Annotated in this window: 59 protein-coding genes (1 of these 59 running past the window's edge); 39 read left to right on the forward strand and 20 right to left on the reverse strand. The window is 51.2% G+C overall.

From position 1 onward, the window contains the following. Window positions 1-71: 71 nt before the first annotated feature. A complete protein-coding gene (locus QZ177_RS01065; protein WP_294175220.1) occupies window positions 72-1,331 on the reverse strand; it encodes a nucleotidyltransferase family protein in 1,260 nt (419 codons plus the stop codon). Between the two features lie 78 nt (window positions 1,332-1,409). Between QZ177_RS01065 and mnmA the strand changes: the two genes are divergently transcribed. The 13 genes from mnmA (at window position 1,410) to QZ177_RS01130 (ending at window position 12,454) form a co-directional block, all read left to right on the forward strand. Next, window positions 1,410-2,468 carry a tRNA 2-thiouridine(34) synthase MnmA gene (mnmA, locus tag QZ177_RS01070; RefSeq protein WP_294175221.1) on the forward strand — a complete coding sequence of 353 codons (1,059 nt, stop codon included), beginning with the start codon at window positions 1,410-1,412 and terminating at the stop codon, window positions 2,466-2,468. A gap of 98 nt (window positions 2,469-2,566) precedes the next feature. Beyond that, entirely contained in the window at window positions 2,567-3,685 is a 1,119-nt protein-coding gene (locus tag QZ177_RS01075; RefSeq protein ID WP_009645947.1) for a hypothetical protein, read from the forward strand. A 129-nt stretch (window positions 3,686-3,814) separates the two neighbouring features. Then, the gene (locus QZ177_RS01080; RefSeq protein ID WP_294175222.1) at window positions 3,815-4,396 is read left to right on the forward strand and encodes a hypothetical protein; all 582 of its coding nucleotides are present in this window, start codon (window positions 3,815-3,817) and stop codon (window positions 4,394-4,396) included. A gap of 53 nt (window positions 4,397-4,449) precedes the next feature. Continuing rightward, complete coding sequence (locus tag QZ177_RS01085) at window positions 4,450-4,998, forward strand: biotin transporter BioY (protein ID WP_294175223.1); 549 nt, start codon at window positions 4,450-4,452, stop codon at window positions 4,996-4,998. A 1-nt stretch (window position 4,999) separates the two neighbouring features. Next, window positions 5,000-6,142: a thiolase family protein gene (locus QZ177_RS01090; protein WP_294175224.1), complete on the forward strand. Its 1,143-nt coding sequence runs from the start codon at window positions 5,000-5,002 to the stop codon at window positions 6,140-6,142. Next, window positions 6,139-7,473, forward strand: coding sequence for an AMP-binding protein (locus QZ177_RS01095; RefSeq protein WP_294175225.1), 1,335 nt, complete (start codon window positions 6,139-6,141; stop codon window positions 7,471-7,473). The genes QZ177_RS01090 and QZ177_RS01095 overlap by 4 nt, the downstream gene beginning before the upstream one ends. 167 nt (window positions 7,474-7,640) lie before the next feature. Beyond that, the gene (locus QZ177_RS01100) at window positions 7,641-8,366 is read left to right on the forward strand and encodes an NYN domain-containing protein (protein WP_264919823.1); all 726 of its coding nucleotides are present in this window, start codon (window positions 7,641-7,643) and stop codon (window positions 8,364-8,366) included. Between the two features lie 13 nt (window positions 8,367-8,379). Then, window positions 8,380-8,778 carry a DUF3783 domain-containing protein gene (locus QZ177_RS01105; RefSeq protein WP_294175226.1) on the forward strand — a complete coding sequence of 133 codons (399 nt, stop codon included), beginning with the start codon at window positions 8,380-8,382 and terminating at the stop codon, window positions 8,776-8,778. A gap of 290 nt (window positions 8,779-9,068) precedes the next feature. Then, entirely contained in the window at window positions 9,069-9,605 is a 537-nt protein-coding gene (locus QZ177_RS01110) for a hypothetical protein (protein WP_294175227.1), read from the forward strand. Between the two features lie 32 nt (window positions 9,606-9,637). After that, window positions 9,638-10,567, forward strand: coding sequence for a MetQ/NlpA family ABC transporter substrate-binding protein (locus QZ177_RS01115; protein ID WP_294175228.1), 930 nt, complete (start codon window positions 9,638-9,640; stop codon window positions 10,565-10,567). Next, window positions 10,564-11,313 carry an ABC transporter ATP-binding protein gene (locus QZ177_RS01120; protein ID WP_294175229.1) on the forward strand — a complete coding sequence of 250 codons (750 nt, stop codon included), beginning with the start codon at window positions 10,564-10,566 and terminating at the stop codon, window positions 11,311-11,313. Before QZ177_RS01115 ends, QZ177_RS01120 begins: the two co-directional genes overlap by 4 nt. Further along, window positions 11,310-12,047 (forward strand): ABC transporter permease, encoded by a 738-nt coding sequence (locus tag QZ177_RS01125; RefSeq protein ID WP_294175230.1) that lies wholly within the window; start codon window positions 11,310-11,312, stop codon window positions 12,045-12,047. Before QZ177_RS01120 ends, QZ177_RS01125 begins: the two co-directional genes overlap by 4 nt. Window positions 12,048-12,190: 143 nt before the next feature. Continuing rightward, window positions 12,191-12,454 carry a competence protein ComFB gene (locus QZ177_RS01130; RefSeq protein ID WP_037369990.1) on the forward strand — a complete coding sequence of 88 codons (264 nt, stop codon included), beginning with the start codon at window positions 12,191-12,193 and terminating at the stop codon, window positions 12,452-12,454. A 61-nt stretch (window positions 12,455-12,515) separates the two neighbouring features. On the opposite strand, the gene QZ177_RS01135 is transcribed toward QZ177_RS01130, so the two are convergent. After that, window positions 12,516-13,859 carry a hemolysin family protein gene (locus QZ177_RS01135; RefSeq protein ID WP_294175231.1) on the reverse strand — a complete coding sequence of 448 codons (1,344 nt, stop codon included), beginning with the start codon at window positions 13,857-13,859 and terminating at the stop codon, window positions 12,516-12,518. A 199-nt stretch (window positions 13,860-14,058) separates the two neighbouring features. On the opposite strand from QZ177_RS01135, the gene QZ177_RS01140 reads away from it, so the two are divergent. The 11 genes from QZ177_RS01140 (at window position 14,059) to QZ177_RS01190 (ending at window position 27,699) form a co-directional block, all read left to right on the forward strand. Beyond that, window positions 14,059-15,267: a VanW family protein gene (locus QZ177_RS01140; protein ID WP_294175232.1), complete on the forward strand. Its 1,209-nt coding sequence runs from the start codon at window positions 14,059-14,061 to the stop codon at window positions 15,265-15,267. 76 nt (window positions 15,268-15,343) lie between these two features. Continuing rightward, entirely contained in the window at window positions 15,344-15,916 is a 573-nt protein-coding gene (locus tag QZ177_RS01145) for a UbiX family flavin prenyltransferase (protein WP_050992514.1), read from the forward strand. A 26-nt stretch (window positions 15,917-15,942) separates the two neighbouring features. Then, window positions 15,943-17,556 (forward strand): MBL fold metallo-hydrolase, encoded by a 1,614-nt coding sequence (locus QZ177_RS01150; protein WP_037369986.1) that lies wholly within the window; start codon window positions 15,943-15,945, stop codon window positions 17,554-17,556. A 210-nt stretch (window positions 17,557-17,766) separates the two neighbouring features. Next, the gene (locus tag QZ177_RS01155; RefSeq protein WP_265071582.1) at window positions 17,767-18,726 is read left to right on the forward strand and encodes an aspartate carbamoyltransferase catalytic subunit; all 960 of its coding nucleotides are present in this window, start codon (window positions 17,767-17,769) and stop codon (window positions 18,724-18,726) included. Further along, complete coding sequence (locus QZ177_RS01160) at window positions 18,710-20,020, forward strand: dihydroorotase (protein ID WP_265071581.1); 1,311 nt, start codon at window positions 18,710-18,712, stop codon at window positions 20,018-20,020. The genes QZ177_RS01155 and QZ177_RS01160 overlap by 17 nt, the downstream gene beginning before the upstream one ends. Further along, entirely contained in the window at window positions 20,017-21,090 is a 1,074-nt protein-coding gene (gene carA, locus QZ177_RS01165) for a glutamine-hydrolyzing carbamoyl-phosphate synthase small subunit (RefSeq protein ID WP_009645921.1), read from the forward strand. Before QZ177_RS01160 ends, carA begins: the two co-directional genes overlap by 4 nt. Before the next feature lie 2 nt (window positions 21,091-21,092). Beyond that, a complete protein-coding gene (gene carB, locus QZ177_RS01170; protein WP_294175233.1) occupies window positions 21,093-24,323 on the forward strand; it encodes a carbamoyl-phosphate synthase large subunit in 3,231 nt (1,076 codons plus the stop codon). Between the two features lie 59 nt (window positions 24,324-24,382). Further along, window positions 24,383-25,102, forward strand: a complete 720-nt coding sequence (gene pyrF / locus QZ177_RS01175; RefSeq protein ID WP_294175234.1) for an orotidine-5'-phosphate decarboxylase — start codon at window positions 24,383-24,385, stop codon at window positions 25,100-25,102. Beyond that, window positions 25,099-25,674, forward strand: a complete 576-nt coding sequence (pyrE, locus tag QZ177_RS01180) for an orotate phosphoribosyltransferase (RefSeq protein WP_265071579.1) — start codon at window positions 25,099-25,101, stop codon at window positions 25,672-25,674. Before pyrF ends, pyrE begins: the two co-directional genes overlap by 4 nt. Window positions 25,675-25,746: 72 nt before the next feature. After that, on the forward strand, window positions 25,747-26,436 hold the full coding sequence (locus tag QZ177_RS01185; protein WP_294175235.1) for a hypothetical protein: 690 nt from the start codon (window positions 25,747-25,749) through the stop codon (window positions 26,434-26,436). A 15-nt stretch (window positions 26,437-26,451) separates the two neighbouring features. Beyond that, complete coding sequence (locus QZ177_RS01190) at window positions 26,452-27,699, forward strand: methionine gamma-lyase family protein (protein ID WP_294175236.1); 1,248 nt, start codon at window positions 26,452-26,454, stop codon at window positions 27,697-27,699. Between the two features lie 77 nt (window positions 27,700-27,776). On the opposite strand, the gene lexA is transcribed toward QZ177_RS01190, so the two are convergent. Further along, window positions 27,777-28,391 (reverse strand): transcriptional repressor LexA, encoded by a 615-nt coding sequence (gene lexA / locus QZ177_RS01195; RefSeq protein WP_009645923.1) that lies wholly within the window; start codon window positions 28,389-28,391, stop codon window positions 27,777-27,779. A gap of 333 nt (window positions 28,392-28,724) precedes the next feature. Between lexA and QZ177_RS01200 the strand changes: the two genes are divergently transcribed. From QZ177_RS01200 to QZ177_RS01235, 8 genes are all read left to right on the forward strand, one after another. Further along, window positions 28,725-29,381: a hypothetical protein gene (locus QZ177_RS01200; protein ID WP_294175237.1), complete on the forward strand. Its 657-nt coding sequence runs from the start codon at window positions 28,725-28,727 to the stop codon at window positions 29,379-29,381. Next, the gene (locus QZ177_RS01205; protein WP_009645962.1) at window positions 29,381-30,289 is read left to right on the forward strand and encodes a YitT family protein; all 909 of its coding nucleotides are present in this window, start codon (window positions 29,381-29,383) and stop codon (window positions 30,287-30,289) included. The genes QZ177_RS01200 and QZ177_RS01205 overlap by 1 nt, the downstream gene beginning before the upstream one ends. Window positions 30,290-30,416: 127 nt before the next feature. Further along, window positions 30,417-32,945: a preprotein translocase subunit SecA gene (secA, locus tag QZ177_RS01210; protein WP_294175238.1), complete on the forward strand. Its 2,529-nt coding sequence runs from the start codon at window positions 30,417-30,419 to the stop codon at window positions 32,943-32,945. An 86-nt stretch (window positions 32,946-33,031) separates the two neighbouring features. Further along, a protein-coding gene (gene prfB, locus QZ177_RS01215; protein WP_294175239.1) for a peptide chain release factor 2 occupies window positions 33,032-34,139 on the forward strand; the annotation gives its coding sequence in 2 pieces (ribosomal slippage) (window positions 33,032-33,100 and window positions 33,102-34,139; 1,107 coding nt in all). 16 nt (window positions 34,140-34,155) lie between these two features. Further along, window positions 34,156-34,851 (forward strand): DUF2993 domain-containing protein, encoded by a 696-nt coding sequence (locus QZ177_RS01220; protein WP_294175240.1) that lies wholly within the window; start codon window positions 34,156-34,158, stop codon window positions 34,849-34,851. 5 nt (window positions 34,852-34,856) lie between these two features. After that, complete coding sequence (locus tag QZ177_RS01225; protein ID WP_294175241.1) at window positions 34,857-36,911, forward strand: DUF5693 family protein; 2,055 nt, start codon at window positions 34,857-34,859, stop codon at window positions 36,909-36,911. Next, entirely contained in the window at window positions 36,908-38,026 is a 1,119-nt protein-coding gene (gene csaB / locus QZ177_RS01230) for a polysaccharide pyruvyl transferase CsaB (protein ID WP_294175242.1), read from the forward strand. Before QZ177_RS01225 ends, csaB begins: the two co-directional genes overlap by 4 nt. Before the next feature lie 176 nt (window positions 38,027-38,202). Next, complete coding sequence (locus QZ177_RS01235) at window positions 38,203-38,583, forward strand: universal stress protein (protein WP_006192339.1); 381 nt, start codon at window positions 38,203-38,205, stop codon at window positions 38,581-38,583. A 275-nt stretch (window positions 38,584-38,858) separates the two neighbouring features. Here QZ177_RS01235 and QZ177_RS01240 read toward each other — a convergent pair whose 3' ends face one another. From QZ177_RS01240 to QZ177_RS01255, 4 genes are all read right to left on the reverse strand, one after another. Further along, window positions 38,859-39,176, reverse strand: a complete 318-nt coding sequence (locus QZ177_RS01240) for a hypothetical protein (RefSeq protein ID WP_294175243.1) — start codon at window positions 39,174-39,176, stop codon at window positions 38,859-38,861. 234 nt (window positions 39,177-39,410) lie between these two features. After that, window positions 39,411-39,854 (reverse strand): hypothetical protein, encoded by a 444-nt coding sequence (locus QZ177_RS01245; RefSeq protein ID WP_294175244.1) that lies wholly within the window; start codon window positions 39,852-39,854, stop codon window positions 39,411-39,413. A 57-nt stretch (window positions 39,855-39,911) separates the two neighbouring features. Then, complete coding sequence (locus QZ177_RS01250) at window positions 39,912-40,037, reverse strand: hypothetical protein (protein WP_294175245.1); 126 nt, start codon at window positions 40,035-40,037, stop codon at window positions 39,912-39,914. A gap of 342 nt (window positions 40,038-40,379) precedes the next feature. After that, the gene (locus QZ177_RS01255; RefSeq protein ID WP_294175246.1) at window positions 40,380-41,855 is read right to left on the reverse strand and encodes a hypothetical protein; all 1,476 of its coding nucleotides are present in this window, start codon (window positions 41,853-41,855) and stop codon (window positions 40,380-40,382) included. Window positions 41,856-42,148: 293 nt separating this feature from the next. Between QZ177_RS01255 and QZ177_RS01260 the strand changes: the two genes are divergently transcribed. The 7 genes from QZ177_RS01260 to QZ177_RS01285 all read left to right on the forward strand — a co-directional run bounded on the left by QZ177_RS01260 (window position 42,149) and on the right by QZ177_RS01285 (window position 46,903). After that, window positions 42,149-42,532 carry a helix-turn-helix transcriptional regulator gene (locus QZ177_RS01260; protein WP_294175247.1) on the forward strand — a complete coding sequence of 128 codons (384 nt, stop codon included), beginning with the start codon at window positions 42,149-42,151 and terminating at the stop codon, window positions 42,530-42,532. Beyond that, the gene (locus QZ177_RS01265) at window positions 42,525-42,743 is read left to right on the forward strand and encodes a hypothetical protein (RefSeq protein ID WP_294175248.1); all 219 of its coding nucleotides are present in this window, start codon (window positions 42,525-42,527) and stop codon (window positions 42,741-42,743) included. Before QZ177_RS01260 ends, QZ177_RS01265 begins: the two co-directional genes overlap by 8 nt. Window positions 42,744-42,791: 48 nt before the next feature. Further along, window positions 42,792-44,102, forward strand: coding sequence for a hypothetical protein (locus tag QZ177_RS01270; RefSeq protein WP_294175249.1), 1,311 nt, complete (start codon window positions 42,792-42,794; stop codon window positions 44,100-44,102). 85 nt (window positions 44,103-44,187) lie between these two features. Then, window positions 44,188-44,634, forward strand: a complete 447-nt coding sequence (locus QZ177_RS01275; RefSeq protein ID WP_294175250.1) for a hypothetical protein — start codon at window positions 44,188-44,190, stop codon at window positions 44,632-44,634. Window positions 44,635-45,300: 666 nt separating this feature from the next. Further along, window positions 45,301-45,831 carry a hypothetical protein gene (locus tag QZ177_RS01280; protein ID WP_294175251.1) on the forward strand — a complete coding sequence of 177 codons (531 nt, stop codon included), beginning with the start codon at window positions 45,301-45,303 and terminating at the stop codon, window positions 45,829-45,831. Then, complete coding sequence (locus tag QZ177_RS10455; RefSeq protein ID WP_366461494.1) at window positions 45,762-45,914, forward strand: hypothetical protein; 153 nt, start codon at window positions 45,762-45,764, stop codon at window positions 45,912-45,914. Before QZ177_RS01280 ends, QZ177_RS10455 begins: the two co-directional genes overlap by 70 nt. 197 nt (window positions 45,915-46,111) lie before the next feature. Then, window positions 46,112-46,903, forward strand: a complete 792-nt coding sequence (locus QZ177_RS01285; protein ID WP_294175252.1) for a tRNA 2-thiocytidine biosynthesis TtcA family protein — start codon at window positions 46,112-46,114, stop codon at window positions 46,901-46,903. Between the two features lie 23 nt (window positions 46,904-46,926). On the opposite strand, the gene QZ177_RS01290 is transcribed toward QZ177_RS01285, so the two are convergent. From QZ177_RS01290 to nusA, 13 genes are all read right to left on the reverse strand, one after another. Further along, complete coding sequence (locus QZ177_RS01290; RefSeq protein WP_294175253.1) at window positions 46,927-47,652, reverse strand: 7-carboxy-7-deazaguanine synthase QueE; 726 nt, start codon at window positions 47,650-47,652, stop codon at window positions 46,927-46,929. A 4-nt stretch (window positions 47,653-47,656) separates the two neighbouring features. Beyond that, window positions 47,657-48,034, reverse strand: a complete 378-nt coding sequence (gene queD / locus QZ177_RS01295; RefSeq protein ID WP_294175254.1) for a 6-carboxytetrahydropterin synthase QueD — start codon at window positions 48,032-48,034, stop codon at window positions 47,657-47,659. Window positions 48,035-48,090: 56 nt separating this feature from the next. Beyond that, the gene (locus QZ177_RS01300; RefSeq protein ID WP_294175255.1) at window positions 48,091-49,362 is read right to left on the reverse strand and encodes a glycosyltransferase family 2 protein; all 1,272 of its coding nucleotides are present in this window, start codon (window positions 49,360-49,362) and stop codon (window positions 48,091-48,093) included. Window positions 49,363-49,399: 37 nt separating this feature from the next. Beyond that, window positions 49,400-50,101, reverse strand: a complete 702-nt coding sequence (pssA, locus tag QZ177_RS01305; RefSeq protein WP_294175256.1) for a CDP-diacylglycerol--serine O-phosphatidyltransferase — start codon at window positions 50,099-50,101, stop codon at window positions 49,400-49,402. Beyond that, window positions 50,086-50,739 (reverse strand): phosphatidylserine decarboxylase family protein, encoded by a 654-nt coding sequence (locus tag QZ177_RS01310; RefSeq protein WP_009645926.1) that lies wholly within the window; start codon window positions 50,737-50,739, stop codon window positions 50,086-50,088. Before QZ177_RS01310 ends, pssA begins: the two co-directional genes overlap by 16 nt. A gap of 95 nt (window positions 50,740-50,834) precedes the next feature. Further along, entirely contained in the window at window positions 50,835-51,590 is a 756-nt protein-coding gene (locus tag QZ177_RS01315) for a WecB/TagA/CpsF family glycosyltransferase (protein WP_294175257.1), read from the reverse strand. Further along, window positions 51,571-52,536, reverse strand: coding sequence for a bifunctional riboflavin kinase/FAD synthetase (locus QZ177_RS01320; protein ID WP_294175258.1), 966 nt, complete (start codon window positions 52,534-52,536; stop codon window positions 51,571-51,573). Before QZ177_RS01320 ends, QZ177_RS01315 begins: the two co-directional genes overlap by 20 nt. Window positions 52,537-52,565: 29 nt before the next feature. Beyond that, on the reverse strand, window positions 52,566-53,447 hold the full coding sequence (truB, locus tag QZ177_RS01325) for a tRNA pseudouridine(55) synthase TruB (protein ID WP_294175259.1): 882 nt from the start codon (window positions 53,445-53,447) through the stop codon (window positions 52,566-52,568). Then, a complete protein-coding gene (locus tag QZ177_RS01330; protein WP_294175260.1) occupies window positions 53,447-54,403 on the reverse strand; it encodes a bifunctional oligoribonuclease/PAP phosphatase NrnA in 957 nt (318 codons plus the stop codon). Before QZ177_RS01330 ends, truB begins: the two co-directional genes overlap by 1 nt. A 5-nt stretch (window positions 54,404-54,408) precedes the next feature. After that, window positions 54,409-54,768: a 30S ribosome-binding factor RbfA gene (gene rbfA / locus QZ177_RS01335; protein WP_265071565.1), complete on the reverse strand. Its 360-nt coding sequence runs from the start codon at window positions 54,766-54,768 to the stop codon at window positions 54,409-54,411. A gap of 15 nt (window positions 54,769-54,783) precedes the next feature. Further along, complete coding sequence (gene infB / locus QZ177_RS01340) at window positions 54,784-57,240, reverse strand: translation initiation factor IF-2 (protein WP_294175261.1); 2,457 nt, start codon at window positions 57,238-57,240, stop codon at window positions 54,784-54,786. 19 nt (window positions 57,241-57,259) lie between these two features. Further along, window positions 57,260-57,550 (reverse strand): YlxR family protein, encoded by a 291-nt coding sequence (locus tag QZ177_RS01345; RefSeq protein WP_009645930.1) that lies wholly within the window; start codon window positions 57,548-57,550, stop codon window positions 57,260-57,262. Between the two features lies 1 nt (window position 57,551). Continuing rightward, a protein-coding gene (gene nusA, locus QZ177_RS01350; RefSeq protein ID WP_294175262.1) for a transcription termination factor NusA crosses the window boundary here: on the reverse strand, window positions 57,552-57,671 show its 3' end. 1,023 nt of this gene lie beyond the right edge of the window; only the last 120 of its 1,143 coding nucleotides appear in the window; its start codon lies off the right edge, out of view — the gene reads right to left on this strand; it ends in the stop codon at window positions 57,552-57,554.

Genomic DNA, 57,671 nt, shown 5'->3' on the forward strand with positions numbered 1-57,671 from the left:
TACGTCGAAAGTACTTGGTTGGAGACGACCTGGGAGGATAGAAAGCTGCTGGTTCAATTCAAAACGCCTGCTCATGCAGGCGTTTTTCTCTTATCTGAAATGAAGAGCGGAGAGCATTGGAAATCCTCGCCGCGTTTTGTGATTTGCGGAAGGCAAAGCCGTCGCATTTCTGTGGCATGAATGTCAAGTGCGAGCATGTTTTCCAAAGTCGTTCGCTTTTCTGGCGGATATTTTAACGCGGCGTCTTTCAAAAAATGACTTGTCTTGCTTATGAGAGGAAGCGAACTTCTCTGCTTGATTTCATGCAGCAAGCTTTTTCCTGCACGATTGAATGCGAGTATACGAGCATAGAGAGGTCCATTCTCATCAAATTTATGAATATCCTGTCGACGAAGGTGCAGCATGATGTGGAATATGAGCCGTTGGATTCGACTTTGCGGATGACGACGACTACGGCATTCATCGAGAAGTTCTTTCATGGTGAGGCAATGAGAAGCGGCATGCAGCAGTCTGTTTTCAAAACCTTCATTTATACCGTAGATTTCTTGTAAATTTTCCAGAGTATAATGTTCAAGCTGAGCAAGAAGCGGACGAAAAAGCAGATTGATTTCTGGTATAGCTTCTTCCGTATGCGCTTCGAATAAGGCTTCCATGCTGTTTGCAGGAAGAACTTTGGTCAGGAGGTTTCTTCGCGGTGCGGCGGTTTGGATTTCTCGGCGAATGGAACTTGCACTGGCATACGTGTCATGGAGTTCTTCATCATGATAAGCGGCGCCGATTCTTGCCACTGCAAAAGGTTCGATCGAAGCGGCGCAGCAATTCAAGGCGCGCAGGTATTCCAAGGCAAGGATGTTGTTCGGCTGCTTGAGGAAAGCTTCGTTTATACCGCTGCTTTGGGCAATGGCATGACTTAATGCAGCGGCATAGGAGTGACCTTTTTGTACGTATGCATGGAGCAGTTCCTGCACATCGCTTCTCTTTGCTGAATCCGCTGCGCATTGAAGCAAGGCGAGAGGGCTTTCTGCGCCGAAGGCAAGACCGTCAACCACACCCAAGCGCGAGAGCAGCGATACGCCTCCGTGTGCGAAATTCTGCGCGCTGCGCACGGCAAAGGCCGCCGGAAGCTCGAGCACGAGGTCGATGCCGCTCAAAACGGCGTGGCTGGCACGCTGCCATTTATCGAGAATCGCCGGGCAGCCGCGCTGTGTGAAACTGCCGCTCATCAATGCGACGATGCGGGCTTTGGGATATTTCACGCGTATGGTTTCAATCTGGTAAATGTGCCCGTTATGAAAGGGATTGTATTCTGCGATGATGCCGATGACATTCATGGAATCAACTCCTTGTATGGATGGTTCTCTTAGTGTACCATAGAATTGCATGTTGCAGATATTTTCAGGAGGCAATGGATGAAAAAAAAAGTAGCGGTAGCGATGAGCGGAGGCGTGGACAGTTCGCTTTGTGCAGCTCTTTTGCAGGAACAAGGGTATGAGGTGCTCGGCATAACCATGCGGCTTTCTGATGATAGTCGTGAGATGAACGGTGTTTCCAGCGCGGCGACAGACGCAAGGCGCGTGGCGGATTTTCTTGGCATAGAGCATGTGGTGGCAGATTTTCGTACACTTTTTTCCGATAAGGTCGTTGATTATTTTTTGACGGAATATTTGACGGCACGCACGCCGAATCCTTGTGTGATTTGCAATCGTTTCTTGAAATTTGGGGAGCTTCTTTCGTTTGCGAGAGAAAAAGGTGCAGATTTTCTTGCCACGGGACATTATGTCCGTGTAGAGAAAGAAGCGGATGGATCCTTTGCCTTGAAAAAAGGAAGGGATGAAAAAAAAGATCAATCGTATGTCCTTTATCGTTTGCCTCGGGAAATATTATCGCATATTCTCTTTCCTCTTGGAAGCTATAGAAAGGAAGAAACGCGAGCCCTTGCCCAAAAACTTTCCCTGCCGGTAGCCAATAAGGCAGAGAGTCAGGAGATCTGCTTTGTACCGGAAGATGACTACAAAGCGTATTTGTCGCAGCACAGGACAAACCGTTTTCACGCAGGAGATATTATCGATATGCAGGGAAAAATTCTCGGGCAGCACCGAGGTCTTCCTTTTTATACGATTGGGCAACGAAAGGGGCTTGGCATAGCGGCGGCACATCCTCTCTATGTCATCGCTTTGGATGAGGTAAATAATCGCGTGATTGTCGGAAAAAATGAGGAACTTTATGCTTCGTCGCTTTTTGCAAGCGATGTGAATTGGCTGATGGAAGAACCGACACAAGAGATTTCGGTTCATGCCAAGATTCGTTACGGCAGTCGTGAGGTGCAGGCGAATGTTTTGCCTTTGAAGGATAGGGCGGTCAAGGTATCCTTTCTTGAACCACAGCGAGCTGTTACGCCGGGGCAATCCGTTGTTTTTTATTCCGGAGAGCGCCTTGTAGGCGGGGCAACGATTGAGTCGCGGACATGAACGCGGCATATTTCAAGGGTTTTTCTTGCGAAAACGCTATTCTTGTTGCATAATAAGGAAAAGGCCTTATCGCTTTGTAATCTTGGGAGGGTGAATCTATGGCGATGTTTTCCAAGTCGCAGAAGATGCGTTTCTTTCTTGCGATATTCTTGCTGCTTTTGGCAACATGCGGCTGCGGGGCATGGTATTTTTTCTATTATACGAAAACGCCGGAGTATGGGCTGGAAAAAATCAGAATGTCCTTTGAAAAGCATGATTGGCAAACATTCGAGAAATACGTTGATTTAGATGCTTTGCTGGGCAACTCTACGGAAACATTGATTCAGGCTATGATTGATACGGATCGTCCGATGTCCGGAGACGCCAAGGCGGCTATGAATGGTTTCGTGCAGATGTTCAAGGCGCCTTTGGCATTGACACTGCGTACGGAAGTGCAGTATTACGTTGAAAATGGCGAATGGAAAAACAGTGGGACGGCATCGGAGACGCAAGATCCGATGAGCCTTGATATGGTGCTTACGAGGATCGGACTCAAGACGATACAGTTCCGCAACATTGATTACGTCGCAACGGATCGGGAGACGGGAACGGCACGCGCCGGCGTACGCGTTTATCAGGCGGATATTGGTGAGGAATTCATTTTTGAAGTGAAGCTTGTGCAGGGCGGAGATGGCGTCTGGCGCGTGACGGAAATACAGAACCTTCATGATTTCGTTGCGATGATTGCCAAGGCGCACGATGCGATACTGGCAGATTATCTTGCTAAATCTCAGGCCATCATAGATGCTCACGGAAAATCAGTGCAGGAGATCGAGCAGGAATTCAGCAGCACTTTGCAGAAAGGCTCTCTTGGCAATGATGCAACGCGTCAGGCATTGAAGACCATCATGCTGGAGAAGGCCGCGGCAGACTGGACGCAGCGCAAAGCTGAGCTGTCTGACCTCACAGTGCCGCCCATGGCGGATACGCTACACCATCTCCGTCTGCGCAGCTGTGATATGCGCATTGCTTACATCCTTGGGTATGCGGCATGGCTGGACGACAAGAAGGCGGCGACCATCCGCGAGGCGCAGGCGAAACTGAAACAGGCAAAGACACTGGAAAACGAAGCAGCTGCGCTTGCACGCCACATGTCGGGACAATCGAATGCCGTTCCACAACCGCAGCAAAAACCAACAGGAAATGAAACATCGGAAAGCATGACGGAACTGCAATAGGAATCCATGGGAGAGCCGCCGTAATCGGCGGCTTTTTGCATGCTCTTTTGTCAACTGATTCTTACGAAAGGTTGACGAAAGAAGATGCTTTATCTATAATGAGTTTACTGAACTTTTGGAGGTGAATGGATGGAGAGTGTTTTGCATCTTGCACGCATGATGGCAGAACTGCATCTTGCCGAATATGAAGGTGCAAGAATTGCCAAGATTTCTTGGAGAAAAGAGCCGCGTCCAGAGGCGGAATATGGAGTACACTTTCAAAAACATGGAAACCGTTTTTTGAAAATGGCATGCTGTGAAACAAAGAAACCTTTGATGGGAGAAATCTCCGTGAGTCTCATACTTGGAAAAGAGGGCGTTGAAAAATCGCAAAGAGTACCCAAAAAGGAGAGGATGTTGAAAAATACTGGAACAACGTGGCGATGTTTTTCTTATGCAGAGGTTCTTTCTTTTGTTGCAGCGGCGGGTGATGAAAACAGCATACATCGTCAAGAGCCTGCCATTGTACCCGGGATGCTGATTTTACAGAAACTTTTAACAGAGCGGCCTATGACGCGGCAGGTGGAAATACGCTTTTTTCATCCACTCTACTGCGGGGAAGAACTCCATTTCTTGCCAGAGAAGGATGGATGTTTAGCGGTGGTGAAGGGAGAACGAAAATTCTTTTATCGTCTATGGAAGAGTGAATGCTCCGATGCAGGACATGGTTGAAGGTTGCATTTCCGACTACAGCGAACATTAAAAAGAAGTGAGGTTTGAAAAGTATGAAACAAGAAGATATGATGTCTGTGCAAAGGATAACAAAGATGGCACTTTGTGTGGCGTTTTGCTGTGTCGCCGCGTATATTTCCATCCCGTTGCCGTTCACTACGGCGATGATCACAGCTTTGACGCTTGCGATGAATCTTACAGCTTTTATCTTGAAACCGCGAGAAACGTTTGTGGTGCTTTGCGTCTACACTCTGCTTGGGTGCATTGGTCTGCCCGTCTTTGTCGGCGGTACGTCAGGTTTGGGAAAACTTCTCGGCCCTACGGGGGGATTCATCATCGCTTTTGTTATTGCCTACCCGATTGTCAGTTGCCTCAAGGGGACGGGAAATTCGTTTAAACGTTTCATGTTGGCAGCCGTTTTTGTTGGTATTCCCATCACATATATCGGGGGATTAACTTCCATGATGCTTTTGATGGATGTCAGTCTTTGGCAGGCTCTCGTTATGGCAGTTTTTCCATTCATTCCAGGAGATGTCTTGAAGGCTGCCTTGGCTGCATTTCTGGGTGTAAAACTCAACAAAATTTTCCGTCAGAGCGAATGATATGAAAAATGTTTACATATTCGGCGGTTTGCGAACTCCGCTTGCAAAGCATGGGGGACATTTTCGTAGTTTACGTCCGGAATATTTCACAGCAGAACTTTTGAGCGCCTTGTTGAAACAATATAGCATCGACGAGGTGGATGCCATTTTTTGCGGTAATGCTGTAGGAACAGGGGGGAATCTGACTCGCTTGACGGCGCTGTTGGCGGGCATAGATGAACGAGTACCTGCTGTGACGATTGATATGCAATGTGCTTCGGCGGCGGCTTCGTTGGATTTTGCTTTTTCGCGACTTGCCAGTGGACAAGGACATCTTTATGTTGCGGGCGGCATGGAAAGTCGCTCCTTGCAGCCTGTGCGGCGTTATGCCGAGACAGATGAGCGCCATGCATTATTTCCGCATGGCGAATATATGACAGCACAGTTTTCACCGAAAGAGCTTACCGAAAATGCCATGTTGCGAGGGGCGGAACGGACAGCAAAGGAAGAGAAAGTGAGCCGTACAGAGCTTGAAGAATGGGCTATAAGAAGTCATGCTCGGGCTGCTGCTGCACGTCGTGAAGGCAGTCTGCAAGAACTTATCTTTCCTGTTGCAGGCTTGTCGGAAGATGATGGCATACGAGAAACGATGAGTTTCGACTTTCTCAAGCGATTGCCACCTCTCTTTGGCACGGGAGGGCTTACGACAGCTGGAACATCATGCAGAACGAACGACGGTGCGGCACTCGCGCTTCTTTGTTCTGAAGAATATCTGACAAAAATGGAAAAGAAACCAGAAGTTCGACTTTTGGCGATGGAAATGTCAGGTGGTGATCCGCTTTACAGTCCGCGTGGCGCCATGCAGGCTGCCGATCAACTTTTGGAGAGAATGCGGCTTTCCTATGAGGATATGGCAGCGATTGAATTCAATGAGGCATTTGCTGTCATAGACGTTCTCTTTGCGCGGCGATACCCAAAGCTTGTTGAACGGTACAATACATTTGGTGGTGCGCTTGCTTATGGACATCCTTACGGTGCATCGGGAGCGGTGCTTCTCCTACACCTGATTGAGGCAGTAAAGAAACATGGTGGAGGTTATGGTCTTCTCTCCATTGCCGGTGCGGGAGGCGTCGGAGAAGCAATCCTGTTGGAGGTTTGTGAATGAATTATTATCTATTGCTCAAGGAGCGGTCGATTTCTTATGCAGAGAAGCCATTTCTTTACATTGGTGAAGAAATATACAGTTATCGTGCTTTTTTCACAAAAATTGAGAGAATGACACAACACCTTTCGCGCGTTATAAAAGATGACCTAGAGAATGCCGATGTACTTGTTTCTGCTGAATCTTTTCTCAACCAGGCGCTGCTCTTCTTTGCTGTGCAGAAATTTAATGCTCGTCCGATCTTGCTGCACCATGGTCTCATCGAATCAGATATAGAACATATTGCAAAAACGAATGACTTGCAGGGAATTTTTATCTTAAATGCTGAAGGTCTATCATACAAACGTTTTCCTTATGAAGCTCGACAACATGAATATCCCGATTGCCTTGGGGTCTTGAGTTCAGGAACGACAGGCACACCAAAGGTCATGTATCGTACGTTTGAAAGTTGGGCGGGATTTTTCCCGGTGCAAAATGAAATCTTTGGATTGAAAGAAACGTCTTGCCTTTTCTTTCATGGCAGCCTGAGTTTTACTGGTAACCTCAATGCTTTTCTCGCCGCACTATTCATAGGTGCTTCTGTTTGTACGAGTGAATGCACGAACGTGAAATTATGGATTGCTTTAATGGAGAAACATACAGCAGATATCATCTATCTTGTTCCTGCAAAACTACGTCTTCTGGTAGAAGCTATTAAGGTTGCCATTTCGAGTGTGAGGTCTGTGTTTACGGGGTCTCAAATTATCTCTGCGTCTCTCTTACGCTTGTTGCAGAGAAAACTGCCAAATGCTTCCATCGTCCTATACTATGGAGCAAGTGAACTCAATTACATCACTTATGCGCACTGCAGAGACTGTACGCGTGATCCGAGGAATGTTGGAATACCATTTCCAGGAGTGGACATCTCTGTTGCGGACGGATTGATTTATGTAAATACGCCCTTTCATGTAAGTGGCATCACATTACCATTTACTTTGCACGACAAGGGATATATGAATGAGCAAGGCGAATTGATTTTCGAGGGACGCGAACAGGCGTGGGTAAACAAAGGTGGTTTCAAAATCAGTCTGGAGCGTGTGGAATTGAAGATTAAGGCTGTTGCAGGCATTCGTGAGGCAGCTGTTCTTCCGGTGGAGGATGAGGTGCGAGGTGCAGACCTTGTCGCATTTCTTGTGCCTTCTGATGGGATTGAAAAAAAGAAACTTCGTCGTATGGTGCGCAGCGCACTTTTGCCTGTTGAGATGCCGAAAAAGATATATTTTCTTGCAGAAATTCCACTCAACGATCGTGGTAAACTGGCAAAAGACCTATTGTTGAAGGAAATCAGAAAATAGCCAGGAATGGAGACGATCAACGCAATATTTCATGGAAATCCATTCACAAGTATGATAAAATGGATAGAATTAAGAAAGAGTATATTTGTACCATTAAGGAAGGATGGATAGATTCCGTGCTTCTTTAATGGAGTTAATCATTATGAAATTGCGAGGTTTTATTTTTGATGACATTTGATTCAAGTACAGAGACGGTGGCTGTTCTTTACGATATTGAGAATGCGCCTTTTGAGATGCTGGATTTTACTTTAGGGAAGGCACGGAAATTTTTTCCTTGCCGTATGATCGTTGTCTCCGATTGGGAAAAGCACCCCGAGCAGAAGCGGTGGAATCGCTTGATGTCTCGCAAGGGGCTTACTTTCCGCCAGATTGATCGAAAGGTCGATGGCAAGAATTCACTGGATTACGCATTGTTCGACATGGCGAAAATCCTGCGTGATGAGGGCGTGCGCCGCTTTCTTATCGTGACGACGGATTCCGATTTCGTAGCGATTGCTCAGATGCTGCGCGAAAGCGACACGCCGTGTCACATCATCGGCGTGGGAACAGAGCAGGCGAGTCAGTCTCTTCGTGATGCTTATGATGAATTTTATTGCTATCCGCCTGTCAAGAAGAAGAAAGCGAAGGCGCAAGAGCAAGACGCGCTGGAAGAAAAGGACAAGCAGAAAGCAGGAGGCAAGGCTGACAAAAAACAGCAGAAGAAGCAAGCGAAGAAAAATCAGGAAGATGCAGCAAAGGAGTCTGACAAGCAGCTTTCTCTTGCAGGGAAGAATATTTTACAAGTGCGCTTGCCCAAATCTCTTTTTGACAAGCTGCAGAAGAAAAAGCGTCATGAAGATGTTGATATGGAACAGCTTGTGACATATCTTTTGATGCGCGGTTTGAACGACTGAGGCGAGGTGGAGCGTGAAGAAGCAAGAAGAGAGTGTTCTGCTCTACCAATTTTCAGATGAGGCTGCGTTGGCTATTCAAGAGGTTTTGCGCAAGTTGAGAATCTCGGCGAGCGTTCTAGAACCAGGAGCATGGCATCAACGCATTGGCTTCTTATTTGCCTTGAAGGGCTTCAAGCCGGGGACTTCGGAGGAAGAAGCCTTTGATTTTCCTTATGAGGCGGCAGTTTTCCATAACATCAAAGGCAAGCGCCTCGATCAGGTCCTTCAAGCGTTGAAAGATGCGGGCATTGCACATATAAAGTTCAAGGCGGTGACGACGCCGTTCAATCTGCATTGGACGCTCGCACGACTGTGCCGAACCATGCATAAAGAACATGCTTATATGATGGAAAGGGATAAGAATTCGGAATGAGGTACGATGATCTCGATCGGACGAGCGTTCTTGTGCGCAAGGAGAAAAATACGTCAGATGGCAGGAAGCTAGACGATACGCAGGAGCTGTTGCCTTTGTCCCAAGATGCTTCTCCTATTTTTTCGAGGCAGGGGACGGTGCGGGAGCTTCCGCCGCTCACATCAAAAATGGAGCATCAGAGGGTGGATGCTGCAGAGTCTGGAAATAGGCGGCAAAGTAGATTCCGCAAGGGGCTGATTTTTGCCGCTTGTTTTGCGGTGGCTCTTTTTTGTGGGGTTCTTTTGTCCGATATGTTTCGCAATCATGAACAAGCTCTTGAGGACGGCCGCAAGGAGGCGCAGCAGGTTGAAATGCGTCAGCAGGAACTTGCTGCACGCGAAGACTCTCTAAAGAAGCAAAGGGCGAGCATAGCGGAGCAGAAAAGAGCGCTGGAAGAAAAAGAGCTGGAACTTGAACGAAAGGCGCAGCGCGCTGCCGGGCGCACGGAACGCATCAAGCAGGAAAAGGACAAGGGAACGGTTGTCGGCGGCTGGGTGGACAAGGTCACGGGAAAGGAAAAGGAGCGCAAGGAAGCGAACGAGAAGAATGCCGCTGAAATTCAGCAGGCAAATCTGGATATCGCTTCGGTACAACAATCCATCAAGGATGCCCAAGCTGTTCTTGATGAAGTGGACAAACAGCTTGACAATGTCAATGAAATGAAAGATCAGGCAGATCGCTTGAAAACGGTTGCACAAGATACGTATGAGAAAAATCAAGGGACGATCAGTCAGATCTTTCATTATGTGAACGAGGGCGCTGATATGTTGCGTCAGATTCTTCGCTGACGCGCTTTTCAAGATACAAAAGGAGGATGAACGTGAAGAAAATCATTGCCTTTCTCTTCTTGCCGCTTCTGTTCCTTATGACTGGCTGTGGCAGCGGAAGCAAACAAGAGCTTAGTACGTTGAAAATCGGTCTCATGCCTGATACGGATTCCGTTCCATTCATCATTGCACAGGAAAAAGGATATTTTGCAGAAGAGGGACTGAATGTGGAACTGCACTCTTTCAAGAGTGCTATGGACAGAGATTCTGCTTTGCAGAGCGGCAATCTTGATGGAGCTGTTTCCGATCTGCTCGCCGTTGCGTTTGCCAAGGATGGCGGCTTCGACGTCAAGGTTACTTCCATGACGGACGGCAGTTACAAACTTGTTGCAGCGCCTGGGGCGGAAAAGCTTTCTGTCAAGGAACTCGCTGGTAAGGAGGTCGCTGTTTCTCGCAATACGATCATCGAATATGTGACAGATCATATTCTTGAAAGCAACTCGATGTCCGGTGATGATATAGCGAAGGTCGTTATTCCGCAGATTCCGACGCGCTTGGAGCTTTTGCAGAGCAGTAAGCTGGCAGCGGCCACTCTGCCGGAGCCAATGGCAAGCGTTGCTGTTCACAACGGATGCCGATTCATCACTGGATCGGATGAACTCGGTATCAACCCTGGCGTCATATTGTTTACGGAAAAAAGCACGAAGGAAAAGCGGGCAGAAATCCAAGCGATGTACCGCGCTTACAACAAGGCTGTAGCTTATCTCAACAGCACGGAGCGTGCCGAGTATATCGACCTCGTAGTAGAAAAGAGCGGATTTCCACCAGCGGCGAAAGAAGCTCTCGTTTTGCCCGTTTATCACACGGCAGCACTGCCCAAGGAGAATGACGTTACGGACTGCATTGCCTGGCTCAAGGGCAAGGAACTGATTAAGAATTCCTACGGGTACGCTGATCTCGTGCTCGATTTATTGCAGCCATGATCGATTTGCAGCACCTGTCCTACGGTTATCGTGTCGATAAAAAATGCATGCAAGTGTTGCACGATATCAATATGCATGTAGAAAAAGGGGAGATTTGCTCTGTCATAGGTCCTTCCGGGTGTGGGAAGTCGACGCTTCTAAAAATCATTGCCGGTCTTTTGCACGATTATGATGGGACTGCGATGATCGATGGAGTCCCTGTTGACCCGAAACGGCAGCGCGTCGGATTCATGCCTCAAAACTACGGACTCCTGCCTTGGAAAACCGTGCGTGAAAATGTCGAACTTGGCGGGAGGATACGTCATGAAGGGGTGCGGGAGAACGAGACCGCTTCCATGATGCAGCGACTGGGCATCGATGCATTCAGTGAACGGTATCCAAAAGAACTGTCTGGTGGGCAGCAACAGCGCGTGGGCTTGGCACGCGCCTTTTTGCTTCGTCCCGATGTGCTTTTGATGGATGAACCGTTTTCGGCACTGGACGCTATCACGCGCGAAGAGATGCAGGAGGTTTTCCTATCCCTTTGGCACGAGCAGCATGTGACCACGGTTCTCGTTACGCATTATGTGGAGGAAGCGCTGTACCTTGGACAGAGAATCGTGATTCTTGCCGACGCTCCTGGGCGCATTGCCGAGGTGTTGGATAATCCTCTTTTTGGCTGTATCGATCAGCGAAATAAAGTAGAATTTTTTCGTATGAGCTGTTATTTGCGTGAGCAAATTAAGAAGAGGTGGCGTCGGGCATGAAGCGTACTGTTGTTTACATTGGCGCTGCCGCCATACTGTTTTTTGTCTGGTGGATTCTATCTTCTTTTCTTGCATTGCCGATTGTGCCAAATCCATGGAGTGTTGTTTCCTGTTTGCAGAGCATCTTTTTATCCTCAATTGCCATTCATGCAATTTACAGTTTGGGCAGAATTGCACTGGGACTTGTCCTTGCTGTAGGAATTGGCTACCCCATAGGGATTTTTATGGGATATGCAGCGAAGGCTGATCGTATTTTTTCTCCTTTTGTCTATCTGATGTATCCTGTTCCGAAAATCGCCTTGCTGCCGATTCTCATGCTGCTTGCCGGCGTGGGGGAGATGTCCAAAGTCTTGATGCTCTTTCTTATCATCGTATTCCAAGTCATCATCGCCGTGCGCGATGCCGTGCGTGCGATTCCACAAGAGGCGTATATGCCCCTTCTTTCCTTAGGGGCGTCATTTTTTTCCATTTTTCGCCATGTTCTTTGGCCGGCGTCTTTGCCCAAATTCATTACAGCTGTGCGCGTTGCCATGGCGACGGCGATTTCCGTATTGTTTTTTACGGAGACATTCGGTTCGCAATATGGTTTGGGATATTTCATCATGGACGCATGGCTTCGTGTCAATTATTTGGAGATGTATGCAGGAATCGTTGTGCTCAGTCTGCTCGGACTGCTGCTCTTCTCCATGCTTGATTTTATCGAGATGAGAGTTTGCCGATGGCAATATAAATAAGTCTTTCAGTCTTATTGCAGAGGGCGACAGTCCTGAAATTTGAAAAATTATCCATAAAGAGTGACAAGATGCGCTGCTTGTTGTATAATTTGATTAGAAAGAATTTACTTATGAAAGTTTAGCATCTTGAGGATGGGTGAGATATGCCGATCAGAAATACCATGGAAGAATTCGTTCAGCAGAATATCGATGCTGTTTTGCGTATGTATCCCGATTGCTGCTCCTGCGAAAAATGCAAGGAAGACATCATGGCGCTTGCCCTCAATCATCTTCCGCCCAAGTACGTATCTACGCATAAAGGGGATTTGTTTGCAAGAATCGCGACGATGGATCCGGTGGACAAGGCGTTTATCATTCAAGAGATTGCCAAGGCGATACAGATTGTACACAAGATGCCGCGTCACTGAATGCGTATGAATTTATGGCACAAAGAAAGCGATGTCGTTTGAAACGGCATCGCTTTTTTATTCAGTGCGCTCTTGTCACAGTGTTTTCTTCTGTTTCGTTTGTTTTGGGTCGTCTTCGATGCGTGACTAGAATTTTGTCAATACGCGCGCGATCCATGTCGACGATTTCAAACGTAAAATCATTCCACTGACAAACTTCTGTTTCTTTGGGAATGTAGCCAAAGTAAGAGGTCAGGAAACCTCCCATCGTTTGGAAATGCGCTTTATCCTCATCGGGCAGAGGCACGTCAATATCAAATTTCTCTTTGAAGTCGTCGATTGAGAACAGTCCATCCATATACCAAGCATCCTTGCCGCGTGGAATCATCTGCGGTGCGTCGATTTCGTCGGCGTCGAAGGATGTTCCGATGATTTCGTTCATGATGTCCGTCAAGGTAAGAAAACCGATAACGCCGCCGTATTCATCCAGCACGACGGCCGCATGCACACCCGTTTCACGGAATTTTTCCAGCACGCGGAACGTTTCCATGGAACGCGGAACGAAGAGTGGTTGGCGGATGAAAGGGGATAATTCAATCGGCCGCTTCTCCAGACAGGCATCGAGAAGATCCTTGGCATGGAGTATGCCGCAGAAATCGTCAAGACTATCACGTCCCACCGGAATGATGGTTTCGGGATTTTCTTTGATGAGCCGCAAATTGTGCTCTATGGAATCTTCGAGATCGATCCAGAACATCTGCGTGCGCGGCGTCATCAAGGCGTAGGCCGTTTGATCACTCATATGGAAGATATTGTCAACCATTGTCTGCTCTGCTTTTTCAAATGTTCCCTCTTCGGTACCTTGTTCGATCAAATCTTTGACTTCATCCTCCGTAACTGTGTCGGTTACATGAGGATTGATGCCAACTAAGAGAAGCAGGAAATTTGCTGAATTGGAAAGGAACGATACTGCAGGGCGCGTGATGTACTCAAGGACATGCAGCCAGCGGTGAAAACGCTGCAAATACTTTTCTGGATTTTGCCAAGCGATTTTCTTGGGAAGAAACTCTCCCATGAGAAGCGTGAAATAAGATATGGCAATCGTGCTCAAGACGAATGCGATCGTATGCGCGTAGGGAAGGAAATGGAGAACTTCCTCCAAGAGGGGGGCAATCGCACTGCCGATGACAATGCCGAGCAGTATGCTTGTGAGCGTGATGCCGATTTGCACGACGGAGAGGACATTCTCAGGCATTTCCAAAATCGTTAAAGCGGCAACCGCATTTTTATCGCCGTCATCGGCGAGCTTTTCCAGACGACTCTTGTGGCTTTCCATGATGGCGGTTTCCGCCAAGGCAAAAAAACTGCTTGCCGATACGAGGAAAACGGTCAGAAGGATCAGCAGCGGCAAATCTGGACTATCCAAGAGGGGACACCATCCTTTGTTGAATATAAAAGTGATACGCCTATTATACCATATTGCGGCAAATCTTATCCATGCTTCCGCAAAGATTAAGGCTTGACAATCTTGCGAGCAGGAATAATCGAATGAACACCGAAATAAATAAAATGGATTTTATATTATTTATTTGAAGGGGCGAAAACGAACGATGAGATTTTCCCGATTGAATTTCATCCTTGCAACATCCCTGCTTGTTATATTCACGTTGCTGGCGAGCGGTATTTTCGCATATCATACTTCCTGCCGCGGACGCATCCTCTACGGAGTGCAGAGTGAGGGGCGCTCCTTGTTTGGCTTGACGCAGAAGGAGGCGGAGCAGTATTTTACGCAGTTGGGGAAGAAGAAACTTGCCAGTCAGACGGTTTCTTTAAGAAGCAACGGCGCTGTGTGGAAAATACAACCGCAGGAAGTGAATCTGCAGCCTGCTGCGGCTGCCGCTGCCGAAGAGGCCTATAATTCCGGGCGTGAGGGGACGTTTGTATTACAGGCAGTGACGCAGATCAAGAATGCTATTTACGGATGCAATATTCCTTTTACGGCAAGTTATGACGAATCGCTCCTGCAGGCGAAATTGGAAGGGATAGCGGAAAAACTCCTCGTTCAACCGGTCAATGCGGCATGTGAAATCGGCGCCAACGGAGCGATTCACCACATTCCGGGAAAATCGGGGAAGAAGCTCGACATAGCCGCCTCATTGAAGGCATTGGATAAGCCGTTGAAAGAAATGCAGGCGGCAAACCTCGAGCTGCCTTTGGAAGAAAATCCCCCGTTTGTCCGTACGGAGGATGTCGCCAACGTCAATGCCGTGCTTGGAACTTATACGACGTATTATCGTCACGGTGCGCGTGGGGACAATATTGCCATAGCGACGCAGCAGCTCAACGGCGTCCTGATTCGCAGCGGAGCAAACTTCTCTTTCAACAACATCGTGGGAACGCGTACCGCAAATGCCGGCTATAAAAATGCTGCGGTTCTGGTAAACGGAAAGTCTGTTCCGGGTATTGGCGGCGGTGTCTGCCAGGTCAGTTCGACGCTTTACAATGCGATTCTCTTGGCAGGTCTCAATCCGACAGAGAGGTTTTCGCATTTCATTCCGTCTTCGTATTGTCCTCCGGGGCTTGATGCGACGGTGGCGGATGATTTGATTGATTTTCAATTCATGAATCCTCTGCCGCATAATGTTTATATTTTAGCAAGTGCAGATGGCAGAAAAATTACGGTGCAAGTGCTTGGTACGCAGGCAGATCTTCAAGGGAAGCACATCTCTATTGAAACGGTCGGCTCAAGCAGGCGACCTTCGGTATATCGCATTTACAGTGCTAACGGGCAGGTCGTCGAGAGGGAATACCTGCATACGGATTCTTATTCGTAGATTGCTGCAAGGGAATACCGATGACAGTGAGACCAGCAGAATCCTTCTTTCACTATCGCAATGAGGAAATATGCTTATGGAAAAGAAAAAAATCATTGTCGGAGCCACTGGAGCGAGCGGCTTGCCGCTCTTGATTGAATGCCTAAAATTCATTCGCAAGGAGGAGGGTTTTTCTTCTGTCTTGCTGATGACTCGTGGGGCAGAGCTCACGCTTCAGCATGAAACAAAAATGAAAGTGTCCGATGTTGCCGAACTTGCGGATGAAACTTTTGAGATTGACGAAATTGGTGCGGGGCCTGCCAGCGGTTCTTACCTTACGGCAGGTATGCTCATCGTGCCTTGTTCAATGAAAACGCTCGCCGGCATACATGGCGGATACGCCGACAATCTCCTTCTGCGAGCGGCGGATGTGATGCTCAAGGAAAAGAGGACGCTTGTCCTCGCGGTTCGCGAGTCGCCATTGAGTCCGATTCATTTGCGCAATATGCATGAGTTGTCGCTTTTGCCGACGGTTCATATCGTGCCGCCCATGATGGTGTTTTACAATCAACCTAAAACCATAGAAGACATGGTGCAGCAAGCAGCGGCAAGACTGCTTGCCCCTTTCGGGCTTATGGCAAAGGCATATCGTCCGTGGCAGGGACTTTGAGAGATGATGCAGAGGAGTGAAGCGAAGTGAAATTGACATTTCTAGGGGCTGCTCATACAGTTACCGGCTCTTGCTATTTGCTGGAGAGCGAGGAGCGGAAAGTTTTGGTGGACTGCGGCATGTTTCAAGGCGGTCGCCGCATACGCGAGTTGAATTACAAGGAGTTTTGCTTCAATCCTGCTGAACTCGACTGCGTGATTTTGACACATGCACATATCGACCATTGCGGTCTTGTGCCGAAACTCTATAAAGAGGGTTTCAAGGGGGCTGTATATGCGACGAAAGTGACCTGCGAGTTGGCGCATATCATGCTGCCGGATTCCGCCCATATACAGGAGCACGATTCGGAGGTTCTGAACCGCAAGATTCAGCGCAGCGGCGATACGCTGATTCAGCCGCTCTATGCGATGGAAGATGCAGAAGCGTCGCTGAAGCATTTTGTGCCGAAGTCTTACAACGAATTGTTTCGCGTAGAAAACAACATCGAAGTGCGCTTTCGTGATGCCGGTCATATCATTGGCTCTGCCATCGTGGAAATGTACGTGGAAGAGAACGGGAAGAAGACGAAGCTCGTGTTTTCCGGCGATTTAGGTCAGCCCGATCAGCCCATCATCAAAGACCCTACGATCATCGAAGGGGCGGATTATCTGCTGCTTGAGTCGACATACGGTGATCGCCTGCATCAATTCTACGATAAGGAAGCAGCCCTCCTGGAAGCCGTGCAGGACACGATGGAGCGCGGCGGCAATCTCATCATCCCAGCTTTTGCTGTCGGACGCACGCAGACCTTGCTCTATTATTTTTATAAGCTTTGGAAGGAAGGGCGCATGGAGGATGTTCCCATCATATTGGACAGCCCCATGGCGATTGCTGCTACGCGCGTGTTCATGGAAAACATGCAGGAGTTTGACGAGACGACGGTAGAGCTGTTGGCGAAGCACGGCGGCGGCTTGCCGCAAATGCCGCATCTGCGCATCTGCGAGACTGCAGAAGAATCGCGGGCTTTGAATTCGCAGGCGAGCTCCGCCGTCATCATTTCGGCGAGCGGCATGGCAGATGCCGGGCGCATTCTCCATCATCTCAAACACAACCTTTGGCGACCGGAGTCAACGATTCTCTTTGTCGGATACCAAGCGGAAGGCAGTTTGGGCAGACGCCTCATCGACGGCGTGAAACGAGTCAAGGTCATGGGCGAGGAAATCGCAGTCAAAGCCAATATTCAAATGCTGGAAGGGTTTTCCGCCCATGCAGATATGAACCAGATTCTTGATTGGCTCGCGCCCATACAGGAGCCGAATCCCGCGCGCGTATTCGTCGTCCATGGTGAGCCGTCGGCCTCGGAATCGCTTGCCGAACAAATCGAGAAGCGATTCAAGCTCAAGACATATATTCCGTTCTTTGGTGATTCCATCGTCATGACGGGGCGTGAACATGAGATTCATGAGTCTCATCTGCCGGAAGTTTCCGTCGAAAAGGAAATGGAGGACTTCCTGCGCACGGTTGATTCCACTTATCGCCAGCAGAGACGTCGCCTGCTGCAGTACGTTGTGCGCAATCCGCAGCAGATGGAGGTTGTCGTCCGCACGGTGCAGAAGGGCTGGAACTATATGAAGAAGCTTTTTGCGACGTTCAATCTCTGATGGGTTTTCGTTGACAGCGCAGAGGACATGTGATAAGATTCAAGTCGAATAAAATGTATAGAGATGTCCTTTGAAATTGGTCCTGTGAGGCTGATAAAGGAAGCCATAAGGGTGCGGCGGCATGAACCGCATCGTTGCCATGCAAAAAAGCTTTCTTATGCCTTGCATAAGAAAGCTTTTTGTCTTACAAGCACTTAGGGAGTGATTCGCTTGAGCAAGAATCCTGTTTCATTACGCGGCAAGAACATTTTAGGACTGGAAGATTTCTCATCGGAGGAAATCCAGCTTGTCCTTGATTCTGCCAAAGGCATGAAGAATGTGATCCACAGGGATATCAAGAAACTTCCCACATTGCGAGGAAAGTCAATCGTCACATTGTTCTATGAGCCGAGCACGAGGACGCGCTCCTCTTTCGAGTTGGCGGGCAAGTATCTCGGCGCTGATGTCGTCAATATCACAGCGGGGACGAGCAGCATCGTCAAGGGGGAGAGTCTGCGCGATACGCTGCTGACGGTTGAAGCCATGGGAGTTGACGCCATCGTCATGCGCCACAAGGCTGAAGGTGCGGCGGCTTATGCGACACAGGTTGTGTCACCCGTGATCATCAATGCGGGCGATGGAGCGCATGCACATCCGTCACAGGGCTTGTTGGATTTGTTCACCATCTTGCAGTACAAGAATACCTTGCAAGGGCTGAAGGTCGCTATCATCGGCGACATTTCGCACAGCCGCGTGGCGCGCTCCGATCTATGGGGCATGCGAAAAATGGGGATGGAGGTTCATCTGGCCGGACCGAAAACATTGCTGCCGCGCTTTCTCAAAGAAGAACCGGGAATCTTCGTGCATGAGTGTATAGAAGATGCCATCCGCGATGCTGATGTCATCAATGTGCTGCGCATTCAGCTTGAAAGGCAGAAAGCAGGTCTTTTCCCTTCCATGCGTGAGTACGCACGCATCTTCGGTTTGAATGAGGAAAGGCTGAAGCTTGCTAAGGAGGACGTACTTGTACTTCATCCGGGTCCGATGAACAAGGGACTGGAAATATCACCGCGTGTAGCTTACAGCAGCCATTCCGCCATACAGGAGCAGGTGCAGAACGGCGTGGCAGTTCGCATGGCGCTCTTGGCTCTGGCATTGATGGGAGGAAAGCAGAATGAAGCAGATCTTTAAGGGCGGTCGCGTCGTAGATCCGAAGAATGGCGTAGATGAAAAACTGGATATTCTCGTCGAGGACGGCATTGTTCAAAAGGTTGACAAGAATGTGGTGGATGAAGAGGCCGAAATCGTCGATGTCAGCGGCAAGGTTCTCGTTCCCGGCCTCATTGATATGCACACGCATCTGCGTGAGCCGGGGCAGGAAGCAAAAGAGGATTTCCTGTCCGGCTCGAAGGCGGCGGCTGCAGGCGGCTTCACGACGGTCGCCACTATGCCAAATACAAGCCCTGTCGTAGACACCGCCGCCTTGGTGCGCAGTCTGCAGACGCGGGCGAAAGAGGTCGGCCTCGTTCACATCGAAATCATCGGAGCGCTGACAAAGGGACAGAAGGGCGAAGAGCTTGCAGAAGTGGGCGATATGAGCCTCGCTGGAGCCGTGGCGTTTTCCGATGACGGACACTATGTGAAGTCTGCCAAGGTCATGATGAATGGCATGGATTATCTGAAAAATTTTGATAAGATCATCATCGATCATGATGAAGAACTCTCGCTCATCGAAGAAGGTGTCATGAACGAAGGGCATCGCAGCGCGATGCTCGGCATGAAGGGGCGTCCGACCGTGGCGGAAGATATCGCTGTGGCGCGCGATATCTTGCTTGCAGAATATGTCGATTCGCCCGTCCATGTTGCGCACATCAGTTCGGCACGTTCTGCCGAGCTTGTGCGCGAAGGGAAGCGGCGCGGTGTCAAGGTCACGGCGGAAGTTACGCCGCATCACCTCATCCTGACGGATGCCTGTGTCAATCCGCTGGATTCTTCCACCAAGGTTAATCCGCCGCTGCGTGGGCAGAAGGATGTCGACGCCATGCTTGAGGCGCTTCAGGACGGCACGATCGACATCATCGTTTCCGATCACTCGCCGCATGCCGAGGAGGAAAAAGATCGGGAATACATGTATGCGCCGAGCGGTTTTCCAGGTCTTGAAACGACGTTGGGGCTTTTGCTGACAGAGCTTTACCACAAGGGGAAAATGGATTTGTCCACGCTCATTGCCAAGATGACTTCAGCGCCTGCTGCATTGTTTCGCTTGAACGCAGGCAGTTTGGAAGCGGGAATGCCGGCGGACATCACGGTCATCGATCTCGAAAAAGAGTGGGTGGTGGATGCCGACAAGTTCTATACGCGCGGCACGCACTCGCCTTATGTTGGGCGTCGCCTGAAAGGCAGAGCGGTGATGACGGTGGTCGATGGCCGCATTGTGATGCGCGATGGAAATGTCCTCGCCTCAAAAAAGGAGAATGTTGGATGAAGGGGAATTTGATTTTAGAGGACGGCAGCGCCTTTTCCGGTGAATTGCTGGATGAAGCGAAAGCATTCGGCGAAGTCGTATTCAATACGGGCATGACGGGCTATCAAGAGGTTCTGACCGACCCGTCGTATTGCAGCCAGATTGTGACCTTGACGTATCCGCTGATCGGCAATTATGGCGTGGCGAAAAGCTTCATGGAATCGCGCAAATCCTTTGTCAACGGTTTCATTATAGCGGAGCTTTGTGATGTCGGCAGCAACTGGCAGTCGGAAGGAGCGCTGGCGGACTTCCTGCGCGAGCAGGGCGTGCCCTGCCTGCATGGCGTCGATACGCGCGCTGTGACGCGCCACATTCGCTCTGCCGGTGCGATGAAGGGCGTCATCGTGCCGGAAAACACAACGCAAAAGGAAATCAACAGGATGCTTTCCCGAGAAATTCAAAAGGACGTTGTGGCAACGGTGACGACGAAAGAAACGTATGTCATGGCCGCGGACAGTGCGGATGCGCTGCGGGTCGTCGTCATGGATTTCGGCATAAAGCAGAACATCCTGCGCTCCCTGCATGAATTTGGCTTCCATCTCACCGTTGTGCCGGCACAAACATCGGCGGAAGAAATACTTGCCATGAATCCAGATGGCGTATTTCTGTCCAACGGTCCCGGCGATCCCAAGGATGTACCGGACATCATCGCAGAAGTCAAAAAGCTCATCGGCAAAAAGCCCATCTTCGGCATTTGCCTCGGGCATCAGCTCTTTGCGCTCGCCATGGGAGCCGATACATATAAATTGAAATTCGGTCATCGCGGCTCGAATCAACCCGTCAAAAACTTGGCGATGAACCGCGTGCACATCTCATCGCAGAATCATGGCTTTGCCGTCGATGAATCGTCTCTGCAGGGACTGCCGCTGGAGGTCACGCATCGCGCCGTAAACGATGGGACGGTGGAGGGACTGCGCCATACAGAGCTTCCCGTATTCACGGTGCAGTATCATCCCGAGGCGTCGCCAGGGCCGACGGACAACCGCTACTTATTTGAGCAGTTTCGCGCACTTCTCAAGGAGGAAAAGTAACCATGCCAAAAAAAGATTATTTGAAAAAGGTCATGGTCATAGGGTCCGGTCCGATCATCATAGGACAGGCGGCGGAGTTTGATTATGCCGGCTCACAGGCATGCCGCTCCTTGAAAGAAGAAGGCCTTGAAGTCGTTCTCGTCAACAGCAACCCGGCAACGATCATGACGGATACGCATATTGCCGACCGCGTTTATATCGAGCCTTTGACGGTGGAGTTCCTTGAGGAAATCATCGCCAAAGAATTGCCCGACGGACTCCTTGCTACCCTTGGCGGGCAAGCCGGTCTGAATCTTGCCGTCAAACTCTCCGAAAAAGGCGTGTTGGAAAAATATCATGTCGAACTCTTGGGAACAAGCCTTGAGGCGATCAAGAAGGCGGAAGATCGCGAGCTTTTCAAGGAAACGATGCAGAAACTCAAAGAGCCGATTCCGGAGAGCACGATCGTCGAGGATGTGGAATCGGCTGTCGGGTTTGCCAACGAGATCGGCTATCCGCTGATCGTGCGCCCTGCCTACACGATGGGCGGCACGGGCGGCGGCATTGCCGAAAACGAAGAAGAACTTGTCGAAACGGTCATCAAGGGACTTAAGTATAGCATGATCGGCCAGGTGCTCATTGAACGAAGCGTTGCCGGTTGGAAAGAAATTGAGTATGAAGTCATGCGTGACGGCAATGACAATTGCATCACGGTCTGCAACATGGAGAACTTCGATCCCGTCGGTGTTCATACGGGAGACAGCATTGTCGTTGCGCCGACGCAGACGCTTTCCGATCATGACTATCAAATGCTGCGCAGTGCGTCGCTCCGCATCATCCGTGAGCTGAATATCGAAGGCGGCTGCAACGCGCAGTATGCACTCGATCCGAACAGTGATCGCTACTATGTCATCGAGGTCAATCCGCGCGTCAGCCGTTCCTCGGCGTTGGCGTCGAAGGCGACGGGATACCCCATTGCGAAAGTTTCCGCCAAAATTGCCATCGGCTATTCACTCGATGAAATCACGAACGCCGTGACGCAGAAGACAAAGGCGTGCTTTGAGCCGTCCATTGATTATTGTGTAGTGAAGTTTCCGCGCTGGCCGTTCGACAAATTCATTTTCGCCGATCACACCCTCGGCACGCAGATGAAGGCGACGGGCGAAGTCATGTCCATCGACCGCAATTTTGAGGGCGCTATCCTGAAAGCGGCACGCTCGCTGGAAATTGGCGTAAAGCGTCTGCACCTGCCTGAGATGGACGATTGGAGCGACGCGAAGCTCAGAAAATCGTTGTCAAAAATCAATGATGAACGCATTTTCGCAATCGCCGAAGCATTCCGCAGAGGCATAGCTGATGTAGACGAAATCTATGATATCACAAAAATCGACCGGTGGTTTCTGCGCAAGATCAAGCGCATCGCTGACGTCGAGATACGGCTCATCCAAGAGGAGATTACCCCAAAACATCTCATAGAAGCAAAAAAAATCGGACTTTCCGACGCGTCCATTGCGGAACTTTCAGGCAAGACGATGAATGAAATCCGCACGATGCGCAAGGCGATGAAACTTCTGCCTTGCTACAAGATGGTCGATACATGTGCGGCAGAGTTCGAAGCAATGACGCCGTATTATTACTCGACATTCAATGCGCAGGAAGATGAAGTGCAGACGGAAACGACGAAGAGGAAGATCATCGTCCTCGGCTCAGGCCCCATCCGCATCGGACAGGGCGTCGAATTCGACTACTGCTCTGTGCATTCTGTATGGGCGCTGCGAGAGATGGGCTATGAAGCCATCATCATCAACAACAATCCGGAGACGGTAAGCACGGACTTTGACATCTCTGATCGCCTGTACTTTGAACCGTTGACGACGGAAGACGTCTTGAACATCGTCGACAAGGAGCAGCCGGAAGGCGTCATCGTGCAGTTCGGCGGGCAGACGGCCATCAATCTCGCTGCATCGCTCCAAAAGGCGGGCGTGCATATCTTTGGAACTTCCGTGGACGACATCGATCGTGCGGAGGATCGAGAGCGCTTCGAAGAAGTGCTGCGCCAAACGAACATTCCTTGCCCCAAAGGAATCAGCGTCACCGATGTGGAATCTGCTGTCGAAGGCGCCGCTGCCATCGGCTATCCCGTCATGGTGCGACCGTCCTATGTCCTCGGCGGCAGGGCGATGGAGATCGTCTACAAGGAAGAGGAGCTGCGCGACTACTTGAACCGCGCGGTCAAGGTCACGCCCGATCATCCCGTTCTCGTTGATCGCTATATGCAGGGAACGGAAGTCGAAGTTGACGGTATATGCGACGGTGTGACGGTTGTCATCCCAGGCATCATGGAGCATATCGAGCGCGCCGGCGTCCATTCGGGTGACAGCATCGCCGTCTATCCACCGCAGACGCTTCCCGCACGTGTTCTTTACACCATCATCGACTATACGAAGAGACTGGCATTGAACCTCCATGTCAAGGGGCTGCTCAACATCCAATACGTCGTGGTCAACGATGAGGTCTATGTCATCGAGGTCAATCCGCGTTCGAGCCGCACCGTTCCTTTTTTGAGCAAGGTCACGGATGTGAAGATGGTCAATTTGGCGACGCGTGCAGCCATGGGGCACTCTTTGGAGAAGATGGGCTACTTCTCCGGTCTTGTGCCGCCCAAACCGTACGTTGCCGTCAAAGCTCCCGTATTTTCCTTTGCCAAAATGCAGGATGTCGATATTTCCCTCGGACCGGAGATGAAATCTACGGGCGAGGTCATGGGAATCGACTATCACTACGCACGAGCGCTCTACAAGGCGATTACGGGCGCAGGCATGAACATGCCGAAGAACGGCCGCATCCTTTTCACTGTTGCAGATAAGGACAAAGAGGAGTTGAAGCAACTGGCGAAGGCTTTCTCCGAGCTGGGCTTCCAGATTGCTGCGACGGAAGGAACGGCGCGTGCCATACAATCCGTCGGAATAGACTCAGATGTGGTGGGAAAAGTGCATGAGCGCAGTACGGACATCATCCAGATGATCAAGACCGGTCAGATTCAAATGGTTGTCAATACGCTTACGCAAGGCAAGGGTTCTGCGCGTGACGGCTTCAAGATTCGCCGTGCGACGGTGGAACACGGCATCGTCTGCCTGACCTCGTTGGATACGGCGTGGGAAGTGCTTCGCGTGCTCTCCTTCATGCAGCAGCGTCGTCTTGTCTATGCTTTGGCATTGCAAGATTATGTCGGCGGCGGCGACGACCTCGCGTGAGTCGTCTTGTCGGCAGCAAAGTTTTATAGTACAATGGGAGAAAGTGGGAGGGATAGGAAATGACAGATGAACGATTGATTGTAGCTTTGGATGTTCATTCCATGGATGAGGTTCATAACCTTGTCGAAACTCTGGGCGACAGTGTGGGATTCTACAAGGTTGGCATGGAGCTTTTTTACAGCATGGGCGACGAGGTGATCGCGTACCTTAAGGACAAGGGCAAGAAGGTGTTCCTCGATCTCAAGCTCCATGATATTCCCAATACGGTTGCTAATGCTCTGCGCGTCTTGACGCATCTGGGCGTCGATATGATCAACGTCCACGCTACGGGCGGAATGGTCATGATGGAGAAGGCGCTCGAAGCGGTCAAGGATGAGGCAGAAAAGCTCGGCATTGAAAGGCCCAAGCTTGTCGCCGTGACGATTTTGAGCAGCATCAGCCTGAAGGATTGGAGCAGGATGTGGCCGGATATGGATCTTGACGATCAGGCGGTTCATATGGCAAAGCTCGTGCAGGAAGCAGGTCTTGATGGCGTCGTCTCCTCGCCAATGGAAGCGGAAACCATTCGACAGGCATGCGGCGAGGACTTTTTGATTGTCACGCCTGGAGTGCGTCCCGCAGGCACAGCCATCAACGATCAAAGCCGCATCACGACGCCGGCAATTGCCCTGAGCAGCGGCGCCACGCACCTCGTTGTCGGACGTCCGATTCGTTCGGCGCTCAATCCCAAACATGCTGCGGAAAACATCCTGAAGGAAATGGGGAGCGTGAAGTCATGACGGAAGCTGAAGTCAAGGACTTGCTGACAAAGACCAACGCCATCATGCACGGGCATTTTCTCCTAACCTCGGGATTGCACAGTCCGCATTATGTGGAGAAGTTCAATGTACTGCAGCATCCGAAATATACGGAACTTCTGTGCAGAGCGATGGCGGAAAAATTCAAAGATCAGAATATTGATACGGTTGTAGGACCTGTGACGGGTGGTATTCTCCTGGCACACGAAACAGGAAAAGCGCTTGGCACGAGAGCCATTTTCACGGAACGTGAGAATGGAAAAATGACGTTTCGCCGTGGTTTCTCGCTGAAAAAAGGGGAGCGTGTCCTGATTGTAGAAGACATCGTCACGACGGGCGGCTCCATCAAAGAAGTCATCGATGTGGTGCGCGAATTCGGGGGGATTCCCGTGGCTGTAGCCATGCTTGTGGATCGCAGCAACGGCAAGGTGCAATTCGACGGGGTACCGTGTACGGCGCTTCTGCACATGGATGTCGAAGCGTACGCGCCGGAGGAATGCCCGCTCTGTAAAGAGGGGACGCCTTTGACGAAGCGCGGCAGGACTGGAAAATAACTGTGACGGAAGAAGACAGGAGCGCGGCGGCGCCTCCTGTCTTCTTCACATATTTTGATCTGGGAGACTGTTTTGAAAGAAGAAACTATTCAACAAGTCGAAACGGATGTTTGTGATTGGGCATATCTGAAACGACTTCCTCCAATACTTGAAGGTTTTTCTTATCGAAAGGATATGCATGTCGAGGAGGACATATATGCGTTGTTTTCCTATGAGAACAACGCCATGCATCGTGCCGCTTCGGCATATTATCATGAAGAAACGAAGGAATATAAGCTGAGCGTGCAGATTGGTCTGACGAATTTTTGCCGCATCGAGTTTATCGCTCCGAATATTGCTGCTTTTGAAAAACGCCTTGATGAGCATTTGAGGAAGCTGCTTGTGGAACTGGTTACATTCGACCCGAAGACCATCAGCAGCATTGTATGCAAGAAAAAAATTATGGAATGGGAATACGGAAGGAGCCTTCCCACTGAATTGGAGGGCTTCGAGCTGTTCATTGCGCCGGAAAAGCCTCTGAAAATCACAAATGGCTCGTATATCATCTTGGATTATTCTGACTTTTCCATCGCGAGCAACTTCGTCATTTATTACAATATTTTTCGCGATGAATTTTTCGGTGAGGGAAGGGTGCATGGCATTCCTGAAATCAATTACCTGTTTGATTCACACGATCTTGCAGGACTCGCCACAAAGCTGGAACATCATCTTGCTGCACGTCTGCAAGATATTCGACAAAAGGCAACGGAACAACAAGGATAGGAGGAATTCCCTTTCATGTCGTTTTCAAAAGAACTTCTTACATTGAAGGAACGCATCTTGGACGAACTTGCGCCTTCCTTTCGAAGAATCGAGCAAATGAGCGAAGAAAACACCTTGAAAGTTCTTACTGCAATGCGCGAATGCAAGGTGTCCGATATACACTTCAATACATCATCGGGATATGCCTATGATGATATTGGCAGGAGCAAACTTGAAGAACTTTATGCAAAGGTCTTTGCCGCAGAAAGCGCTTTGGTGCGCACGCAGTTTGTTTCCGGTACGCATGCTCTGGCTACCGTTCTCTTCGGCATTTTGCGTCCTGGCGATAAAATTGTATCACTGACAGGGACGCCTTACGATACCATGCAGACGGTCATCGGCTATACGGCGTCCAGTTCAGGCTCCTTGAAAGAGTATGGCATCCTTTACGATGAACTCCCCTTGACCGAAGGGCGCGTGGATGTGGAAAGAATTGCCGATGTGCTCGATGAACGAACCAAGATGGTCTTGATCCAGCGCTCACGCGGCTACAGCAAACGCCCTACATTGCTCATCGAAGATATTCGAGAAATTTGCCATCAAGTCCATCGTCTCAGACCCGACTGTATTTGCTTCGTTGACAACTGCTACGGCGAGTTCGTGGAATCCCTTGAGCCGACGCAAGCAGGCGCCGACATCATGGCCGGCTCCCTGATCAAGAATCCGGGCGGAGGACTTGCGCCCACAGGCGGTTATATCGTTGGCCGCGAGGATCTCGTAGAGCTTGCTTCCTATCGCCTGACAGCTCCAGGCATGGGGGCAGAATTGGGGGCATCTCTCGTCAACAACCGTCTGTTCTTCCAAGGTTTGTTTCTTGCTCCTCATGTGGTATCTCAGGCACTCAAAGGCGCGTTATTTGCTGCAGGTATTTTTGAAAACCTTGGTTATATGACATATCCGAGAATAAGCGACGAGAGGGGAGACATCATCCAAGCAATCGAACTTGGCACAGCGGAAAAACTCGTGGCGTTCTGCAGCGGCGTCCAAAAGTACTCGCCAGTTGATTCCTTCGTAAAACCCGAGCCCTGGGATATGCCGGGATATACGGATCAAATCATCATGGCGGCAGGAACCTTCGTGCAAGGTGCGTCCATCGAATTCAGCGCCGATGGGCCTTTGAGACCGCCGTACAATGTCTATCTGCAAGGCGGTCTGACCTTTGAGCAAGTCATGTTCGGCATTCTGGGAGCCGCCGAAGAAATCAGGCAGCTTTCTGCAGAATAACGAAAACGCCAGCTAGGAATATTTTTCCTAGCTGGCGTTTGGAGACGATACAGCCGTGTTGAATCGTCAATGTTTCCCTAGAAACGGCGATATGTACCAATCACTTTTCCGAGAATCCTGACATTTTTTTCGTAGAATGGTTCCATTTCGTCATTCTCCGGCTGGAGGCGTATGCAGTCCTTCTCCTTGAAAAATCGCTTGACGGTAGCACTGCCATCATCAACCAAGGCGACGACGATGTCATTGTTGTCTGCTGTTTCCTGCTGTTTGACAAAGACAAAATCGCCGTCGTGAATCCCCGCATTGATCATGCTGCGTCCTTTCACGCGTAAAACAAAGACTTTGCTGTGCGTGCCGATGAGTCCCTGAGGAAACGAGAATACATCCTCTATGTTTTCCTCTGCCAAAATCGGGATGCCAGCAGTCACAACGCCGACGAGGGGAACGGAGACATTTCGCTCCCATGGCTTATCCTCAAGGATGTCGATGGCTCTGGGCTTTGCGGGATCTCGCTTTATTAACCCCGATTCTTCCATTTTTGCGAGATAACCATGAACCGTGGAACTGGATTTCAATCCTACAGCATCGCCGATTTCACGCACAGATGGCGGATAACCTTTTTTCGCCAGGAAGTCTTTGATATAAGAAAAAATCGTTTGCTGCCACTCTGCCGAAGTATGACGTCGTTTCATTTCAATCACCTAGATGTAAATAAAGAAAATCAATCCGTTGCTTCCATTATAACAGACATGTCATATTTATGCTATAAAACAATATGTGGTAGAATGTTCATGGAACATGCAGGATACTTCTTTCGGCGTTGTTTTATTGAAAACGTTCTACTGCAGGTGCTTCTGTTTGCCCTTTTTAAGGGTCCGATTTCATTTTACAACTAACCTTATCACATTAGTCGCAGTTTGAGGTATTTCCTCTTTTGACAACTGTGCGCTCGTGTTATAGAATCCAAGGGAGCACTTTCGCGAATCTTGATGCAATACGATATTCAGTATGAGGATGGTGAAAAAATGCGGCTCTATCATGGTTTATGGGTGGTGTTCTTTCTCGGACTTTTTCTTGTCTTGCCGATGGCGGCAGAGGCGCAGGGCGCTTTGATGCCTGAGGACTTCACCGTCAAGGGTATAGCGCTCGGCGACTCGGAGGAGAAGATGCTCGTGGCTTTCGGCAAGCCAGATTTTGACAAGGATCGCATGGTCTGGGACATCCACATGCGCTATTATACATTCCCCGATGGCTACGAAGTCGGTATTTCTGCCGATACGGGCAAGGTCGCGGATATACTCGTCAAGAGCAAGGACTATACGGCGCGTGCAGGCGTGCGTTACGGCGCGACTGCGTACAAGATTCGCGCGACGTTCGGCGAGAAGGAGCGCACGTTTCTTGACGGCAGCGTCTGCTATGTCTACGAGAATCCGCAAGATCAGCGCCAGCGGCTCATTCTCAGCGTTGATGCGACGAACGGCAGTCTGCGCTCGTGGCGCTTGACGAGCCTGCCGCTGACGGAGGAAGAGGCGGACGCTCTGACGGATGAGGAGAGAAGCGAATGGGAGAACACGGATCTCCATGCGCTTTCCATGGAAGGCAGGGATATTGACATGAGTGCACTGGCAAAAGATAAGACACCGACGCTTCGCTGGGAAGGCCGCGAAAGGGAGGTATCTTGATGCTCCATCTCAGGAGTTTGACATTGAAGGGGCGTGTTTTCCGCTATCTCGGCATCCTGCTCGGCTGTCTCATCAGCAGTTCGTCGATCAACCTCTTCGTCGTGCCCGCGCACCTCTTGTCGGGTGGCATCGCGGGCATTGCGATGATTTTCTACTATCTCTTCTCGCTTCCCATCGGCGTGCAGATGTTTCTGTACAATCTGCCGCTTCTCGCGGCGGCGTACAAGACACTTGGGCGCGAGTACACGCTCGATATCGCCTTTGGCACGGTCCTCTTTTCTTTCTGCGTCGATGCAACGCGCTTCTTGAATGTCTATGCGCCCGTGCCCGATACGATGCTCGCGGCGATCTTCGGCGGCGTGCTGAACGGCATCGGCTATGGCATCATCTTCCGCATGAACGGCAGTTCGGGCGGTTTCGACATCGTCGCCGCCATCGTGAAGAAGTATTACTCTTTGAACATGGGCAGCGTGATCTTTGCTTTCAACTGCGTCATCATGCTCTTGGCCGCCGCGCTCTTCGGCGTCATGCCCGCGCTCTACACGCTCATCTGCATGTTCATGAATTCTGCCGTGACGGATCGGGTCGTCGCGGGCTTCAACAGCCGCAAGGTCGTGCTCATCATCTCCGACCATGTACAGCCGATTTCGGAGGCAATCATCTGCGAGGTCGGGCGCGGCGTGACGTTTCTGCATGGGCAGGGCGCGTTTACACGCAAGGAGCGCAACGTGCTCTTCCTCGTCTGCTCACTCACGCAGATCAGCAAGGTCAAGCTCATCGCGAATCTCATCGACAAGAACGCCTTCATGATCGTTCTTTCGGCGAACGAGGTCATGGGCAGGGGCTTCACGATGCCCGGCATGCATCTGAAGGCGATGCTCAAGGAACGAAGCAAGAGGATTTTTTGACTTATGGGCGATTGTCTGCTAGAATCATTAGGATAGGTGTTCAATACTTTCGGAGGGACGCCGCAAGGCGCTCTCTATCATCAGTCTGCGCCGCGAAGGCGGCTGCGGGAACGAGGAGTGATACGGATTGCTCGGATTCATCAAGCGATTCCTGGGAGATAACAACGATAAGGAAATCAAGCGGATGCGCGGCATCGTCGACGTCATCAACGGTCACGAAAAGGCGCTCGAAAGCCTCAGTGACGATGCGCTTGCAGGCCATACGGGAAAGTTCAAGGAGCGTCTCGCAAACGGCGAGAGCCTCGACGATATGCTTCCCGAGGCGTTTGCCGTCGTGCGCGAGGCGTCGAGGCGCGTCCTTGGCATGCGTCATTTCGACGTGCAGATGATCGGCGGCATCTGCCTGCACGAGGGCAAGATTGCGGAGATGCGTACGGGCGAGGGCAAGACGCTCGTCGCGACGCTGCCCGTCTATCTCAATGCGCTCGAAGGCAAGGGCGTGCACATGGTCACGGTCAACGACTATCTCGCACGGCGCGACAGCGAGTGGATGGGGCGCGTCTATCGCTTCCTCGGACTCTCCGTCGGCCTCATTGCGCACGACATGGATTTCCCTGAGCGAAAGCTCGCCTATGCGTCCGACGTCACCTTTGGCACGAACAACGAGTTTGGCTTCGACTACCTGCGCGACAACATGGTCATCCATCCGCAGCAGATGGTGCAGCGCGACCTCCACTATGCTATCGTCGATGAGGTCGACTCGATTCTCGTCGACGAGGCGAGAACGCCTTTGATCATCTCAGGTCCCGGGCAGAAGTCGACGGACATGTACGCTGTCATGGCACGCGCCGTCGCTCAGCTCAAGGAGGGCGAGGACTACAAGCTTGACGAGAAGCAGAAGACCGTTGCGCCGTCCGATGAAGCCGTCTTGAAGGTGGAGCGCATCGTCGGCATCAAGAACCTCTACGCGCCTGAGAATCTGGAGCTCTCGCACTGCTTCACGGCAGCTCTGCGTGCCAAAGCTCTGATGAAGCGCGACCGCGACTACGTCGTGCGCGATGATGAGATCATCATTGTCGATGAATTCACGGGTCGTCTCATGGTGGGCCGCCGCTATTCGGACGGACTGCATCAGGCGATCGAGGCGAAGGAAGGTGTGAAGATTCAGCGCGAGAGCCAGACGCTCGCGTCGATTACCTTCCAGAACTACTTCCGCATGTACGACAAGCTCGGCGGCATGACGGGCACGGCGAAGACCGAAGAGGACGAGTTCCTCAAGATCTACAAGCTGCCCGTCGTCGTCGTGCCGACGAACCGTCCCGTGCAGCGCGTCGACGAGCCGGACGCCATCTACAAGACGAAGCGTGCGAAATACCGTGCCGTCGGACAGGCGGTCGAAGAGATTCACAAGACGGGACAGCCGATCCTCATCGGCACGACGTCCATCACGCAGTCGGAAGAGCTCAGCGCCATCTTGAAGAAGCACGGCGTCGAGCACAACGTCCTGAATGCCAAATACCACGAGAAGGAAGCGGAGATCATCAAGGACGCAGGTCAACGGGGCGCCGTGACGATCGCGACGAACATGGCGGGACGCGGCACGGACATCCAGCTCGGCGATGGCGTGCAGGAGCTCGGCGGCCTCTACATCCTCGGCACGGAGCGCCACGAATCGCGGCGTATCGACAACCAGCTGCGCGGCCGCGCGGGTCGCCAGGGCGATCCCGGCCGGTCGAAGTTCTACTTGTCGCTGGAAGATGACCTTCTGCGTCTCTTCGCGTCGGACAATATCGCCTCCATCATGGATCGGCTCGGCATGGACGAGAACGATCCGATTGAGCACAAACTCATCACGCGTTCGATCGAGCGTGCACAAAAGAAGGTCGAAGCCAGGAACTTCGACATCCGCAAGCACGTCCTCGAATACGACGATGTCATGAACCAGCAGCGCGAGGTCATCTATGCGGAGCGACGCAAGATTCTGCGCGGCGAAGACCTCAAGGAAAACATCTTCTTCATGCTCGACAAGATCATCGAGAGCGAGATGGATCAGTACGCGAACGCGAAGCTATATCCTGAGGAGTGGACGCTCGACGGACTCATCGAGGACGCGGAGAAGATCTACGCGCCCGAGGGCAAGCTCAAGAAGGAAGAGCTTGAGGCGATGAGCCGCGATGAGCTGGAAGAAACGCTTAAGAAGACGGCGCGCGATGCCTATGCGGCGCGTGAGCAGCTCTTCGGCGAGGAGAACATGCGCGAGCTTGAGAAGGTCGTCATGCTGCGCGTCGTCGATAATCATTGGATGGAGCATCTCGATCGCATGGACATGTTGCGTGAGGGCATCAACCTGCGCGCCTACGGGCAGAGGAATCCGCTCGTCGAGTACAAGATCGAGGCGCTCGACATGTTCGAGGCAATGGAATCTGCGATTCAAACGGACATCGCAAAGCTCATGTACCGCGTGAGCATCGTGACGCAGGAGCAGCAGCAGCTCCAAGACCGCCTGCAGACGGCGCGCGCCTCGCACGGCGAGGAATCCAGTGCCGCCGAGACGAAGAAGAAGCCGCAGCGCAACAAGAGTGACATCGGGCGCAACGATCCGTGCCCGTGCGGCAGCGGCAAGAAGTACAAGAATTGCTGCGGCAGGAACAAGTGAGACAGAACTTTCCCGCTTGCGGGAGAGCAGCGATAAGGAATAGATTTCCCGTGAGGGAAAGCGCTACTACGTAAGGATGTGACAAGATGCTCGAAGATTGGAAACCGGAGATTTTGGCGATGCAAGCGAAGCTCAAGGAAATGGGGGATTCACTTTGACGTCGCCAGAAAGGAAGAAAAGATAGCCGAACTCGAATACAAGATGGGTGAGCCGACCTTCTGGGACAATGCGGAAGAAGCGCAGAAGATCAATCAGGAACTTGCCGCAATCAAGGGAAGCGTCGACAAGTACAAGGAGATCGTCTCCAAGACGGACGATGCACATGCGCTTCTTGAAATGGCGCTGGAAGAAAATGATACGAGCCTTGAGCCTGAGGTGCAGGCGGAGTTTGATACCATTAAGACTGCCGTGCGCGAACTGGAGCTCGAAGTCCTCTTGTCCGGCCCTTATGATGCGAACAATGCGATTCTCACGCTGCACGCGGGCGCGGGCGGCACGGAGGCGCAGGATTGGACGCAGATGCTTCTGCGCATGTACGGCAGGTGGGCGGAGCGCCACGGCTTTTCCGTCGTCACGGCAGATCTGCTGCCCGGCGACGAGGCGGGCGTCAAGAGTGCGACGCTCTTCATCAATGGGCACAACGCCTACGGGTATTTGAAGTCGGAAAAGGGCGTGCATCGCCTCGTGCGCATCTCGCCCTTCGATTCCAATGCGCGTCGTCATACGTCGTTTTCTGCCTGCGACATCATGCCCGAGATCGACGATGCTGTCGAGGTCGCGATCAACATGGCGGACGTGCGTGTCGACACCTACCGCGCTTCGGGTGCGGGCGGTCAGCACATCAATAAGACGTCGTCCGCCGTGCGCATGACGCACATGCCGACGGGCATCGTCGTGCAGTGCCAGAACGAGCGCTCGCAGCTGCAGAACCGCGAACAGTGCCTGAAGATGCTGCGCGCCAAGCTCTTTGAATTGGAGCAGGAGAAGAAGGAAGCCGAGATTCAGAAGCTCGAAGGCGATCAGCAAAAGATCGAGTGGGGCAGCCAGATCCGCTCCTACGTATTTCAGCCCTACACGATGGTCAAGGACATGCGCACAGGCATGGAGACGGGCAACGTGCAGGCGGTCATGGACGGCGATCTCGACGCCTTCATCGAGGCCTTCCTCGCAGCTAAGGCGAATCATGAGATTTGAGATTTAGGGTGATGTTTTGCGCAAACTTTTGATGCTTTTTGCAGGCGCTGCGGCAATCCTTCTCGTCTTTGGCGAAACTTTGCTGCCCGCATGGGCGCGGCAGACAGCAGAGACGATGCTCAGGGATCGCGGAGCAGAGAGCGCCGAGGTGACGCTTGAGAGCACGCCCGGCATCCTGTTCCTCTTGGGACAGGTCGACACTCTCAAGATTGATGCGAAGGGGCTTCGCATCGGCGATTTGCGCATGGAGCGCGTGCAGCTGACAGGAAGCGGCGTGCATTTTTCGTCGCGAGATCTTTTCCTCGATCACCGCGTGCATCTCATTTCTGCCGAGGATTTGAAACTCACGGGCGTCGTTTCCGAGGATGCTCTGCGCAATCTTTTGGCGAAGCGCATCGACAAGCTTGACAACATCAAGGTGACGATTGACGAAGATGGCGTGCATGCGACAGCGGAAGTGAAGATCTTCGGGCGCATGGCGGATGTCGTGCTCGAAGGGAAGATCGTCGAGGACGCGCAGGCGCTGTACTTTCACATGACGCGGCTCGACATCAAAAACGCCTTGATCGGCAAGGCAAATCTCGGCGACATTTTCGGCGACATTCAGATCGCGAAGCTCGATGCACTGCCCTTGAAGACGCGAATCGAGAGCGTCGAACATAGGAAGGGCGCCATCGTCGTGCGCCTCTCTGCCGGAGGGAATGAGGAGTAGGATACATGAAGCAATTTCAATACAACAAGGTGCTCATCGCCTTCATCTTCGTCGGCCTTGTCACGGCGCTCCTCATCGACGTCGCACGCTGGCGTGCGGAGGAGGTCAACAAGCAGGTCGATCTCGCCATTGACTACGAAGATCTCGTGCAGCTTGCCGAGCAGGAGGGAAAACCTGTCCCTGAAGTGCTGCAGGCGGCGAAGGAAGCGGGCATCACGTCGCTCGCCGTCTACGAGACGACCTTCAAGAAGCTCAACGCAAATGGAAAGGTGACGGCGCTCGCGGGAAGTGAACTTGTAGCCAATTACCATGCAGGGATCTTGACCGATCCCGCGTGGCGCACCCTCATCGAGAACGGTACGATCAAGGGATCTGATGTCTGTGTCGTCGGGCATGATGCGCGTACCTACAAGGAGGTCAAGGAGGACTTGCTGCGCCGCTTGGGTGCTGCTCGTGTGAATGCCGTCACAGTCAACGGCGTGGAAATCCTCGTCGTCAAGGCGAATTACGAAACCTTCCTCAAGATGGATCTCGGTATGCCGACGGACGAGATGCAGGCGGTCAATGACGCCGGCTTCTTCGTGCTCGCACGTCCGACGAATTATCTGGGCTGCACGCCCGACGATGTCGATGCAGTGTTCCGCCGTCTGGAAGACTACCGCATCTCGGAAGTCGTATTCTCCGGCTCGCAGATGCTCGGTGCTCCGAAGTCGCTGCAGACGACGATCGATCACTTCAAGGAGCGCAATCTCGTCCTCGGACTCATCGAGGATACGACGCAGCTGCAGTTCTACAAGCAGGACGGACTTTCCGAGATTTCCAAGGGCGTCGGCTACGACCATGTCGCGCGTCTTTACACCATCCCGAAGGACGAGCAGCCGAAGCTCAAGATCGAGACGGCGGTCGAGCGTTGGGCGAATACGGATATGGAGCGCAACATTCGCATCAACCTCCTGCGCATCTACGAGAAACCTGCGCCCGGCATGACGCTCTTCGAGACGAATATGCACTATATCAAGGCGACGGCAGAAGCCGTAGAATCACATGGTTTCGCGCTTGGTCCTGCAGGGACGTTTGAAAACTGGTATGCGCCGCGTCCTCTGCGTGCCGTGCTGATGCTCGGCGTGGCGGCTGCTGTCGTGCTCTACCTCTCACTGATCACGCACCGTCTGCAGCCGAGGACGCTCTACGCGCTCTTTGCTCTGTTGGCGTTCGTCTTTGCCGCGCCGATCCTCATGGGCAGCGGCGCGAAGATGCGGATTCTCGCGGCGTTTTTGAGCGCGAACCTCTTTCCGGCTCTCGCCGTGATATGGCAGCTCGACCGTATTCGCGGCATGGAGCCCGATGCGAAAGCGCCGCTCTGGCGCATCATCGGAACGGCTGCCATCGCCCTTTTTGTGACAGGGGCGCTCTCCTATGTCGGCGCGGCATATCTGTCGGGAGCGCTCGCTGATGTCGAGTACTTCCTTGAGTTCAACATCTTCCGCGGCATCAAGCTGACGTTTGTCCTACCCATCGTCCTCGTCGCCATCGCGTTTTTGACGCGCTACGACGTCTTCGATGGCAGAATGGCGGAGGGAGAGGGCGCTCTCACGCAGCTTCGCCAGATTCTCGATATGCCCGTGAAACTCAAATCCCTTCTCATTTTCGTGCTCGTGGCTCTTGCCGCCGTCGTATTCGTCGCACGTTCCGGTCATACGTCGGGCATGCCCGTCTCGGGGCTTGAGCTGAAGTTCCGTGCAATCCTGGAGCAGGCGTTTTATGCGCGGCCGCGCTCGAAGGAGCTGATGATCGGCCATCCGGCCTTCATGCTCGCCGTCCTCGCGTGGTGCCGCAAGTGGCCGACAATGCTGCTCTTTGCGCTCGTGCTCGTAGCGACGATCGGTCAGGGATCGATGGTCGAGACCTTTGCACATATGCGCACACCCGTTTACATGTCCTTTGTGCGCGGCATCGGCGGCATCGTTCTCGGCTGCGGCATCGGCGCAGCTCTCATGGTGCTCGTGCACCTCGCGCAAATGATACTATCTTCGGCAAAGGAGCGTTTCTCAAAGGAATGAGCAACATCGTAGTATCCGGATATTACGGCTCGAAAAACGCCGGTGACGAAGCCATGCTCGCCGCGATGATCGAGGTTCTATCCGAACTGGACCCGCAAACGAATATCACGGTGATCTCAGCGAACCCTCCGGATACGAAGCGCCGCCACGGTGTTGAGGCTGTTTCATGGCTCTCGTTTTCCGATATATGGAAGGCTTTGCGCGCTTCCGACCTCCTCGTGTCGGGCGGCGGCAGTCTGCTGCAGAATGTCACGAGTCGCCGTAGTCTCTATTACTACATGGCGATCATTGTCCTTGCCTTTCTCGCCCGAAGGCCCGTCATGCTCTATGCACAGGGCATTGGTCCGATCGAGGGCTTCTGGGCGCGCACGATGATGCGGCTCATCGGCAACGGCGTGCGCCTCATCACCGTGCGCGATCACGGCTCTTTGGCAGAGCTGGAGGCCATGGGCATTCATCGCCCTAAAATCGTCGAAACTGCCGATCCGGTGCTCGCCATCAATCCCGTTGCGAAGGATATGGGATGGCAGGTCTTGCAGTGGAACGGCGTGACGGACGACAAGCCGCTCGTCGGCATATCCGTGCGCGAGTGGAAAGGCTGGCAGCTCTACAAAGAAGCCTTTGCTGAGGCGGCCGACCGCATCGCCGTCGAGCTTGGTGCGAATCTCGTCTTTCTGCCCATGCAGTATCCCGAGGATGTCAAGACGGCGGAGACAATCGCTGCGATGATGACGCAGGAAGCCATCGTTCTCGACGGCGAGTTTTCGACAGCGGAGCTTCTTTCACTCGTTGGCAATATGGATCTGCTCATCGCGATTCGCCTTCATGCCTTGATTTTTGCTGGCGTCATGGGCGTGCCGCTCGTCGGCGTATCGTACGATCCGAAGATCGATCGTTTCCTTGACTCCATCGGTGAGACGCCCGCCGCGAAACTTGAGACCATCACGGCAGATGAACTCATGGCGGAAGTGCGGCGCAAGTGGCAGAAGCGCGATACGCTTTGCGAGAAGAATGCCGCGCTCCTGAAAGAGCTGAGGAGACGCGCATTTCAAAATGCGGAGCTTGCCGTGGGAATCCTGCGAAAAGGTGCGCCTTCTTTGGAGAAGAAGAATTGAACGAAGTGCAGGAGGAGAGCTGTCGTTGGAGTCATCACGCATTCCAGCGACGCTTTCTTTACGGTGCAAGAAAATATCGGAAAATTTTTCAGAAAAATACCAAAAGAGAAAAGGAATTTTCGCTTTGATATAGAAGTAGACAACAGAGGAAAAAAGTTCGCTTGGAGGTGTTTTATATGGGCAGCATCAACAAAATTCTCGTGCCGGTCGATGGTTCTGTCAACGGCTGCAAGGCCGTGGATGAGGCGATCGCCTTTGCGGAGAAGTGCAATGCAAGTCTCGATTTCGTCTATGTGGCGAGCAACATCAACAAGGATATTCCGAGCCATCTCGTCTTCGACCGCATCTGGGAGAAGATCCCCGAGAACATGAAGGCGACGCGGCATGTCGAGACGGGCAACGTGCCGAAAGCGATCCTGAAGATTGCCGACTCGGAAAAGAGCGACATGATTATCATGGGCAGCCGCGGTCTCGGTCTCTTCAAGGGCGCTTTGATCGGCAGCGTCAGCCAGAAGGTCGTCGAAGAGTCGAAGGTTCCCGTCATGGTGGTAAAGTAAACGGCGGACAATAAGCAGAAAAAGCAGCCTCCGCAAAGGAGGCTGCTTTTGTCTTGTCTGCGATGATGGGTGGAAGTTTTAGAATACTAAGTAGTATAAAAGCAGATTTGCTACACCGTACGTTTACTTCCGATAATTTATACTTATCGGAACTTATAATTATTTTGTTTATGTTTGTTCATGTTTGTATTTTAGAACCAGCGACGATGCTACGTTATCGGTACATTTCTCAATTTCGTTGTTTATGTTTATTTATGGTTATTCATGGTTGTATTTTATTCCATGGCGGTAAAATCGTGCGGTGCACAAGCTTGGTATGCTTTGTGCACCGCCTCGTGCCAGAACGTCCAGCGAAGCGACGTCTCGCTCTCCGTGTTGAGGAACGTCACGCCGTTCGACGCATGAAAACCGTGCAGGTTCTTCGCACCTTTGAAGAACACGACGGGCATTCCCGTCTTCTTGCCGAAATCCGCAACGCCCTGTTGTATCTTCGTCAGCTTCTCGGGCGCGACAAGCTCGACCTCTTTGAAAACCTTGGCGAGAGCTTCTTGGCGGCGGGCGGAGAACTTCTCTTCCTGCATTTCATTTTTCAAACTTCCCTTGCCTTCTGCCTCTTTTGATGATATAGTAGAAGCAAGAGAAAGATTCCCTCCGGCGGTAGAACTCGCACCGTCGGGATTGGCAGCAGAGCGTGCGAAGTCTTCTGTTGCCGGGGAGTCTTTTTTGTTTGCGTATTTCTCGAAATTTGTCACAAGCCATGTCCGCTTCTGACCATCAACGTCAAGGCGCACGGTAGCCATGTAATGATCCAGGCTGAAATACACACTTTACATTTTTCCCGTCGACAGCTTCTTCGTCACATCGCCTTGCAGCGCCTCGGCAATTCGCACGAACTCCTTCTCGCGTTCGGGATTTTCGAATGTCACTTCGCCGTCCTTCTCCGTCGCGCCATATTCAAGAGCCACCTTTTTGAGTGCAGGGACTTCTTGGAAGAGCGTGTCAAGTGTCGGTACAGGATTCCTCTTGCTTTCTTCCGCTTTGTCCCCCTGCTCTTCGGCGATCATGCGTCCCATGACGGCTTCCACATCAGGCGAAGCCTTGCCGCCCGTGCCCTTGAACGCCTGATAAATACGTTCTAGGAACTTCTTGAACTTCAAGAAGATACGCTTCAAGACGCTCGTCGGAGCTTTGCCCGTCTCAAGATAACGTTCGAAGCCACGTGCGCAACGCTCTTGCTCCCACTCGCGCCTGAGCTTCCTGACCTCGATCACGTCGTCGCGCTTCTTCGCCGCAAGAATCGCCTTCTCACGTTCGGCAAATTCCTTCTGCTACGGCGTGTCCTCGTACTCCTTCGCCGGTCCTTCCTGCCACGTCGCCCAGTCTCTTACCGTTTCAAGGTCTTCGGCACTTGCCTCGTCGAGAGATGCGATGTCTTCCAAATCCATGAGGAACATGTGCCCCATCTCGTGCAGGAACGTGGACTCGTCCGCCTGTTCAAGGAGCGATATGACGCGCCTGCCGCTTGCCTGTGCGTAATCGAACCCTTGCGCATATTGTTCATGCGCTGGTTGAACTTGTCGAAGCTTGCACCATTGACAATGCCGATCCGCTCCTGTAGCATAGAAAGCGAAAGAGGTTGAATGTCCGAAAGCGTCGGGCTGTCAGCGGTTTTATCCGTCTGGCTGGGGTGACCTGTAAGCATGGACGCGGCATTGCCTCTTTTTGTTATGCCCGAATCCATAAGGTCTCTGCTCGTCCCGTTCTTTGCAATCCAACTGTCTATTCCGTTCTCATGATCAAAAAAACGCCGTCTTCAAGAAGATTCGTCCTGTAGGCAGAAACTCATAAGAAACTCCCGTGATGCCGCGCGACGTTTTTATTTTGCATAAAACGGTCTCTCCGCCATAATCCCCCTTCTCTGTTTTGTCCTGATGAACTCGCAGGAAGTTTTCCATATTCTCTTGAATGACAGAAAAATCCGTGTCTGTTATTTCAGGGTGGCGCTTATGCATGTGGAGCATGTCGTCTTGTGCAACATCGACAACAGCGCCGCTTGAAGTGGTCATGTGCAGGAACTGCTTGTTGCGACTTCCGCTTCCTTCGACTGGATTGCGCATTTGGCGACTGAATGCCGCTAAACTCCTTGCATTGCTCCGTTTCATCGCCGCCTGCCCGAAGCCGTTCGCCCTGCTGTCTGCCTCTTTGCCGTCCGCATCCAGTCCGAACTTATCCTGCAGATAATCGAGCGCCGTATACGGCGTGCCCGTCGCCTTGCTGTATGCCTTGGCATAGATGTCCGCATGACGGGCGAAGAGCGTCGCGCCGACCTTCGCTGCACGCACTACAGACTTGTTCTTGCTCTTGGCGAGCTTGTCACGGACGATACGATAGGCCTCTTTCGCCTCCTCGCTCGTGCCCGTAAGCGCTTCCTGCTCCTGCTTTGTCAAAGGGGCAGACTTCACCTGTACAGATTTTTCCTTGCTTTTCTCCTGCTCCGATGGTATATTAGAAACAGAAGAAAGAGCATCCTCTCCATCGCGACGAGTACGCATAGGCGTGGTGGCAGTAGCAGCGGTTGAGCCATCACCCTCGCCGTTCGCATTGGATGCTCTTTTTTGCTTGCTTTCACTCACATCTGATGGTATAGTAGAAGTAACAAGACCGCTTGATTTATCGGATGTAGGGCTACCCCCGCGAGAATCGGCTCCAACATTTCTTGCCGACGCGGAGACCGCACCAGCGTTGGACTCGGTGGCAGCATCTAAGCCCGGGCTGCTATAAATCAGGCGGTCTTTTTTTGTTTGCTTTGCGAGTGTTTTATCTCCCTTGGGCATGGCAGACACGACAATATAATAATTCCCGCCACCATCCGCTTGCAGCTCGAAATAGATTAGGGCAACACGATCCATTACTCCCTTGCGTTTGTTTCCAAGTTTTACAAGAGAATATGTGGGATTTTGGCCTGCTTCTACTGGGGCTCTCATGTAAATCTGATCATAGTTTTCTGCGACATCTGCAATCAAGTTCTCTATAGAATCGTAGCCAGCATCTTGCGCTTGTTTTTCATGCGCTTTTGCGTGAATCAACCCTTCTGAACGATTGCCGACACGCAGACGAATTTCGCCGATTTCCAGCTTTTCACCGCTCTGCTGCATGACGGCATCCGAAATGGTCTTTAACCTCACCGAAATTCCGACTGCCATTCGGCTTGATGATGAATTCTTTCTCATCTGCCTCTGAAAGAGGCCTACCCGATTCTGTTGTATATCCATCGGCAAGCTCCAAACCGCCTTCATTGGCGGTTTTTTCTTTGGCCTGTTTTTGGGCAGACTCCACCTGTACTGTTTCATTGTCGGGCGATGCGCTTTAATGCGTGCTCGATCGGCCCGCTTCTCGCCATCTCTGAGGTCGTCGTTCAGCGCCCTGACATCAGGGAGATCCCTCATGCGCATTGCCTTGCTGTTACAGAAAGTCAAGGTTTAATTTTTCTTTTCTAGCAATTATTCTTTCCATAATGGAAAAATACGCTATAATATACTTGATGATATAGAAAGGCGTGATGATTATGACAACGGGGGATCGCATAAGAAACGCCCGTGAAGATAAGGATATTTTGCAACAGGAGCTTGCGAACGCCATAAATATGAATGTCAGTGTTTTGAATCGTATTGAAAAAGGTACTCGCTCTATTCGTGATGATGAACTAGTCAGAATTGCCAGAGCATTACAGGTTTCAACAGACTATCTTTTGGGAACGTCGAGAGAACTGGCGCGGGATAGCGGCTACTACCATGACCCTGAGGTCGTGTCCATCGCCAACGAGATGAAAGAAAACCCCGACATTCGCGTTCTTTTCGATGCGACGCGGGGTTTGAAAAAAGAATCCATTGAAGAAGTGAGACGCTTCGTCGAGTTTCAGAAAGCAAGAGAGCGTGGAGACTATGAATGACGATGTTCACGTCGTGCTGCTGAATCTGCCCACCGACATGCGGGGCTTCCTCGTCGCAAACGCAGACTGCAGCAACACGGTTGTTCTCAATGCGCGATACTCATGGGAAAAGAACCGCCTGATGTATCTTCACGAATTACGTCACATTCGATGCAATGATTTCTATGCGGACGGCGATGCCAACGACATCGAAGCAAAACGGCACGATTGAAATTCAGTATACGACTATTATGAAAGAACTCATGGAAGGCGGCTCACTATGACACTTCTTTGTTTGATTTCATGGGCGCTTGTGATATTTCTCATCTACCGATTCAGCCAATCTATAAAAGAAAACGATTCATTAAAAGAATATATACATGAACTGCGCACCGATGCTGAAGGATATGTCCAACGCATCCAGAGAAGTGCTGACGATTATTATGCCAAGCGCTTACATAAAGCCGACACATACTATTGGGGGAAGATAAAACAAATCAAAGAAACTATGGATTTGGTTGCAGCAGAAGAACAATTGCTCAAAGAAAAAGAATCCCTAGTAAAAATTTTCCTTGCAACTAAAATAATGGATTTCCCTCTTGTAGCTACCGTAATTTCAGATTATGAGACAGCCAAAGATAAGCAGTTGGCGGATATGCTAGAGATGAAAAAGCCTCGTGCATCCAAGTCAGCGGATGAAGTACGCATTATTCGTAAAGAAAAAAGAAGACTCATAGAAGAAAACAAAGCTTACAAATGGGAGTTAAATCAACTCAGAAATTTACTTCCATGGCTTATAGATTGGGAAAACACCCCCATTGCGCCCACAACGCAAACACGCAATCAGCAATATACTGATTCGTCTGAAACTGGATACTGGCTCTCTCCAGATGAATATGCATATCTTACGAATATGGAAAAAAGCCAACTTGCACTTGATCGCTACATGAAACGAAACAAGACAAATGCCGAAATTGGACGCGAGTATGAAAGGTATATCGGCTACCTTTATGAGATGGAGAACTTTAGGGTTGAATATTATGGCGCGAAAAAGGGTCTGGAAGATTTTGGAAGAGATTTGATCTGCATCAAAGATTCCCACATCCATATAGTTCAGTGCAAGTGCTGGTCTGCGCTTAAAGGAAAAGTGATTCACGAGAACCATATCAACCAACTTTACGGTACAACTATCGCCTATAAGATTGAAAATATTCTTGGGAAGCGCCTCGAAGAATTAACTGACGAAGATTTCAATCCTTTATCTATGGCATGCATTGATTCCCTCGATGTACAGCCAGTATTCTTCTCCACAGTGGAGTATTCTCCAGCAGCAAAATCATTTGCTACATGTCTAGGCATCGATTGTCGGATAAGACCTTTTGAGCCGCACCCCATGATAAAGTGCAACATCGGGAAAGAGGGGGAAAGAATCTATCATCTGCCCTTCGATCAACAATATGACCGTTGCAGAATTGACATTCGGATCGGCGAATGCTATGTCGAAACAGTGAAAGGTGCAGAAGAAAAAGGGTTCAGGCGTGCACAACGCTGGACGGGAAATAAGTCTACAATGCCGAAGAGAATTAACTAGTCGACATTTGTGCATACGAGTGAGCGAATAGGAAAGGAGTCGACAACATGAAAAAGATATTCTTGCTGGGCACACTGTTTCTCCCTTGCTGTCCAGCACGGCGTTTGCTGAAACTTGGCAATGGGTTGACTCCGACGACAGAATAGGATGGTTTTTTGATACAGATGCAATACACTACGAACTGACGCAATCTGCCTATCCAAGTGTAGATACATCTAGAATCACATTTTGGGAGAAAAACGTCTACACACAAATCGCAGCAAATGAATTTGCTAAAGAGACAAACGACTGGCGCTTACGCGATTTAGCGTATGTTTTAACATTACAAACAATCTCTTTGCGCCACAAGACACGTACCATCCTGGCATCGTACTATTATCGAGAGAATGGGAGTCTCATCTATTCCGACGAAGGGTTCTGTGATACTTTCCGCGTAGTCCCCGAAACTTTCGGCGAAGAAGTCTTCCTCGCCGTTCGCGACTATGCCCGCACGCACCATGCCCAGCTTGTCCGCAACGCCTACAGCAACTAAAAGTCACCGATTTCGGTGACATTAACCGCCTCGATCCAACACGGTTAATCCCCTCGAATCCGACGGGTTTAGCTTGCATATAGACAACCGAATATGCTATACTAAGGGTGGCTGGAATGTGGTGGTGATACCATTCCGACATGCAAAAAGCCCTCCAAGATAGCGACTTGGAGGGCTTTTCTATTCCCATACTGCGAGCAGGGCTTAGCGCTCAGGCTTGTTGCCTTCACAATCTCTCGTCAAACCATTTGCACAGATAGTAGCTGACTATCTCTGCCGCGACGGAGATAAGGAATGTGGTGGTGATATTTTCCATTCGTCCATGCACCCCCTTTCCATTGCCATGTCTAGGGGAGGCAACGCATCAAGTATAGCATACTTCATCGCAAAGAAGAAGCCTATGGATAGACGTAAAAGGCAACGGAAAATAAAGGCATCCGACAATCCAATCCCCCTTATCATATCACGGTATTGCCGCTTTACTTTTCACTCGATTTATGGCACTTTACTTGACTTTATTTGTCAAGTAAAAGCGTAAATTTTCGCGAAAAGTAAAGTAACAGTTGAAATGTTCGACCATTCCATGCACGATATGATCTGCCGACAAATAGAAGCCGCTCATCATACGAGCACAACATCGAATGACAGAAAGGAAAGAAATATCCAATGGCATACATCCGAAAACGCGGCGCCAAGTGGTATTACACCATCGAGATCGGCAGCAAGACCCGCAAGCGTAAGGAAGTCCCTGGCGGCGCTACACGCCAAGAAGCCGAGGCAGCCTATGCTCGTGCTCTTGTCTCGCTCGAAGTCAACGGCGGCTACGTCGAACCAACGAAGAAGACGGTCGCGGAGTTTTTCGCGGAGCGGCTCTCCGACGATGTGGGTATCAACACGCACCAGAATACTGTCCGCTCCTATCGCCCCATCTTTGAGAATCACATTCGCCCTTCCATCGGCGACCGCAAGCTTCACTCCATCCGTCCGCAGATGTTCCAACAGCTCCTGAATGACGTCAAAAACATCTGTCATACCAAACAGGGGCGGATGCTTACGCCCGATGCCATGCGCGCTATTTCAATCAATGGTGTGGCGAAACCTTCGGCGCGGGCTACGCCTTTCATTCCATGCGCCACACGCACGCCACCCTTCTGCTTGAGGCGGGCGAGGACTTGGAACTTGTTTCCAAGCGTCTAGGTCACGGCTCTATCAAACACAACGGCGCAGACTTATTCCCATGTGCTCGATGCACGCAAGCAGAAAACAAGAAGCCTGCTTGACCAAGTCTTGTAAAAAAAGACGTCACTCTTCTGCTCTGAGTGACGTCCTTTCCCGTCTGTTATTTGCCGTCATTTTTACGAGTGGCAGCAAAATAGCGGCAAATCCGTTGCAAACCCGTGATTTTACTGGATATTCCGTATGATTTTTATGCTTATCGAAAGTAAATAAACTTTTAGAAAAGATGGGAGCACTTACCGTGAACAATATTCCGCAGCTTTATTTCAGTAAACTCATGCGAGCTGTCGTCGAGTTTCAGCTGATCGAAGACGGCGATCGCATCCTGATTGGGATTTCCGGAGGCAAGGACAGCATATTTCTTGCGTATGCGTTAGCCATCCTGCAGAAACGTATGAAGAAGAAATTTTCTCTTTGTGCCTTGACGATCGATCCGCAATTTACGGAAGATTTTCCTGTTGCGCGCATCGCTTCATTTTGCGAGGAGATCTCCATTCCCTTTGAAGCCGTTTCGGTGAATATAGCTAGCACCATCGAGGAGACGCCGGAAAAAAATCCTTGTTTTACCTGCGCATTTTTTCGGCGCGGCGCAATCAATCGTTATGCGCAGGAGCATGGATGCAACAAGGTGGCTTATGCGCATCACAACGATGATGCGGTGGAAACATTGCTCATGGGAATCTTGTATTCGGGGCAGATTCATACGTTTACGCCCAAGACGTATCTCGACCGCTCCGGCATCACAGTCATTCGTCCGCTCGTCTATTTCCGTGAATCGGAAATTCGCGATGCGATTGCTGTTCACGGATTCAGTCCCATCCCCTCTCCATGTCCGCTCGATGGAACGACGATGCGTCAGGAGGTCAAAGAGCTGATTTCTTCATGGGAGAAAAAGGATCCGCAAATTTACCATCATTTAGCCGCTTCCATGCGTGAAAATGCCGTCGGAGAATTGTGGCCGCGCATACAGACGCGAGATGAAATGTTGGAAACGTACCGTACATACAAGAAAAATCCTGTACCTGAAAAATGAGTACAGGTGGAAAAACCTCGCGGTCAGAGCAACCCCATCATGCGATGAGCTTGCGGGATGACGCGGACGTTTACCAGATGTTCGGCGGCTTCCGCTTGCAGATGCAGAAGTTTTTTTGCCGTTGGCGCATGCACGCCGCCAAACGGTGTTGCAGGCTGTATTATGAAGAGGATCTGCGGTGCGATGTGCGCGACGAGATGCACCGCCTCTTGAAACTCCTCTTCTTCCGTATTTTCTGCGACGACGATCTTTACATAGGCGTCATAATTGTGCAGCAGCCGCAGAAAGCGACGATGCTCTTCCCATAGAGGATTTCCTGTGACGCTAGGCAATTTGATATCCATGCTGATGTAGGAAATTATGTCGAGAATGCTCGCCATCTCTTCATAGAGCGTGCCGTTCGTTTCGAGGAAGAACGGCACATTTACCTCGGAAGCAAGCGCACGGATGAAGGCGGCATGAAGAAGCGGCTCCCCTCCTGTCAGACTGATGGAATGATGACGCACTGGCACTACGAAGGAGCGGATTCTTGCCGCAACTTCCTGAACGGACAATGGATTGGGCAATTCTTCATACTCACCGCATCCCGGAATCGCTTCCACTCGACAGGAAACGGCAGGATGAAATGCAGTATCACAGAAGCTGCATTTGATATTGCAGCCCGCAAAGCGCAGAAATACTTGACGGGCGCCGATGTACTTTCCTTCTCCCTGTATGGAGGAAAATATTTCGAGGATGTTCTCTTCCATATGTTCATTCCTCGGTGTATGTCACGCAGGCGCGCGGCGACTCCCAGACACAGACGGCAGCAAGATGCACGGATTTGTTGTAAAATATTTCACGCTGCTTTAGCTCTTGGTAGATATATCGAGCGATATTCTCCGCCGTTGGATTGATTTCTGAAAAAGGCGCGAGTTCATTCAAGAAGCGGTGATCGAGTGAATTGACGACTTCTTGGAGCATTGCTTTCGCCGCCTTGAAGTCTATGAGCATTCCCAATTCATCCAATCTGCTGCCGGAAATCTTCAGTTCTACCTTCCAGTTGTGTCCGTGCAGGCGGTCACATTTTCCTGGATAATTCACGATGCGGTGTGCAGCTTCAAATTCTTCTTCGACCTTGATTTCAAACATAAAAATCGCTCCTTGGAAAACAGGCTGCCGCAGAGATTGCGGCAGCCTGTCAATGCTTATTGATTGGATACATCGCGTCCCATCGTCGTATTCTTTACGTTACCAACGATGTCGTCGTAACTCATGGCTCGCGTATGCTGCGTATGACTCCATTCATGTTCGTTTCTATGGATGAAGCCGAGGAAGATGATGGGCACCCACGAATAGATGAATACGGGGTAAAGCAGCATGTAGAACCAAGCCTTCCATTTGACTTGAATCTTGAGAAGGATGATCATGGGCAAGATGTATTGACCGAGCATGATCGCCGTCATGAGCTGGGAAGGAATGATATTGTAGATGTTCGTGTAGAACGGCGGAAATGCTGATTGTATGTAGCTGATAACGATGAAGAAGGTGGAGATCATCAAGAAGTGTGGCTGCAGGAGGTAGAGACAACCATCCAAGATGCGTATGTCACGACGCTTGATTCCCTCTCGCAGCATCTTCGGAATGTAGCGATGCGCCACGTCGAATTGTCCTTGTGCCCAACGTTTGCGCTGTCGCCATGACTGCATGAAGGTTAGCGGCTTTTCATCGTACACAATGGCGTCGTGCGCCCATGTCGTCTTGATTCCTTCCGCCAAGGACTTCATCGTAAATTCCATGTCTTCCGTCAGGCATGTGGCACGCCAACCGTAGCGCTCAAGGACATCCGTCGTAATGCACATGCCCGTACCGCCGAGCACAGCGGAAAGCCCGATGTTCGTCTTTGCCAAATGACTGATATGGTCGATGACCCAGAAAGCGATGGCAAATGTCCCCGCCACCCATGTATCGTAAGGGTTTTTGGCATCAAGGTATCCTTGAATGATGCGATCACCCTTGCAAAGTCGGTTGTTCATTTCTATAAGGAAACGCGGGTGTACGAGATTGTCCGCATCAAAAACGACGACGGCATCGTATTTCTTTTCCATCTTGAAGAGGCGCTCGAACATCCATTCTATGGCAAAGCCCTTGCTCTTTTTCGTCGGATGCGTCCTTTCACAGACGATGCTGCCGTAACCGCGTGCAATTTCTGCCGTATTGTCGTCGCAGTTGTCGGCGATGACAAAGACATCGTAAAGTGTCTTTGGATAATCCAACGATTGTAGATTTTGCAGCAGCTGCCCTATGACAGCGCTTTCGTTGTGCGCCGCGATAATGACGGCGAAGGTTTTTTTCGGCGTCAGGATCTTGCTTTCCTTTCTGCGCCACATGCCGCAGAAACCGATGAAAAAGTAGTACAGTGTAAACAAGAGTATGATGACCTGCAAAGGAACCATCACGATGTCAAACACATGATTCATAAAAGTCTTTCCCCTTTATTTCGCGACAAATGATGTCTTATTTCCGAAAAAGCAGCGACAAGCTGAAATTGAAAAGACCAAAGACAGAGTATGTGCTGAAAACGGCAAAGAGAACAGCACTCACGATTGCTTCGCGTCCGAGGAAAAGGATCGCAGCAAAAAAGAGTACGGCGAAGATTTTTGAGGCAAGAAAGATTTTTTCTCCCTTCCCCTTGAAATCCGGATAGTGCACCTCACTGATCATCAGGTAGGCAACGACGATCATCACGAGAGGAAATGCAGGCTCAAGGGATGACGTCTCCATGCCAATGGAACGAAAAAACCAGATAGCCGTTGCAATGAGACAGCCTCCCGCTGGAATTGCAAGCCCCATGAAGAAACCGTGCACGACGGCGACATTCACATTGAAACGAGCCAAGCGCCAAGCGCCGCAAAGGGCGAAGGCAATGGCAACCGCCCAGCCAAAGTAACCGAGATCCTTGAGACAGTAGGTATAGGCGAGAAAAGCTGGCGCGACGCCGAAAGAAACGAGGTCACACAGAGAGTCCATCTCCTTGCCAATCTCACTGCTCACGCCGAAGAAGCGTGCCGCCCTTCCATCCAAGCCGTCGGCGACAAGTGCAAGCAGGATGAATACGGTGCTCCAAGTATAATTGGCGTTGTATGTGGAAAGAATCGAACAAAAACCTAGTACAAGATTGGCTGAAGTCAATATATTGGGAATCAAGCTTTTATACATGTCTCACTGAGCCTCCCGATCACGGTTTCGCCGCCGACCACTTTGTCGCCCTTCTTTACAAAGATCTCCACTTCCTCGGGCACGACGAGTTCCGTACACGAACCGAAGCGGATCAATCCGTACAGTTCTCCTTTTTCCAGTACATCGTCCAGCGTGACCCAAGAAACGATACGTCGCGCCAAGATACCGGCAATCTGCGTGACCGTTACGCGCAGACGCGGATTTTCTATGCCGATCATATGACGTTCATTTTCAAATCCCACGGAATCTTTGTAAGCTGGTTTGAATCGGCCGCAAACATATTTTTGAATCTTGATTTCGCCCTCGATGGGACTGCGATTCACATGAACGTCAAATACGGAGAGGAAAATGACGACCTTTTTACACCGCTGCTTGAGAAAATCATCGTCATCAAGCGAGACGACCTCCTGTACGGTTCCATCTGCCGGGGAAACGATGGCAAGGGGATCTGAGGGAATCTCCCTCTTCGGATTGCGGAAAAAGTAAGCAAAGTAAAAAGCAAGAACGACAAGCGGTATTGCAAGATACGGATGCACTGCCAATCCGAGAATCCCTCCGAGAACGAGGGCACTGAGGATGAAGACATATCCCTCGCGAACAACCGGGAATATCGACATAGGCATTACCTCCATACAATATCTATGCAACACAAGAATCTGCAGATACTCAGCATCTCTGCAGATTCAGCATATCAGAAAACTTCTTTTACTAATTATAGACGAGCGCCCTTTCTTTGTCCACTCTTTTTGTATGCCATGACCTTGAATACGAAGCGCGGCAATGCCATGAGCCGCCCCGCTCTCTTCGGCTGCATAGCCCCGCGAAAGAGCCATTCGAGCTTCGCTTTCTGCATCCAGTGCGGCGCACGCTTCATGACGCCCGCCATAACGTCGAAAGTGCCGCCGACGCCCATGGATACAGGAACGGCAAGTTCGTGCAAATGTGCGGCAAGCCACTTCTCCTGCTTCGGAACGCCCAATGCGACGAGCAGTATGTCAGGCTTCGCCTCCTGAATCTCACGCAGAATCTGAGGTTCGTCATCTGAGGAGAAAAAGCCGTTCCGAACACCGACAATTTCAATGCCCGGATAGAGTTTTTCCGCTTTCGTCTTTGCCTTTTCTGCAACGCCCGGAGCAGCGCCGAAGAAGAACAGACGATACCCCTTCTGAGGAGCTTTGCGCATAAGTTCTTGGGCAAGATCGTAGCCTGCGACACGTTCCGGCATGAGATGCCCGAGATGGTGTGCAGCCCAAACCGTCCCCGCACCGTCGGGTACGACGAGGGCAGCATCGTTCAAGATGTTTTTTAGCTCGCGATCATACGTTGCTCGCATGAGCATTTCTGCATTCGCCGTAGCGATGAGGACGGAATTTCTTTCTTCGATAAAGGTTTGAATCCTTTTGACTGCCTCGCCCATCGTCAGTGAATCGACATGTACGCCTAAAATATCAACCTTTTTTTTCGACATACGGCATACCTCCCACATGAACGGGCATATCCCAAAAATGCTGCGCCTGTTCGATGTCGCGATGAATTTGTGCCACCAGCACGTCTACATCGGGAAATTTCTTTTCGTCACGGAGTTTTCCCAAGAAGTCCACGCAGATTTCCTGGCCATAAAGATTGCCGTTAAATTGCATAAGGTGAACTTCCAAACGACGCTCCACTTCTTCAAAGGTAGGATTTGAGCCGATATTGGCGACGCCCGGATAAACAGCATCGTTGAAATGCACGCGGACAGCATAGACGCCGTTCGGCAAAAGCGCATAAGAATCGTCCAAGGCAATATTGGCGGTCGGGAAGCCAAGCTTGCGCCCGCGCTGCTCTCCGTAAGTAACAATGCCTGTATAGTCAAGCGGCCACTTTAAATATTGATTGACGAGATCAAGATTTCCCTCTGCAATCAAGGAGCGGATTCGAGTGCTGCTTACCATCTTCCCATCACGCAGCACGGAATTTCCAATACGGGATACGAAGCCAAATTCTTCCCCCCGCTGCTGCAAGAATGCAGAATCACCTGTTCCTTGGAAGCCGAAGGTGTAATTCGCGCCCACGACGACATAAGCAGGGGAAAAATTCTCCTGCAGCAGTTTGAGGAAACCTGTAGCTGATATAGCTGCGAAATTCTTCGTAAAAGGAACATTCATGAGGATGTCCACGCCGAGCTTTTCTATGATTGCTTCCTTTGACGCTGTATTGCGAATCATCTTTGGAGCGCGCTCGGGGAAAATGACAGAGAGCGGATGTTCCTGGAAAGTAAACGCCATACTGACGCCATGGATGTCAGCTGCAAGTTCCCTCGCTCTTTGCAATATGCTTTGATGTCCGATATGGACGCCGTCAAAAGTTCCCAGTGCAATGACGATTCCTTGGTAGGAATCGGATAGATGTTTGATTTTTGAAAATCGCAGCATGGATCAAACTCCCTGTAATCAAAACGCCTTCAATCCGACATCTCTCGAAAGACCTTGAGTGGATAAAGCTCTCGCTTGGCCGCCTCATAGCGTCCCATGCCAAGGAAGCGGTTTCTCCCATAGACACGCAGGATACTTTCCTTGGCATCGAAATCTATGTTGCCCGTCGAGAGTCCGTTGACGAAAGCCGTGATGCGATGTTCCGGCATGTCGAAGCGCGGCAGATGCTCGACGGCCTTCTCCGCAGGAAGAAGCGCCGCTTCACCTGAGCGTGCAAGCTCTTCCAAGGAAAAGGCGTCATGCAGATGAAAATTGCCGACGCGCGTGCGCAGCAGGAATCCCATCGTGGCGAGAATCTTTATGCTTTCGCCAAAATCGCGGCAAAAACTGCGCACGTAAGTGCCTTTTGAGCAGTCCATATCGAGAACGATGCGTGAAGCATGGAATGCAACAAGGCGCAAAGCATGAATCGTCACTTGCCGCAAGGGCATCTCTACGGTCTGATTTTCGCGTGCAAGCTGATACGCCCTTTTCCCTTGCAGCTTAATTGCTGAATAAACGGGAGGCCGCTGTTGGATGACGCCGAGAAAACCTTGCAAAGAGGCAAGCAGTTCCTCTCGTTTCGGCAAGGTGAAGTCTTCCACGCACTCGATGATCTTGCCGCTGTCATCGCCCGTGTCTGTAGAAAAGCCAAGCAGCAACTCCAGCCGGTAAGATTTATCGGTTGAGGACATGTACTCGACAAGCCGCGCAGCATTGCCAAGAGCGATGGGCAGGACGCCTGCGGCGCCCGGATCAAGGGTTCCCGCATGCCCCACACGCTTCGTATGGAAGATTTTGCGAACCTGTCCCACAACATCATGCGAGGACATGCCTGGAGGCTTCAGCACATTGAGAAAGCCCGCTGCCATCACATTTCCATCGCTTTCTCAAGCGCTTCGAGAATTGTCCTTTTCGCTTCGATAAAATTCATTTTGAGCGTACAGCCAGCTGCTCTCTCGTGGCCACCGCCAGAAAAGGCCGCAGCTACCTTGCTGACGTTCGTTTTTTTGGAACGCATGCTGATGCGGAAAACACCGTCCTCTTTCCACTTCAAGAGAACGGAAACATCCGTGCCCTCGATGACGCGCAAAGAGTCGATCAAGCCTTCTGTGGAATCAAGCGACTCAGCTGCAGTGCGATCGAGAAAGATGCCTGCAAGTTTGCCGCCGAAAAGAAGCTCCGCCCCTTCGAGCGCCTTTGCCATGCCGATTACGCGCACAAACGGCTTCGCTTCAACGGCTTCCGATATGATGCCCGGTTCTGCACCGCGTTCCAAAAGGTCGGCTGCTGCACGCATGGTGAAGGGCGTCGTGTTGGGAAAGCGGAAAAATCCCGTATCCGTTGCCAGTCCCGTATAGACTGCCATAGCGATGTCCTTCGTGATTTTTGCATCCATTTCCTGCAGCAACTGATAGATGATTTCTGCCGTTGCCGCGCTGTCCGCGTCGAGATAGACCGCCGGACAAGCAAGAGCATTCGTGACATGATGATCGATATTGAGGATCCGCGTCGGCAAAAAGGCCTCCATCACATCGCCTATGCGATCAATGCTCGTATCGAGAATGAGCAGCAGGTCGATTGGCTCTTTTTCGCCAGTTTCAGCAACTGTCGGCTTTTCGATGATATCACAGGCATTGAGAAAGGCGAAATTCCTAGGGATATCGTCATCGATGACGACGCGCACCTGCTTTCCCAGATCGCGCAAATAGTGCATGACACCCAAGGACGATCCGATGGCATCTCCATCGGGATTGACATGCGCCGTAATGACGATGTTCTGCGCTTCCTGAAGCAATGTGCCGGCTTCTTTTAATGAAATCCGCATAGTTCTCACTCTTCCGTCTTGTCGTTCCTGTTCAATCCCATCAACAGTTCTTGAATATGCGAGCTGTAGGCAAGAGAATCGTCGAGCGCAAAGGAAATCTCCGGCGTAAAGCGCAGTCGTATGCGTTTGCCGATTTCTCGCCGAATGAATCCCAAGGAGCTTTTGAGTCCCTGCAAGGTATCTTTCAAGGCCTCATCTTTTCCCATGATGCTCACAAAAATCTTCGCTTCTCGAAGGTCTCCAGTCATCTCCACTTTCGTCACAGTGACAAAGCCAATGCGCGGATCTTTCAACTCCTGCAGGATAATCTGACTGATTTCCTGCTTCATCAGTTCCTGCACCTTTTCTATGCGAAGCTGGCTCAATTCTTCTCACATCCTTCAAGCATCGTTTTCAGCGGGGGCATCCTTCTTCGTCTGCTCCTGTTGATCGCGTCTCTTTGCAGCTTCTTTGTTCGCTTCCGTGATGGATGTCTCAATCTCTTCCATCGTATACGCCTCGATGATGTCGCCTTCCTGAAAATCGCGATAATCCTTGATTGTAATGCCGCATTCGTAGCCGGCCGCAACTTCTTTCACATCATCTTTAAAGCGGCGCAAAGAATCGAGCTCGCCGTCAAACGCTACGATGTTGTCGCGAAGGATGCGGATCTTCGAGGAATTCGTGATCTTTCCTTCGAGGACATAGGAGCCTGCAACGAGCGCCTTGGAGAATTTCATGACCTGGCGGATTTCCACCTTGCCCTGCACGACTTCCTTATACTTCGGTGCGAGCATGCCAGACATGGCGTCCTTGACATCGTTCAACGCATCGTAAATGACGCGATATGTACGGATATCGATGCTTTCCGCATCCGCCACACGACGGGCGTTGGCGTCAGGACGCACGTTGAATGCGATGATGAGCGCGTTGGAGGCAGCGGCGAGCATGACATCGGACTCATTGACGGCGCCGACGCCGGAATGCACGATATTGACGCGCACTTCGTCGTTCTTATTGAGTGAGAGCAAGGAGTTTGCCAATGCTTCCACAGAACCCTGCACATCGGCCTTGATGACAATGTTGAGATCCTTGATGTTGCCGTCCTGAATCTGCTGGAAGAGGTCATCCAAAGAGACTTTCTTGCTTCGGATGAGCTCGGTGCGCTTCTTTTCGATGCGCTTGCTTGCAATGGAGCGTGCGAGCTTCTCGTCAAGCGATGCGAGCACGTCTCCCGCTTCAGGAACATCGGAAAGACCGAGTACTTCTACGGGGACGGACGGCCCTGCCTTCTTCACGTTCTCCCCGCGATCATTGATCATCGCACGAACTTTGCCGAAGGTCGTGCCGGCGATGATGGAATCGCCGATTCGCAGCGTACCGTTCTGCACGAGGACGGTCGCGACCGGACCGCGACCCTTGTCAAGCTGCGCTTCAATGATGACACCGCGCGCATCACGATTCGGATTTGCCTTGAGTTCCTTGACCTCAGCGACAAGGAGAACCATTTCAAGAAGATCGTTTATACCTTGTTTCTGCTTTGCGGAAACAGGCACCATGATGGTATCGCCGCCCCAGTCCTCAGGAATGAGCTCGTGCTCGGACAGCTCCTGCTTCACATGCTCGGGATTCGCTCCGGGCTTGTCGATCTTGTTGATCGCGACGATGATGGGCACGCCCGCCGACTTGGCATGGTTAATGGCCTCGACGGTCTGCGGCATGACGCCGTCGTCTGCGGCGACGACGAGGATCGCGATGTCCGTAACCTGTGCGCCGCGCGCGCGCATGGCAGTGAACGCCTCATGGCCAGGCGTATCAAGGAAGACAATCTTCTTCCCTTGACACATGACCTGATATGCACCAATATGCTGTGTGATGCCGCCCGCCTCGTGCGTCGAAACGGATGTCTTGCGAATGGCATCGAGGAGCGACGTCTTGCCGTGGTCGACATGTCCCATGACGGTTACGACCGGCGGACGAACGACGAGCGACTTGGGATCATCCTCGATCTCGGGAATCTCCGTTGGATCCGTCTCAGGCGGCAATTCCTCACAGGTGACGCCGAATTCGATGGCAACGAGCGCCGCTGTCTCATAGTCGATTTCCTGGTTGATCGTCGCCATGATGCCCATGAGCATGAGCTTCTTGATGACTTCGGTCGCCGTATAGCTCATCTTGCTCGCAAGATCCTTGACGGCAATGCTCTCGCCAACCTTGATGTGCGTCGGATGGGCGATCTCCACTTTGGGAGCTTGTTGCTTCTGGCGTTGGTTGTTGCGGCCGCGATTGTTCTTGTTGCCAAACTTGCCGCGATTGTTGGCGCCGCCGCGATTATTCCAACCGCCCGCATTATTCGCAATGCCGGCACCTGCGGCATTGCCGCTGCGATTTCGATTGCTGCCCTGTGCGTTGTTGTTGCGCTGGTTGGTATTGCCGCCGCGCTTGTCCTGCGAAGGTCGCTTCGTTGCGTTGGAGCCGTTTGAGGAGGCCGCTCCCTGTCCGCGTTTTTGCTGAGGTGCGCTGCCTTGACGCGGGCGGTTCGTCGCAGCAGCAGGAGCAGAGCCGTTGCTGCTGCGATTCTGTCTGCGGTCATTCGCGTTCTTTTGCGGTTGGCCTTGGACTTGCTGTCTCGGCTTATTTTGAGACGCTTTTCTTGCTGCATCCGCTACAGGCGCCTTCGGTGCGTCAGAGACGGTCTTCTTCGGTGCAAAAGCGCGTGCAACTACCGCCCGCTCCTCTTCGCCAACGCTGCTCATATGGTTTGCCACACGGAATTTATTGCGTGTTAAAATATCAAGGACAACTTTGCTTTCCGTATGGAACTCTTTTGCCAATTCATAAACTCTATACTTCGACATCGATCCACCCCCGCTGATATCAGCTTTCTTTAGACGCCGCTTCATCTTGGAAAATTTCTTTTCTCAGCGTCTCGTATATAGCGTCTTCCATCTTGCTCTTGAAAGCCCGCTCAAAGCCATGCTCCTTTTCCGCACGGCGGAAACATTCTTCGTTTCGGCAAATATATGCTCCCCGTCCAGGGCTTTTGCCTGTCATATCTACGGAATATACATTTTCTGGGCTTCGGACGACACGAATCATATCCTTTTTCGGATGAACCGTACGACAGCCCAAGCACATGCGTTCCGGAATCTTTTTCTGACCTTTCATGTCAGACGCCCTCAGCCGTAAAGGATTCCTCGCCTGTCACCTCGATGACGCTCATGGAATCATCGAGCGTCTCTGCCGCCGCCTGTTCTTCATTTTTGATATCGATTTTCCAGCCTGTCAA

Origin of the sequence: uncultured Selenomonas sp., assembly GCA_905372355.1 — a bacterium.
Classification (GTDB): Bacteria; Bacillota; Negativicutes; order Selenomonadales; family Selenomonadaceae; genus Selenomonas.

Excerpts from the sequence above, each read along its gene's own strand:
- QZ177_RS01120 (WP_294175229.1), top strand. The coding sequence starts at position 10,564 with ATGATCGATTTGCAGCACCTGTCCTACGGTTATCGTGTCGATAAAAAA.
- QZ177_RS01095 (WP_294175225.1), top strand. The coding sequence starts at position 6,139 with ATGAATTATTATCTATTGCTCAAGGAGCGGTCGATTTCTTATGCAGAG.
- QZ177_RS01330 (WP_294175260.1), bottom strand. The coding sequence starts at position 54,403 with ATGCGGATTTCATTAAAAGAAGCCGGCACATTGCTTCAGGAAGCGCAG.
- QZ177_RS01205 (WP_009645962.1), top strand. The coding sequence starts at position 29,381 with ATGCTCCATCTCAGGAGTTTGACATTGAAGGGGCGTGTTTTCCGCTAT.
- QZ177_RS01260 (WP_294175247.1), top strand. The coding sequence starts at position 42,149 with ATGACAACGGGGGATCGCATAAGAAACGCCCGTGAAGATAAGGATATT.
- QZ177_RS01100 (WP_264919823.1), top strand. The coding sequence starts at position 7,641 with ATGACATTTGATTCAAGTACAGAGACGGTGGCTGTTCTTTACGATATT.
- csaB (WP_294175242.1), top strand. The coding sequence starts at position 36,908 with ATGAGCAACATCGTAGTATCCGGATATTACGGCTCGAAAAACGCCGGT.
- QZ177_RS01270 (WP_294175249.1), top strand. The coding sequence starts at position 42,792 with ATGACACTTCTTTGTTTGATTTCATGGGCGCTTGTGATATTTCTCATC.
- QZ177_RS01085 (WP_294175223.1), top strand. The coding sequence starts at position 4,450 with ATGAAACAAGAAGATATGATGTCTGTGCAAAGGATAACAAAGATGGCA.
- QZ177_RS01345 (WP_009645930.1), bottom strand. The coding sequence starts at position 57,550 with ATGAAAGGTCAGAAAAAGATTCCGGAACGCATGTGCTTGGGCTGTCGT.
- QZ177_RS01090 (WP_294175224.1), top strand. The coding sequence starts at position 5,000 with ATGAAAAATGTTTACATATTCGGCGGTTTGCGAACTCCGCTTGCAAAG.
- mnmA (WP_294175221.1), top strand. The coding sequence starts at position 1,410 with ATGAAAAAAAAAGTAGCGGTAGCGATGAGCGGAGGCGTGGACAGTTCG.
- QZ177_RS01290 (WP_294175253.1), bottom strand. The coding sequence starts at position 47,652 with ATGGAAGAGAACATCCTCGAAATATTTTCCTCCATACAGGGAGAAGGA.
- QZ177_RS01315 (WP_294175257.1), bottom strand. The coding sequence starts at position 51,590 with ATGTCGAAAAAAAAGGTTGATATTTTAGGCGTACATGTCGATTCACTG.
- QZ177_RS01110 (WP_294175227.1), top strand. The coding sequence starts at position 9,069 with ATGTTTCGCAATCATGAACAAGCTCTTGAGGACGGCCGCAAGGAGGCG.
- QZ177_RS01265 (WP_294175248.1), top strand. The coding sequence starts at position 42,525 with ATGAATGACGATGTTCACGTCGTGCTGCTGAATCTGCCCACCGACATG.
- QZ177_RS10455 (WP_366461494.1), top strand. The coding sequence starts at position 45,762 with ATGCGCCACACGCACGCCACCCTTCTGCTTGAGGCGGGCGAGGACTTG.
- carB (WP_294175233.1), top strand. The coding sequence starts at position 21,093 with ATGCCAAAAAAAGATTATTTGAAAAAGGTCATGGTCATAGGGTCCGGT.
- QZ177_RS01300 (WP_294175255.1), bottom strand. The coding sequence starts at position 49,362 with ATGAATCATGTGTTTGACATCGTGATGGTTCCTTTGCAGGTCATCATA.
- QZ177_RS01250 (WP_294175245.1), bottom strand. The coding sequence starts at position 40,037 with ATGTTCCTCATGGATTTGGAAGACATCGCATCTCTCGACGAGGCAAGT.
- pssA (WP_294175256.1), bottom strand. The coding sequence starts at position 50,101 with ATGTATAAAAGCTTGATTCCCAATATATTGACTTCAGCCAATCTTGTA.
- QZ177_RS01160 (WP_265071581.1), top strand. The coding sequence starts at position 18,710 with ATGAAGCAGATCTTTAAGGGCGGTCGCGTCGTAGATCCGAAGAATGGC.
- carA (WP_009645921.1), top strand. The coding sequence starts at position 20,017 with ATGAAGGGGAATTTGATTTTAGAGGACGGCAGCGCCTTTTCCGGTGAA.
- lexA (WP_009645923.1), bottom strand. The coding sequence starts at position 28,391 with ATGAAACGACGTCATACTTCGGCAGAGTGGCAGCAAACGATTTTTTCT.
- infB (WP_294175261.1), bottom strand. The coding sequence starts at position 57,240 with ATGTCGAAGTATAGAGTTTATGAATTGGCAAAAGAGTTCCATACGGAA.
- QZ177_RS01280 (WP_294175251.1), top strand. The coding sequence starts at position 45,301 with ATGGCATACATCCGAAAACGCGGCGCCAAGTGGTATTACACCATCGAG.
- QZ177_RS01190 (WP_294175236.1), top strand. The coding sequence starts at position 26,452 with ATGTCGTTTTCAAAAGAACTTCTTACATTGAAGGAACGCATCTTGGAC.
- truB (WP_294175259.1), bottom strand. The coding sequence starts at position 53,447 with ATGGCAGCGGGCTTTCTCAATGTGCTGAAGCCTCCAGGCATGTCCTCG.
- QZ177_RS01080 (WP_294175222.1), top strand. The coding sequence starts at position 3,815 with ATGGAGAGTGTTTTGCATCTTGCACGCATGATGGCAGAACTGCATCTT.
- QZ177_RS01235 (WP_006192339.1), top strand. The coding sequence starts at position 38,203 with ATGGGCAGCATCAACAAAATTCTCGTGCCGGTCGATGGTTCTGTCAAC.
- pyrF (WP_294175234.1), top strand. The coding sequence starts at position 24,383 with ATGACAGATGAACGATTGATTGTAGCTTTGGATGTTCATTCCATGGAT.
- QZ177_RS01075 (WP_009645947.1), top strand. The coding sequence starts at position 2,567 with ATGGCGATGTTTTCCAAGTCGCAGAAGATGCGTTTCTTTCTTGCGATA.
- QZ177_RS01255 (WP_294175246.1), bottom strand. The coding sequence starts at position 41,855 with ATGGATATACAACAGAATCGGGTAGGCCTCTTTCAGAGGCAGATGAGA.
- QZ177_RS01320 (WP_294175258.1), bottom strand. The coding sequence starts at position 52,536 with ATGCTGCGATTTTCAAAAATCAAACATCTATCCGATTCCTACCAAGGA.
- QZ177_RS01065 (WP_294175220.1), bottom strand. The coding sequence starts at position 1,331 with ATGAATGTCATCGGCATCATCGCAGAATACAATCCCTTTCATAACGGG.
- queD (WP_294175254.1), bottom strand. The coding sequence starts at position 48,034 with ATGTTTGAAATCAAGGTCGAAGAAGAATTTGAAGCTGCACACCGCATC.
- QZ177_RS01200 (WP_294175237.1), top strand. The coding sequence starts at position 28,725 with ATGCGGCTCTATCATGGTTTATGGGTGGTGTTCTTTCTCGGACTTTTT.
- QZ177_RS01130 (WP_037369990.1), top strand. The coding sequence starts at position 12,191 with ATGCCGATCAGAAATACCATGGAAGAATTCGTTCAGCAGAATATCGAT.
- QZ177_RS01310 (WP_009645926.1), bottom strand. The coding sequence starts at position 50,739 with ATGTCGATATTCCCGGTTGTTCGCGAGGGATATGTCTTCATCCTCAGT.
- pyrE (WP_265071579.1), top strand. The coding sequence starts at position 25,099 with ATGACGGAAGCTGAAGTCAAGGACTTGCTGACAAAGACCAACGCCATC.
- QZ177_RS01225 (WP_294175241.1), top strand. The coding sequence starts at position 34,857 with ATGAAGCAATTTCAATACAACAAGGTGCTCATCGCCTTCATCTTCGTC.
- QZ177_RS01145 (WP_050992514.1), top strand. The coding sequence starts at position 15,344 with ATGGAAAAGAAAAAAATCATTGTCGGAGCCACTGGAGCGAGCGGCTTG.
- QZ177_RS01125 (WP_294175230.1), top strand. The coding sequence starts at position 11,310 with ATGAAGCGTACTGTTGTTTACATTGGCGCTGCCGCCATACTGTTTTTT.